General features: G+C 45.0%; 46 protein-coding genes, 1 pseudogene and 1 riboswitch (2 of these 48 running past the window's edge). Of the genes and pseudogenes, 25 read left to right on the top strand and 22 right to left on the bottom strand.

Features of this window, described 5'->3' with window-relative positions; all coding sequences use genetic code 11:
* Positions 1 to 116, bottom strand: partial view of a putative quinol monooxygenase gene (locus R7O12_RS04835; protein WP_017820150.1) — the 5' end (the start) only. The gene continues 175 nt to the left of window position 1, outside the view; the window shows 116 of its 291 coding nt (coding positions 1–116); its start codon is at positions 114 to 116; its stop codon lies beyond the left edge, outside the window.
* Between the two features lie 69 nt (positions 117 to 185).
* On the bottom strand, positions 186 to 839 hold the full coding sequence (locus tag R7O12_RS04830) for an oxygen-insensitive NAD(P)H-dependent nitroreductase NfsB (protein ID WP_017820149.1): 654 nt from the start codon (positions 837 to 839) through the stop codon (positions 186 to 188).
* Positions 840 to 1,006: 167 nt separating this feature from the next.
* Between R7O12_RS04830 and R7O12_RS04825 the strand changes: the two genes are divergently transcribed.
* Both R7O12_RS04825 and R7O12_RS04820 read left to right on the top strand, forming a co-directional pair.
* Positions 1,007 to 2,470, top strand: coding sequence for an AraC family transcriptional regulator (locus R7O12_RS04825; protein ID WP_318125666.1), 1,464 nt, complete (start codon positions 1,007 to 1,009; stop codon positions 2,468 to 2,470).
* A gap of 129 nt (positions 2,471 to 2,599) precedes the next feature.
* Entirely contained in the window at positions 2,600 to 5,257 is a 2,658-nt protein-coding gene (locus tag R7O12_RS04820; protein ID WP_318125665.1) for an alpha-amylase family glycosyl hydrolase, read from the top strand.
* Between the two features lie 85 nt (positions 5,258 to 5,342).
* On the opposite strand, the gene R7O12_RS04815 is transcribed toward R7O12_RS04820, so the two are convergent.
* On the bottom strand, positions 5,343 to 6,500 hold the full coding sequence (locus R7O12_RS04815) for a D-alanyl-D-alanine carboxypeptidase family protein (protein ID WP_029803147.1): 1,158 nt from the start codon (positions 6,498 to 6,500) through the stop codon (positions 5,343 to 5,345).
* A gap of 210 nt (positions 6,501 to 6,710) precedes the next feature.
* On the opposite strand from R7O12_RS04815, the gene R7O12_RS04810 reads away from it, so the two are divergent.
* Together R7O12_RS04810 and R7O12_RS04805 are read left to right on the top strand one after the other, a co-directional pair.
* On the top strand, positions 6,711 to 8,006 hold the full coding sequence (locus R7O12_RS04810; RefSeq protein WP_206957641.1) for an alpha/beta fold hydrolase: 1,296 nt from the start codon (positions 6,711 to 6,713) through the stop codon (positions 8,004 to 8,006).
* Between the two features lie 455 nt (positions 8,007 to 8,461).
* A complete protein-coding gene (locus R7O12_RS04805) occupies positions 8,462 to 9,442 on the top strand; it encodes a rhodanese-related sulfurtransferase (protein WP_318125664.1) in 981 nt (326 codons plus the stop codon).
* 68 nt (positions 9,443 to 9,510) lie between these two features.
* Here R7O12_RS04805 and R7O12_RS04800 read toward each other — a convergent pair whose 3' ends face one another.
* On the bottom strand, positions 9,511 to 9,816 hold the full coding sequence (locus R7O12_RS04800; protein WP_318125663.1) for a DUF6482 family protein: 306 nt from the start codon (positions 9,814 to 9,816) through the stop codon (positions 9,511 to 9,513).
* Positions 9,817 to 9,925: 109 nt separating this feature from the next.
* Between R7O12_RS04800 and R7O12_RS04795 the strand changes: the two genes are divergently transcribed.
* From R7O12_RS04795 to gbpA, 3 genes are all read left to right on the top strand, one after another.
* Complete coding sequence (locus tag R7O12_RS04795) at positions 9,926 to 11,407, top strand: deoxyribodipyrimidine photo-lyase (RefSeq protein ID WP_318125662.1); 1,482 nt, start codon at positions 9,926 to 9,928, stop codon at positions 11,405 to 11,407.
* An 80-nt stretch (positions 11,408 to 11,487) separates the two neighbouring features.
* On the top strand, positions 11,488 to 11,988 hold the full coding sequence (locus R7O12_RS04790; RefSeq protein ID WP_062730898.1) for a fasciclin domain-containing protein: 501 nt from the start codon (positions 11,488 to 11,490) through the stop codon (positions 11,986 to 11,988).
* Between the two features lie 272 nt (positions 11,989 to 12,260).
* Positions 12,261 to 12,361: riboswitch (cyclic di-GMP riboswitch) on the top strand.
* Between the two features lie 98 nt (positions 12,362 to 12,459).
* Positions 12,460 to 13,923 carry an N-acetylglucosamine-binding protein GbpA gene (gene gbpA, locus R7O12_RS04785; RefSeq protein WP_054574884.1) on the top strand — a complete coding sequence of 488 codons (1,464 nt, stop codon included), beginning with the start codon at positions 12,460 to 12,462 and terminating at the stop codon, positions 13,921 to 13,923.
* 52 nt (positions 13,924 to 13,975) lie between these two features.
* Here the strand turns inward: gbpA and R7O12_RS04780 are convergent, their stop codons facing one another.
* Together R7O12_RS04780 and R7O12_RS04775 are read right to left on the bottom strand one after the other, a co-directional pair.
* Complete coding sequence (locus tag R7O12_RS04780; RefSeq protein WP_318125661.1) at positions 13,976 to 14,848, bottom strand: patatin family protein; 873 nt, start codon at positions 14,846 to 14,848, stop codon at positions 13,976 to 13,978.
* A 190-nt stretch (positions 14,849 to 15,038) separates the two neighbouring features.
* Complete coding sequence (locus R7O12_RS04775; RefSeq protein ID WP_005374889.1) at positions 15,039 to 15,680, bottom strand: MarC family protein; 642 nt, start codon at positions 15,678 to 15,680, stop codon at positions 15,039 to 15,041.
* Positions 15,681 to 15,875: 195 nt separating this feature from the next.
* On the opposite strand from R7O12_RS04775, the gene nfsA reads away from it, so the two are divergent.
* A complete protein-coding gene (gene nfsA / locus R7O12_RS04770; RefSeq protein WP_170893944.1) occupies positions 15,876 to 16,598 on the top strand; it encodes an oxygen-insensitive NADPH nitroreductase in 723 nt (240 codons plus the stop codon).
* A gap of 69 nt (positions 16,599 to 16,667) precedes the next feature.
* Here the strand turns inward: nfsA and R7O12_RS04765 are convergent, their stop codons facing one another.
* The gene (locus R7O12_RS04765) at positions 16,668 to 17,561 is read right to left on the bottom strand and encodes a hypothetical protein (protein ID WP_054700627.1); all 894 of its coding nucleotides are present in this window, start codon (positions 17,559 to 17,561) and stop codon (positions 16,668 to 16,670) included.
* Positions 17,562 to 18,019: 458 nt separating this feature from the next.
* Here R7O12_RS04765 and R7O12_RS04760 point away from each other — a divergent pair, with 458 nt between their 5' ends.
* From R7O12_RS04760 to R7O12_RS04750, 3 genes are all read left to right on the top strand, one after another.
* A complete protein-coding gene (locus R7O12_RS04760; RefSeq protein WP_017820139.1) occupies positions 18,020 to 19,138 on the top strand; it encodes a polysaccharide export protein in 1,119 nt (372 codons plus the stop codon).
* 130 nt (positions 19,139 to 19,268) lie between these two features.
* Positions 19,269 to 19,709, top strand: coding sequence for a low molecular weight phosphotyrosine protein phosphatase (locus R7O12_RS04755; RefSeq protein ID WP_154204039.1), 441 nt, complete (start codon positions 19,269 to 19,271; stop codon positions 19,707 to 19,709).
* Between the two features lie 51 nt (positions 19,710 to 19,760).
* Positions 19,761 to 21,929 carry a polysaccharide biosynthesis tyrosine autokinase gene (locus R7O12_RS04750; RefSeq protein ID WP_318103768.1) on the top strand — a complete coding sequence of 723 codons (2,169 nt, stop codon included), beginning with the start codon at positions 19,761 to 19,763 and terminating at the stop codon, positions 21,927 to 21,929.
* A gap of 64 nt (positions 21,930 to 21,993) precedes the next feature.
* Here R7O12_RS04750 and R7O12_RS04745 read toward each other — a convergent pair whose 3' ends face one another.
* Together R7O12_RS04745 and R7O12_RS04740 are read right to left on the bottom strand one after the other, a co-directional pair.
* Positions 21,994 to 22,368, bottom strand: a complete 375-nt coding sequence (locus R7O12_RS04745) for a hypothetical protein (protein WP_318103769.1) — start codon at positions 22,366 to 22,368, stop codon at positions 21,994 to 21,996.
* Positions 22,369 to 22,372: 4 nt separating this feature from the next.
* The gene (locus R7O12_RS04740; RefSeq protein WP_005499937.1) at positions 22,373 to 22,681 is read right to left on the bottom strand and encodes a monooxygenase; all 309 of its coding nucleotides are present in this window, start codon (positions 22,679 to 22,681) and stop codon (positions 22,373 to 22,375) included.
* Between the two features lie 109 nt (positions 22,682 to 22,790).
* Here R7O12_RS04740 and R7O12_RS04735 point away from each other — a divergent pair, with 109 nt between their 5' ends.
* The 4 genes from R7O12_RS04735 to R7O12_RS04720 all read left to right on the top strand — a co-directional run bounded on the left by R7O12_RS04735 (position 22,791) and on the right by R7O12_RS04720 (position 27,788).
* The gene (locus tag R7O12_RS04735; RefSeq protein WP_318125660.1) at positions 22,791 to 23,681 is read left to right on the top strand and encodes a LysR family transcriptional regulator; all 891 of its coding nucleotides are present in this window, start codon (positions 22,791 to 22,793) and stop codon (positions 23,679 to 23,681) included.
* Positions 23,682 to 23,961: 280 nt separating this feature from the next.
* Positions 23,962 to 25,227: a DUF1835 domain-containing protein gene (locus tag R7O12_RS04730; protein ID WP_318103772.1), complete on the top strand. Its 1,266-nt coding sequence runs from the start codon at positions 23,962 to 23,964 to the stop codon at positions 25,225 to 25,227.
* A gap of 389 nt (positions 25,228 to 25,616) precedes the next feature.
* Positions 25,617 to 26,921: a dicarboxylate/amino acid:cation symporter gene (locus R7O12_RS04725; RefSeq protein ID WP_054576578.1), complete on the top strand. Its 1,305-nt coding sequence runs from the start codon at positions 25,617 to 25,619 to the stop codon at positions 26,919 to 26,921.
* A 402-nt stretch (positions 26,922 to 27,323) separates the two neighbouring features.
* Positions 27,324 to 27,788 carry a DUF6795 domain-containing protein gene (locus R7O12_RS04720; RefSeq protein ID WP_318125659.1) on the top strand — a complete coding sequence of 155 codons (465 nt, stop codon included), beginning with the start codon at positions 27,324 to 27,326 and terminating at the stop codon, positions 27,786 to 27,788.
* Between the two features lie 133 nt (positions 27,789 to 27,921).
* Here the strand turns inward: R7O12_RS04720 and R7O12_RS04715 are convergent, their stop codons facing one another.
* From R7O12_RS04715 to R7O12_RS04695, 5 genes are all read right to left on the bottom strand, one after another.
* Positions 27,922 to 28,365 carry a DUF6795 domain-containing protein gene (locus tag R7O12_RS04715; RefSeq protein ID WP_054576577.1) on the bottom strand — a complete coding sequence of 148 codons (444 nt, stop codon included), beginning with the start codon at positions 28,363 to 28,365 and terminating at the stop codon, positions 27,922 to 27,924.
* 170 nt (positions 28,366 to 28,535) lie between these two features.
* Positions 28,536 to 28,910, bottom strand: coding sequence for a YkvA family protein (locus tag R7O12_RS04710; RefSeq protein ID WP_054700617.1), 375 nt, complete (start codon positions 28,908 to 28,910; stop codon positions 28,536 to 28,538).
* Positions 28,911 to 29,122: 212 nt separating this feature from the next.
* Entirely contained in the window at positions 29,123 to 30,247 is a 1,125-nt protein-coding gene (locus R7O12_RS04705) for a M20 family metallopeptidase (RefSeq protein WP_025768633.1), read from the bottom strand.
* A 9-nt stretch (positions 30,248 to 30,256) separates the two neighbouring features.
* The gene (locus R7O12_RS04700) at positions 30,257 to 30,724 is read right to left on the bottom strand and encodes a YjiG family protein (RefSeq protein ID WP_005374849.1); all 468 of its coding nucleotides are present in this window, start codon (positions 30,722 to 30,724) and stop codon (positions 30,257 to 30,259) included.
* Positions 30,724 to 31,464, bottom strand: a complete 741-nt coding sequence (locus R7O12_RS04695; RefSeq protein WP_213891063.1) for a nucleoside recognition domain-containing protein — start codon at positions 31,462 to 31,464, stop codon at positions 30,724 to 30,726. The genes R7O12_RS04700 and R7O12_RS04695 overlap by 1 nt, the downstream gene beginning before the upstream one ends.
* 529 nt (positions 31,465 to 31,993) lie before the next feature.
* Between R7O12_RS04695 and R7O12_RS04690 the strand changes: the two genes are divergently transcribed.
* Together R7O12_RS04690 and R7O12_RS04685 are read left to right on the top strand one after the other, a co-directional pair.
* Entirely contained in the window at positions 31,994 to 32,200 is a 207-nt protein-coding gene (locus tag R7O12_RS04690; RefSeq protein ID WP_005374843.1) for a hypothetical protein, read from the top strand.
* 96 nt (positions 32,201 to 32,296) lie between these two features.
* Positions 32,297 to 33,013 carry a DsbA family protein gene (locus R7O12_RS04685; protein ID WP_053349997.1) on the top strand — a complete coding sequence of 239 codons (717 nt, stop codon included), beginning with the start codon at positions 32,297 to 32,299 and terminating at the stop codon, positions 33,011 to 33,013.
* A 69-nt stretch (positions 33,014 to 33,082) separates the two neighbouring features.
* On the opposite strand, the gene R7O12_RS04680 is transcribed toward R7O12_RS04685, so the two are convergent.
* From R7O12_RS04680 to R7O12_RS04660, 5 genes are all read right to left on the bottom strand, one after another.
* Entirely contained in the window at positions 33,083 to 35,143 is a 2,061-nt protein-coding gene (locus R7O12_RS04680) for an alpha-amylase (protein WP_318125658.1), read from the bottom strand.
* Between the two features lie 180 nt (positions 35,144 to 35,323).
* Positions 35,324 to 35,998 carry a monofunctional biosynthetic peptidoglycan transglycosylase gene (gene mtgA / locus R7O12_RS04675; RefSeq protein WP_025998606.1) on the bottom strand — a complete coding sequence of 225 codons (675 nt, stop codon included), beginning with the start codon at positions 35,996 to 35,998 and terminating at the stop codon, positions 35,324 to 35,326.
* Between the two features lie 136 nt (positions 35,999 to 36,134).
* Entirely contained in the window at positions 36,135 to 38,378 is a 2,244-nt protein-coding gene (gene glgB / locus R7O12_RS04670) for a 1,4-alpha-glucan branching protein GlgB (RefSeq protein WP_318125674.1), read from the bottom strand.
* A 232-nt stretch (positions 38,379 to 38,610) separates the two neighbouring features.
* Entirely contained in the window at positions 38,611 to 40,791 is a 2,181-nt protein-coding gene (malQ, locus tag R7O12_RS04665; RefSeq protein ID WP_318125657.1) for a 4-alpha-glucanotransferase, read from the bottom strand.
* A 117-nt stretch (positions 40,792 to 40,908) separates the two neighbouring features.
* A complete protein-coding gene (locus R7O12_RS04660; protein ID WP_053307964.1) occupies positions 40,909 to 43,362 on the bottom strand; it encodes a glycogen/starch/alpha-glucan phosphorylase in 2,454 nt (817 codons plus the stop codon).
* A gap of 734 nt (positions 43,363 to 44,096) precedes the next feature.
* Here R7O12_RS04660 and malT point away from each other — a divergent pair.
* The 7 genes from malT (at position 44,097) to sstT (ending at position 52,818) form a co-directional block, all read left to right on the top strand.
* On the top strand, positions 44,097 to 46,805 hold the full coding sequence (gene malT / locus R7O12_RS04655) for an HTH-type transcriptional regulator MalT (protein ID WP_005374834.1): 2,709 nt from the start codon (positions 44,097 to 44,099) through the stop codon (positions 46,803 to 46,805).
* Positions 46,806 to 47,383: 578 nt separating this feature from the next.
* A complete protein-coding gene (locus R7O12_RS04650) occupies positions 47,384 to 48,301 on the top strand; it encodes a DUF368 domain-containing protein (RefSeq protein WP_031778872.1) in 918 nt (305 codons plus the stop codon).
* Positions 48,302 to 48,544: 243 nt separating this feature from the next.
* The gene (locus R7O12_RS04645; protein ID WP_025768641.1) at positions 48,545 to 48,970 is read left to right on the top strand and encodes a hypothetical protein; all 426 of its coding nucleotides are present in this window, start codon (positions 48,545 to 48,547) and stop codon (positions 48,968 to 48,970) included.
* Between the two features lie 9 nt (positions 48,971 to 48,979).
* On the top strand, positions 48,980 to 49,594 hold the full coding sequence (locus R7O12_RS04640) for an SCO family protein (RefSeq protein ID WP_042522188.1): 615 nt from the start codon (positions 48,980 to 48,982) through the stop codon (positions 49,592 to 49,594).
* Positions 49,584 to 49,892, top strand: a complete 309-nt coding sequence (locus tag R7O12_RS04635; RefSeq protein WP_005384641.1) for a PTS transporter subunit EIIB — start codon at positions 49,584 to 49,586, stop codon at positions 49,890 to 49,892. Before R7O12_RS04640 ends, R7O12_RS04635 begins: the two co-directional genes overlap by 11 nt.
* 275 nt (positions 49,893 to 50,167) lie before the next feature.
* Positions 50,168 to 51,244, top strand: coding sequence for a ribosome small subunit-dependent GTPase A (gene rsgA, locus R7O12_RS04630; protein ID WP_318125656.1), 1,077 nt, complete (start codon positions 50,168 to 50,170; stop codon positions 51,242 to 51,244).
* A 356-nt stretch (positions 51,245 to 51,600) separates the two neighbouring features.
* On the top strand, positions 51,601 to 52,818 hold the full coding sequence (gene sstT / locus R7O12_RS04625) for a serine/threonine transporter SstT (RefSeq protein WP_104976399.1): 1,218 nt from the start codon (positions 51,601 to 51,603) through the stop codon (positions 52,816 to 52,818).
* Between the two features lie 65 nt (positions 52,819 to 52,883).
* Here the strand turns inward: sstT and pdxY are convergent, their stop codons facing one another.
* From pdxY to R7O12_RS04610, 3 genes and pseudogenes are all read right to left on the bottom strand, one after another.
* Entirely contained in the window at positions 52,884 to 53,753 is an 870-nt protein-coding gene (gene pdxY / locus R7O12_RS04620; protein ID WP_285334783.1) for a pyridoxal kinase PdxY, read from the bottom strand.
* Positions 53,754 to 53,854: 101 nt separating this feature from the next.
* Positions 53,855 to 54,042: pseudogene (locus tag R7O12_RS04615) on the bottom strand (AbrB/MazE/SpoVT family DNA-binding domain-containing protein).
* A 139-nt stretch (positions 54,043 to 54,181) separates the two neighbouring features.
* Entirely contained in the window at positions 54,182 to 55,378 is a 1,197-nt protein-coding gene (locus R7O12_RS04610; RefSeq protein WP_033906656.1) for a tetratricopeptide repeat protein, read from the bottom strand.
* A gap of 546 nt (positions 55,379 to 55,924) precedes the next feature.
* Between R7O12_RS04610 and pulA the strand changes: the two genes are divergently transcribed.
* Positions 55,925 to 57,671, top strand: the 5' portion of a protein-coding gene (gene pulA, locus R7O12_RS04605) for a pullulanase-type alpha-1,6-glucosidase (RefSeq protein ID WP_318097345.1). It continues 2,243 nt past the right edge of the window; only the first 1,747 of its 3,990 coding nucleotides appear in the window; it begins with the start codon at positions 55,925 to 55,927; its stop codon lies off the right edge, out of view.

Genomic DNA, 57,671 nt, shown 5'->3' with positions numbered 1-57,671 from the left:
TCGTATTGGCAACAGCCTTCTTCTTTGCGAGTTGGCTCTAGTAAGCCAGAAAGCAAATTCGCCACCTGATCCTTACGGTCTGGATAGGCTTTAACTTCTGCGACTAAGTGGATCATCGTTTTATCACTCTTTTGCGATTTATATATTGATTACAGGGTTCTACGTAACCTGCAAGTAAGCTTGAATTAGATCTCGGTGAATACGGTTTCTGCGTCCCAGCGAGACTTTGGCGTTTTCGCGTTGAAGTCATCTTCCGCGTGGTAGCCAAGCGGCACGATTACAACGCTAGTGTAACCTTTTTCACGCAAGCCAAATTCTTCATCCAGCACTTTTGGATCAAACCCTTCAATTGGCACTGCATCAATTTCTAGCGTCGAAGCACCCAACAGCAACGTACCTACGTTGAGGTAAACTTGTTTCTCCATCCAATGGTTTGCATCTTTCAGATCAAAACGGTGCATGTTCACAAAGTAGCTACGACCACCGCGTACAGCCGCTTTCGCTTCTTCAGTTGGGAATCGACCATCTTTTTCTTCTTGCACCATTAGCGCTTCAATGTAGTCGTTATCAATGCCTGTTTTCGCACAAAACACCAATACGTGAGAAGCGTTGAGAATCTTCGCCGCGTTAAACGCGTAATTCTCTTGCGCCGCTTTAGCGATGCGCTGTTTGCCTTCTTCTGTGCTTGCCAGAATGAAATGCCAAGGCTGGGAGTTCACACTCGATGGACTAAAACGAATCAGCTCTTTAACTGCGTCGATTTTTTCTTGAGATAGCTTGCGCGTTGAGTCAAACACTTTCGTTGAGTAACGAGATTTTGCAGCTTGTACGATATCCATGAGGTTCTCCAATTAATGAATTTAAGCTGTGTAACAGCATAACCTCATGAGATAAAGGGAAAAACCGATTTCGATTAAAAACATTTTCAAAATAAATTTGAAAATAAAACGATAAGAAAGGCTTTGAGCGTTCTCACTGAATTTCTTCATCTTTTCGGCAATAATGCATGTTTGCTCGCAACCAAACTCAACTCATGCTGCCTCAAGATAACGTTATTACATCCTTTCTGTGCAAAAAGCTCGGTCACAATCACCTTCGAATTGCCGGCGAATATTGGCACATTGAGAAGTTGGTGGCCTTGCAATGCATGATGTTGAAAGAAGCGCCTAACCTCCAGGAAGGGCTGCTTTGGTGGAGTAAAAGTGTCTCATTATTCGACCGCCGTTTGTACGTCACATTTCAACATGGTGATGCCCAAATCCATCTGCAAGTAGAATGCAGAACAGCCGATATGCCAAATTGGGCGGAGTCGGTGTTTGGCTTGCTCAAAATGCAGTTGGAGACGCTTGAGCTAAGTGAATCAATACAAGTACAAGTTCAAGCCAGCAATCCACTCGCGGCCGATATTTTTCTAGGGGAAACGCGAGATTCTAAAACCAGTTCAAGCGTGTTTGAACTGGTGAAACATGTTTATTTGCTGCTTTCTCACCAACCAATTGAACAGCCAGAATTGCTGAGTGTTTTGAACGCCTTGTTCATCAAAAACAGTAATTACGCGCTCAAGTTAGAGCAAGCGGCAAGGCAACTGGGCGTCTCCAAACGCACCTTGCAACGTCGACTGCAAGAAAAGCAAATGAGCTACTCTCAATGCGTTGATTTCGCTAAAAGAAAGCAAGCACTCACTTTGCTTGCCGACACCCAACTCACAACGCAGCAAATCGCCTATCAACTTGGTTATGAAGAACCTTCGAACTTTCACCGCACTTTTCGTCGTTGGTATCCGTTTTCACCCATGCAATATCGCCAGCAGTGCTTAGATAACCGCACTCATCTCAACAACCAACCCATCCGCTTGTACTACGCCAAAGCGAATACTTTAGCCGATAACGACATTGACCAACCCGTCGGTAAAATCTGGATGGAAGTGGATAATATTGCGTTTGAAAAAGTGGTCTCGGTAGAATGCCGTGACCGTGATGGCGCATGGCGGCGCTACCCCGCCTTCTTCGAGCGTTTTTTAAGTCATGGCACCGAACTCTGGGCAACGACCGAACTTCCGGTGGCGCATCCCCTGACCTTTCGCCTGTGTTACGAAGTCGATGGGGAGCGTTACATTGAGAATAACCACCAGCGTGACTATGTGGTTTCTAAGGGGCTTTTAATAGGCGCAATGGAATATATTGTCCCGACTCGGCAGCTTATTAATATTGGGGCGCAATACACGCTCTTTGTCGAACTGGCATGCCGACTTGAAAACGTTGCGAGGATAGACTGTTACGTCGATGATAACCCCACACCTCACGCAATGCGCTTGACCCAACACTCGCTACATTATGCTTGTTGGGTGCTACAATTATCGCTCACTCAAACTGCAAAGCAGTGCCGTTTCCGCCTTTATGATGAATACGACAACGAGCTCGCGAAAGAGCATTACCCGATACAATATCCTATTGTGCAACCGCTCAATTAAAACTGTCGGTCAGATCAAAGTCGCCGCTTCGTGACATCATTTCACGTCTTTTTTGGCGTGAAATGACACCCTCAATTTCAAACCTTTGCTTTATCGTTTCTGCATTGCTGCATAACGGAGGCAAAAACTGTGTTTGAAACTCTACCTAACCCAATGAATAAAATAAAAATACTTCCTTTAGCGATCGCTCTTGCTCTTTCTGGCTGTGGAAGCGACGAAACCACACCAATCGATACAGGCAGCCACGTGGCATCCCCTGATTGGCAAGATCAAATCATTTACTTCCTGATGATCGACCGTTTTAACGACGGCGACAGCGCTCTCAATGCTCAAGGGCAAAACGAATTCGATCCGACGTCGGATAAAAAATTCAGCGGCGGCGACCTCGTTGGCGTGAGTGATAAGTTAAGCTACATCGAAGATCTCGGTGCCACATCGATCTGGATTACTCCGCCAGTTGCAAACCAATGGTGGGATGCAGAGCAAAACTACGGCGGCTACCACGGGTACTGGGCGCGCGATTTCCAAAAAGTGGATGAGCACTTCGGCGACCTAGAAAGCTACCAAGCGTTAGCACGCGAAGTGCATGCGCGTAACATGTTCTTAATTCAGGACATCGTGACCAACCATGTAGGCAACTTCTTCACCTACGATGATCCTTACAGTTATGATCCAAGCCTACCTTGCCAAGGCTTCCGTTTGATAAAAAATGCACTACCCGCCGGGCAAGAACTGCCATACCCACTCAACATGAACGAGTGTAAAACAGACGGCACAGGCAGCTACCACTGGACGCCAACCATCACCGACCACAACGATCCGGTACAAGAAAAAACCTGGCAACTCTCTGATTTGGATGACCTTAATACGTCCGATCCCGAAGTGCGCGCTTACTTAAAAGAGAGCTACCGAAAATGGATTCGCGAAGTCGGCGTCGACGGATTCCGTATCGATACGGTGAAGTTTGTTGAACACGACTTCTGGAACGACTTCCTACATGCCGACGATGGTGTGATGACGCAAGCGGTTGATACCGGTCGTGACAACTTCCTCACTTTTGGTGAAGTATTCGAAACATCGACGCCTTACCACACCGAAGGCGAAGAGAAGATGTTGACTTACATCGGTGAAAGTGGCTCGCCGAAACAGCTAACCTCGGTACTGAACTTCCCATTGCAAGCGACCATGACGCGCGTATTTGCAGCAGGGCAACCGACCGACTATTTGCGTTTCCGTCTTGAGAAAATGATGGAGATGTTCCCAAATCCATACATCATGCCGAACTTCATTGATAATCACGACATGCCGCGCTTTCTGTCGCAAGGTAGCGTGAATGACATGAAACAAGCACTGATCACCATGATGAGCGTGCCGGGTATTCCTGTGATTTACCAAGGTACTGAACAGGCGATGTCAGCAGCGCGCGATGCGATGTTTGCTGGCGGTTACCGTGAAGATGGCGACTACGTAGACTCATTCGACCAAAACAGTGAGATGTACTTGTTTATTCAAGAACTTGCCAAGCTACGTACTGAAAACAAAGTCATGACACGTGGCGAAATGAAAGTGATTGGCAGCGATAAAGCGGGCGCGGGCGTGTTCGCCTTTACTCGAACGTTGGATAACGACGAAGTCTTGGTTGTGATGAATACATCCAACTCGCCGATGTTGATGAACCAACTCGATGTAGAACAAGTTGGTGGCACCGTCTTCAAACAACAAATCATGTCGAACTGGGTAGACGCTCCAGAGCAGTTAATCGCAGATGAAAACGGTCACGTAACCCTTGAGCTACCAGCCAAATCTGCCGTGATTTACTCTAAAACTAACGATACCCAATCGGTAGATACCCCAGACCTCAACATCCAACTGGCGCAGGATTGGGAAGGAAAAACCATCACTGGTGATATTGTTATCGCGGGTAGTGCGAACGCCAACGAGAAGTTGAACCTTGTCGTCGATGGTAACTTAGAAACAGCGCAAGCCATTACTGCAGGCGCTGATGGTCAGTTTAGTGTCACGCTGTCGACTCGTCACTTTGCAATTGGCGAACAACAACACCGCTTCGCGATTTATTCTACTGAGAAAAAAGCTGGCATTGAAGATGTTAACTTTGTGTCGGACTTAAGCTGGTCAAACACGCCAGACGACACTATTGATGACGCGGGTGATGCGCAAGATGGCATGGGCGGTCCTAACGGTAACTATTCGCTACCAACGGATCCAACATTCGATAAAAACAATAGCCAACTCGCAATCAACAAAGCTGAGGTATTTACCGTTGGCAGTAACGTACGTTTGACCTTCACCATGGACAACATCACCGACACTTGGTTGCCACCAAACGGCTTCGACCACGTAGGTTTCACCATCTTTATGGATTTACCTGAAGAAGCCGCAACTAACTTGTCTGAGCTACCGAAGATCAACGCTTCTATGCCAAGCGGAACCTGGAGTCGTAATGCGGTTGTTTTTGGCTGGCAAAGCTCGATTTACAACACCAAAGGAGCAAATGCGACGACATGGGGAGAAGCGGTCACGCCAGCACCAACAGTGACAGTAGACAAAGCCAATAACACTATTTCGATGGACTTTGCGAGTGACGCGCTGGGTCGACCTGATTCACTGGATGGCATTCGATTCTATGTGACGACTTGGGACTTAGACGGCCTTTCGGCAACTTACCGTCCGCTAGAACAAAACAAAGGCCCTTGGAACTTCTCCGGTGGCGCATCGGATGAAAGTAAGATTTGGGACGATTTACCAATCATCACCTTGTCGGAATAAACCGTTAAATAAGACACCGCCCAGCGTTATGACTGGGCGGTCATCAACAAAAGAATGCAGAAAGAAACTTCTGCTCGTTTTTATTCTAGCTAAAGAATGATTTCACCCACAGCACCAAACTGTCCCAAAGCTGACCAAACCACGAGCCCTCTTCTACCGCTTGGCTGCTGACCAAGGGATAACTCGCCACGGTACTGTCATCGCTTTTCCAAACGACCTTACCAATCTCATCTCCTTGCGCGATCGGCGCAATCAACGGTTCATTTAACACCACACTCTTATCAAGCCCAGCCGTCATTGAACGAGGCAGAGTGAGATAGGCATCTTTAGCAAAGATCGCCTCAACTTGATTAGCATTTCCCTTCCAAACGCGAACTTTAGACTCAACTTCCCCCTGTTTAGCAACTTGCTTGGTGTCATAAAAGCGAAAACCATAGCTGAGTAGATTCTTCGATTGGCTGATCCGAGCCTGTTTACTTGGCGTACCCATCACCACCGAGATAAGGCGCATTCTTCCTTCTTTGGCCGAGCTCACCAAGCTGTATCCGGCATTGCTGGTGTAGCCGGTTTTTCCCCCGTCGACATCAATGGAATTGTCCCACAACAACTTATTGCGGTTGTACTGCGTAATGTCGTTCCACTTGAAGACTTTCTCACTGTATAGCGCGTACACATCAGGAACATCGCTGATGATCGACTGCATGAGTCTTGCCATATCGGTTGGTGAGGTTTGGATGCCATCACTATCAAGACCATGGGAGTTCACAAAATAGGTGTCTTGCAGTCCTAATTTCTCCGCCCAACCATTCATCAAGGCGACAAAGCCGCGTTCACTGCCTGCAACATGCTCAGCCAGTGCAACGCACGCGTCATTTCCTGATTGGATGATCACGCCGCGCATTAAGTTCGCAACACTAATTTCATCTTTCGGTTTGATGAACATTTTAGAAGAACCGGGAAACTTGGCCGACCACGCGTTTTCACTCACGGTGACAACATCATCCCATTTCAAACGCCCCGCTTTGATTTCTTGTCCAACTACATAAGCGGTCATCAACTTGGTTAAACTCGCCGGAGCAAGGCCTGCTCGCCCGTTATGCTCGGCAATAATGGCACCGGATTGAAAGTCCATTAATACGTAGCCTTTTGCCTGTAACTGAGGTGGGTTGGGCGTAACAACGGCAAAAGTAGGTACGCTTATTAAACAAGTCACAATTGTCCATCGAGCCAGTGACACTTTCATCCGACTTCCTCCATGCTCTTACTTTGTCGCAACTCTATTGAGCATAGCTCACTCAACCAGTTGCACCAGTCGCTAATCGTTTCATTTTCTTGAACTTACATTGATTTGATCAAGGTACAGAACTGAAGAGGCAATTGGGAAATAGCATTGGTTCTTCATGCCATTCGCAGTAAAGTAGCGCTACCCCTCAATAAGGAAATAAAGATAACAATGAACGCTCAATCATTTATCGACGCAGGATTGCATTACACTCCCCACAGTTTTACCGTTCCTCTGGATTACCAAGACGCGAGCAAAGACACCATTGAAGTCTTCGCCCGTGCGGTTTGCCTAGTTGGCGATGAAGAATCGACCAAACCTTGGTTGGTTTACTTTCAGGGCGGACCTGGCTTTCCCTCTCCACGTCAAAACGGCAATAACGGCTGGGTAAAACGCGCCCTGCAAGAGTACCGAGTTTTGCTCCTCGACCAGCGCGGTACGGGCAATAGTTCAGTGATTAATCATCAGACTCTGGCTCATTTCACACCGCAGCAACAAGCAGACTACTTGAGCCACTTCCGCGCAGACAACATTGTTCGTGATGCGGAATACATTCGTGAGCAATTTGGCGTCGAAAAATGGGCGATCTTAGGTCAAAGCTTTGGTGGGTTTTGCTCCCTCACCTATTTGTCTTTGTTCCCAGACAGCTTGCTACAAAGCTACATCACAGGTGGCGTGCCATCAGTCTCGCGTCATGCCGACGATGTGTATGAAGCCACCTTCAAACGCACCATGGAGAAAAACCAAGCGTTCTTCCAACAATTTCCAAGTGCGCAACAACTTTGCCAAAACATTGCGAATCACTTGCTGGAAAATGAAGAGTACCTACCAAATGGTCAACGCTTCACGGTGGAGCAATTTCAACAAATCGGCATCAACTTTGGTGTGAGTGATACTTTCTTGCCGACTTACTATTGGCTAGAAAGCGCGTTGATTGAAGTGGACGGCAAACCACAACTTCGCTATGAGTTCTTGAACGATATGTTGGCGCAGCAAAACTTCCAAACCAACCCGATCTACGCCATTTTGCATGAATCGATTTACTGCCAAGGCTTTGCGTCGAGTTGGAGTGCGCACCGTGTTCGCCAAACCCGACCAGAGTTTAATTATGAACTTGGCCAGCCATTTTACTTTACGGGGGAAATGGTCTTCCCGTGGATGTTCGACCAATACGTCAACCTTAAACCACTAAAAGACGCCGCAGAAATATTGGCCGCGAAAGACGATTGGGCTGCGCTGTACGATCAAAATCAACTGGCTCAAAATAAAGTGCCTGTCAGTTGCGCCGTTTACGCCGATGATATGTTTGTTGAAATGGATATCAGCCGAGAGACGCTCGCGTTAATCCCAAATTCAAAAGCGTGGATCACCAACGAGTACGAGCACAACGGTTTGCGTGCCGACGGTGAACGCATTCTCGACAGGCTCATTGCCATGGGTAAACAGACCGCAGCTGCGTTGAAATAAGCAGGACAGACGTTAGAAATACGCCTTTTTAGTATTTGATGAAAAGGCGTTTATAGCGGTTTATGAACAATGGCGATCAGTCATTCACTCTTTGTCCCTAAACCTTTATCCCTCACCACCTCATGTATAAAACTGCGACATGTCCTTTCCTTGTCAATGACTCCGGTGATTACTTGGTGCTTCTTGCGCCTAACTTTTTTGAAGGGCCCAAAACAGCATAAATTTAAACCAAAAGTATCGGCTCCAACCTACCTAACCCACTATAATTAATGATTATAATTTGAACACATAGCGGCTTCACCTGCGGACATGCTCCCCCTATCAAAGACCGCCAGGCCCCGCCTACTCATAATATCCGTATAATTTGTCCGTATTTCCGACTGGTTTAGTCAGGTATACTTCGTGCCGCTAAAATTTTAAGGTCGTTGACCACCTGTATTTTTAAAGGAAACCTCATGAGTCAGTATGTAGTTTGTGCGCTGTACAAGTTTGTTGAGCTGAATAACTATCAAGAGCTACGCGAGCCATTACTTGCGTTGATGGAAAAACACCATATTCGCGGAACATTACTACTGGCAAGTGAAGGTATCAACGGTACTGTTGCATCTGATCGTGCAGGTATTGATACGCTACTGGAGTGGCTAAACAACGAACCTCGTTTGACTGGCACCGTATACAAAGAGTCGTATTCTGAGACCCAGCCATTCAATCGCACCAAAGTGAAACTGAAAAAAGAGATCGTAACATTAGGTGTTGAAGGTATAGACCCTCGCCACGTAGTGGGTACTTACGTGGAACCTCAAGAGTGGAACGATCTTATTGCTGATCCTGAAGTGTTTGTTGTCGATACACGTAATGATTACGAAATCGAGATCGGGACATTCAAAGGCGCTGTAAACCCAAATACTGAAACCTTTCGTGAATTCCCAGACTATGTAAAAGAAAACATGGACCCGGCAAAACACAAGAAAGTTGCGATGTTCTGTACCGGTGGTATCCGCTGCGAAAAATCAACGGCTTACATGAAAGAACAGGGCTTTGATGAGGTCTACCACCTAGAAGGCGGCATTCTTAAATATCTTGAAGAAGTTCCTCAAGAAGAGAGCATGTGGGAAGGCGATTGTTACGTATTTGACGGTCGTGTTGCAGTGAACCACCAGCTAGAAAAAGCAGATTACGATTTATGTAACGCTTGTCGTCTACCGATCACTGAAGAAGACAAACAGTCAGAATTGTTCGAGCAAGGCGTGAGCTGTCCAAAATGTCACGGCACACACTCAGAAGAACAAATTGCTCGATTCCGCGAGCGCGAAAAACAAGTTGTTCTTGCAGAGCAGCGAGGCGAGCAGCATGTTGGTGGTGAAAGTGCCAAGCAAAGAGAAGCCCGACGTGCCGCTAAGTACGCGCAAAAAGAAGCGCAGCGTAAACAAGACTAAGCCCAACTCTCCTTATATTTAGCGAGCTGCCGTAAGGTGGCTCGCTTTTACTACGCACCAATACTCTTTCAATACAATTTTGTATCCCTCACCAATACCTCTAGTTGATTGTCTCTTTTGCCTTCGGGTAGCCCCACCATTTCATCATAAGCACTTTGATGTACTAAAACCTGCTTATTTGTTTTGATATTCCTGCACTTCTTTTGCATCTCGATCAGGGAATGAGCCCTCAAAAAGATACCGTTGTCATCAGTGATAAATTGCGCTTCTCCATCAATCACGACAGATGCCTGGTACAATGCGAGATCAAGCGAATGAATGACCAATTTGTCTACATAGAAGTATTTTTGTAACTTACTCAATGGTATTGCCATGTGTCACCTCCCTAAAAGTTACCTCTACGTTTTGTAGAATAAAACCGATCATTGGATGAGATTTCTTCGGTTTACTTGCGTACAACATCGGAAACTAAAGAGGATTCCGATGCAAACAATCAATGTCGTGTGGTTAAAACGAGATTTAAGGCTGACTGACCATCAACCACTAACTCAAGCATTATCAACAAAGCACCCAACTGTGCTTTTATATATTGTTGAACCATTGCTATTGAACAACCCACACTATTCTGAGCGCCACTGGCGATTTGTTTGGCAATCACTGCAAGACATGGATGAGACGCTCAAAGCATATGGGCATCGAATCACGGTGCTGTTTGACGATGCCTTAGCATGTTTTCAATCAATTCAAGCGCAATATCAAATCAACGCTGTTTTTTCTCACCAAGAAATAGGACTCAACTGCACCTTTGAGCGCGACAAACAAGTTGCCGCTTGGCTGTATGAGCAGAACATCGACTGGTTTGAGTTCGAACACGGTGCTGTTATCAGAGGTGCAAAAAACCGGCAAGGTTGGGACAAACATTGGGACTCTGTCATGAGAGCCTCAATAAGCCCTATTGAGCTCCAAACCGACTTATTGCATTCATTGGATGCAGAAGCTCTCGGCTGTTCGTTTTCGCCACCATCATCCTGGCTATCAAAATGCAAAGGAATGCAAACGGGAGGAAGCCGGCTCGCTTGGAAAACACTAGAGGATTTTTTTCATCGTCGAGGTCGTGATTACTATCGAAGCATTTCTAGTCCCACAGCCTCACGCACAGCCTGTACTCGACTTTCTCCATATCTCGCTTGGGGTAACATATCCTTGCGTGAAGTTTATCAATACCTTTTGAAACACTGGCAAGTCGCTGGGTTTCGTCGCAGCTTAATTGCATTGTCTTCACGGCTTCATTGGCACTGTCACTTCATCCAAAAATTCGAATCGGAATACGACATGGAGTTTTACTGCGTTAATCGGGCTTACGAACCATTGATTAGACAAAGTAGTACTTTCGATGAAGAAAAGTTAGCAGCATGGAAGTCCGGGCATACTGGCGTACCTTTGATTGATGCCTGCATGCGCTGTTTGCACCACACTGGTTACATTAACTTTCGCATGCGTGCCATGCTGGTTAGCTTTCTTACTCACCACATGAACATGAATTGGCGAGTAGGTGTAACGCATTTAGCGCAACTGTTTCTCGACTTTGAGCCCGGAATTCATTACCCACAATTCCAAATGCAAGCAGGAGTAACCGGGACTAACACAATCCGTATTTATAATCCGATCAAGCAAGCCCAAGAACATGATCCTAACGGTACGTTCATCTACAAGTGGGTACCTGAATTGCAAATGGTTCCTCCCCCTCTTTTATTCGAGCCCTGGACAATGACCCAGATGGAAGCTGTCATGTATCAATTGCAGCCAGATAGCCGTTACCTTGCACCTATTATCGCACCAGACAACGCAGCTAAGGCAGCAAGAGAGCGCTTATGGACGTGGCGGAAACGAGCCGATGTGAAACAAGAAGGCAGACGAATTCTTGCGCGACATGTTAGACCCTCAAAAGAAAGTAGGACGCGATGATCATCTTTCAATCACAATGCGTACAAATGCAAACACACTCCAGGGAACCCGTTGTACCCTCAACTAGTAAGGAACACATTATGTTCAAACGTATCTTAGTTATCGCGGCGACACTGATGGCGACATTATTTTTTATGCTTCCCGTCAAGGCTCATGAGCATGGCATGATGAAAGCCGATATTGTCGACGTTGCCGCTGAAAACGGCTCTTTCAATACGCTTGTTGCTGCGGTGAAAGCAGCGGGCTTGGTTGACACTCTCAAAGGGGAAGGCCCATTTACTGTTTTTGCACCAACGGATGACGCTTTTGCAAAACTGCCAGACGGCACAGTCGACATGCTCTTAATGCCGGAAAATAAAGACAAGTTAGTATCTGTTTTGACTTATCACGTCGTGCCAGGGAAAGTGATGGCTGCCGATGTTGTTAAGCTAGACAAAGCGACTACGGTTCAGGGGCAAGATGTGATGATTAAAACCATGGGCGATAAAGTCATGGTTAACGATGCAAATGTCATTGCAACCGATGTGAAAGCTAAAAACGGTGTCATTCACGTGATTGATACTGTCATCATGCCGAAATAACACCATTCAGAGGGCGGTACACTCCGCCCTTTAGACAGAACTTCTTTCACCCTTAGCACGATTCCTCTTCACTTATCCCCAACAAACCTCCACTCATTCGCCATGGTTATAAAAAAGATAAAAACAAAATTAAAATCAATACCTTGCAAGACGATACTGCATAATATTGACGAGATTAAGATATCGTTATCTTTCAATTTGAGAACAGGATTCCATGTCAGTGACGTTTACTTTTCCACATGTAAATTCTTAAGCTAAATTTTGGCTGCTCAATCACATTTCGGCAAACCATTCGAAAGGGTGGGACGCAAAGCTTCCGGTCTGTCAGCATTTAAAAATCTAAAAGAATGCTCATGATAGCGGGGTTACCATGACGCAGTGTTACAGAAGTCCAATTTCTGTAGCGTTGCTTTATGCTCAGCATGCGCCGGGGTGTGACACTAGTTTGTCAGCCATAACAGAGGACATGTGATGAAATCATTTCCAACCAAATCCGTACTCGCGTTAGCACTTGCAAGCATTAGCTCAGGTGCTGCGGCTCACGGTTATGTATCAGAAACCAATGGTGGTGTCGCTGCAAGTCGCTCGGCACTATGTAAGTATCCAACGCCAGATACTAACGAAAAAAATAATAACTGCGGTGCGATTCAATATGAACCGCAAAGCGTTGAAGGCCCTGATGGCTTTCCCGAAACAGGGCCTCGCGATGGTAAAATAGCGAGTGCCGAAACCGCTTTAGCAGCTGCCCTTGATGAGCAAACTGCCGACCGTTGGGTAAAACGTCCTATTCAAGCAGGCACACAAACTTTTGAATGGACATTTACCGCTAACCACGTGACGCGCGACTGGAAATATTACATCACCAAGCCTGATTGGAACCCAAACGCTTCACTATCACGAGACTCTTTTGATCTAACTCCTTTCTGTGTCGTCGACGGCAATATGGTTCAACCCCCGAAACAGGTAAGCCATCAATGTAATGTGCCTACTCGCGAGGGATACCATGTCATCCTGGCAGTATGGGATGTTGGCGACACTGCAGCCTCATTTTATAACGTGATCGATGTGAAATTTGATGGTGACAGTCCCGTTATTCCAGATTGGAAGCAAGGCGGTCAAATTATTCCTACAATGGATTTAAATATTGGGGATTCGGTTTATACGCGCGTATTTGATCAAGCAGGTGAAAACATAGCGTATAGAACTGAACTAGAAATTACCGATGCAGCAATGGGCCAAGCGAAAAACTGGTCTTACGCACTCGCGACTAAGCTAAACCAAGAACAAGCAAAACTGCAAGCCGGGCAGTATGCAGAGGATAAATTCACTCCTGTTTATGGTACTAATCCGGTGTATCTGCAAGCAAATAGCAGCCTTGAGCGAGTAGAGATCGGTTATAACATTGAAACTCCTGTTCCAGAATACTCACTCACAGTAGATGGCTTAGCAGACGAATATATCATTGAGTCAACACCGACAACGTTGGATCTGACACTAACTGCTGAAGGCGATTTAAATGCAGAACTCACCGTTTACAACCACCATCGCGAACCACTTGCAAGTTGGGCAAACGAAATGAAAGACGGCTCGGTAGAGGCGATATCGCTCGCTTTAAGTAAATCGGAGCCGGGTCACCATATGCTCGTAACACGTATTAAGGATAAAGATGGCAACTTGGTGGATCAGCAAACACTCGACTTTCACTTAAAAGAAGAGTCAGTTACTCCACCACCATCTGGTGAGTACGATTTTGTCTTCCCTGAAGGACTATCTAGCTACACGGCGGGCACAAAAGTGCTTGCCAGCGACGGGGGCATTTATCAATGTAAACCTTTCCCATACTCTGGTTACTGTATGCAGTGGAAAGAAAGCGCAAACCATTACGAGCCTGGAATAGGTTCACACTGGGAGATGGCTTGGGATAAAGTCAACTAAATCACCCTTTGAACGTTACGCAAAAGAGCCTCACTATGAGGCTCTTTTATAATCAAACGCAAAAATAACAATTTTCCCGGTCTAAACCATAAACACCAGATAAACTAGAGAGATGCGCTCGCCCCTCAATCAGCCCCATTTCATACCCTTCTAGTAAAACGGATTGTCGCATTGATAAGCGCTGAACATGAAAATTATCTGGTGGGGCAATTACCCTAACATGTGTTCCTGGTGGAGGGTTACGAATAAACTCCAATGATTGATTATAGTTATCTGCACGTCTTAACATCGCATCCGCCATTTTGGGGTGCTCCGCAAAAAGTTTCTTCATCAGCCATGTGTTCTTAACTGGCTTTTTGGCATAATTCAGTGGGTGAGAGAGTACTACGGTTATGTCGCGAGCCCCTCGACGATAAGCCTCACGCACTGGGATAGAATCAGCGACCCCACCATCGGTATAACAACCGCCAGAAAAACAAGGGGTATGCTTGTAGGCAATCGGTAATGCTGTTGTCGCTTCAATCGCATGGTGAAAATTATCACGTGTCACGCGATAGTAATCTGCCTGCCCTGTATCTACATTTGTTGTCGCTGCGAGAAACGGAACGCCATTAAACAGTTTATTTTCATCGACGGGATACAAGCGATTAGATTCTTCAAACAACCACTTCACATCGATGAGGTCTCCACCTTTAACGAAGCGAGTCGGGTCAAAAAAGCGTTTGCTTGTGGCCAGCTTAGTAATGACGTTAATACTGCGATGCGGGTAGTCGGTCAAATACCCAATCAAATTTGATGCACCAGCAGATACACCGATTGCAAAATCAAACGGTTTATAACTCTGCTCTAAAAACGCATCTAACACTCCGCTTGCGAAGACGCCTCGCATCGCGCCACCTTCTACTACAATTGCTTTTGTTGCCATATTTCCCCCATTCTCCTTGCCAAAAGAGTAATGAAATTCGTGCAATCACAACAATTGAATATTCTTATTATTGAAATAGGTGAAGTCTATTTATTTCTCTCTTAGAAAATGAAAACTAAAGTTCAAAAAATCCGTACCCGTTAGAAATGTAATTGCGGGCTTAACCAAGGTGGCAAGGTCTAAGAGAAATCTAGGAGAAAACCGTTTTATAGGCTTCGCCCGCGCCATCAATGAACATTTGAGTACCAATAACCGCTAGAATTAAGCCCATCATTTTAGTCACAACATTTAGAGCACTTGGTCCAACCGCTTTGACCAATTTGTCTCCAAACAAAAACAGTACATAGGTGATCACACAAAGGACAGCGAAAGAAACGATAGTAATAATGGTTTGATCGAAACCACCCGCTGTCGCAAAGTTCATCGCGGTAGCAATCGTTCCAGGCCCAGCTAATATTGGCATCGCCAGTGGAGACACTGCAATACTCAATGCCGCCCGTTGCTGAGCTGGTGAATACGCCTTCTCTTTGGTTTTCTGATGCGTCGAATCACCTTGAAGCATGTTAAAACCTATCAAAAACACCAAAATGCCGCCTGTTATTCGCAATGCATAAAGCGTGATACCAAACAAATCAAAAATTAACTTACCGGCAATAGAAAATATCGCGATGATAATAAATGCAATAAAAACCGAGCGGAGCGCAATGGAACGGATGGTTTCTTTATCTTCATCAGCAGTTAAACTCAAAAAGATGGGGATATTGGCGATAGGGTTCATGATGGCAAAGAAGCCCATAAACACCGTAACTGTATGAACAATGAGTTCTTTCATATTTTCCACTGCATTTAAATTATTGATTCTAAAAACAGTATATACGCTCTCAAACAGAACGAGTGGTGTATTCTCGATTCGCCTTCACACTTATGCGCCAAGCATTGTTTTTCTTTTGAGATAGTTTACCGACTCATCAAATGTCGCTAAGGTGAGTCTTCAGCCTTTACACGTAACAGGGGATGTTAAGTCACCATGAACAGCACGATTCAAACAATTCTCAATCACCGCTCAATTCGAAAATTCACCTCACAACCGATTGAGAGCGAACAATTAGATGCCATTCTTCAAGCCGGCCTTGCGGCGTCCTCATCAAGCATGTTGCAAGTCGTTTCAATTATCCGCGTGACCGACAAAGAAAAACGTACGCTATTAGCTCAATATGCCGGAAATCAAGGGTACGTTGAAAGCGCGGCTGAGTTTTTGGTGTTTTGTATTGATTACCAGCGCCACGCCAGTATCAACCCAGATGTTCAAGCTGATTTTACCGAGTTAACGCTAATAGGCGCTGTAGACTCGGGCATCATGGCACAAAATTGCTTGCTTGCGGCGGAGTCGATGGGACTAGGAGGTGTGTATATTGGTGGTTTACGAAACAATGCCCAAAAAGTAGACGAATTATTAGGTTTACCTAAAAATACCGCCATTTTATTTGGTATGTGTCTTGGTCATCCAGATCAAGCCCCTGAAGTAAAACCTCGCCTACCTAAGCATGTCGTGGTGCATGAAAATCAGTATCAAGACCTAAGCTTGGATGATATTCAGACGTATGACCAAACTATGCAAAACTACTATGCAAACCGTTCGAGCAATCAAAAACAGAGTACTTGGTCACAAGAAGTCACCAGTAAACTGGCTGGCGAATCACGTCCGCACATCCTGCCTTACTTAAACAGAAAAGGGCTCACTAAAAGGTGATGACTACAGTACGATAGGATCAAAAAAGGCCTCTGAAGAGGCCTTTAGAATTTATCAGCAAAAACTTGCTTAGTTACCGCCTGAACCGCCTGATGGTGGAGCAACCGGATCAACTGGCTTACCAGGCTTCGCATCTGGAACTGGTGGAACGGTAGGTTTGATTTGGTCTACAGGCTTACCTGCAGCAATGTCTTTTTCAACCTGCTCAACAACGTTCTTCGTATCTTCTTCAGAGATTTCTACGTAAATCACTTCTTCAGAATCCGCGCCTGCTTTAGGGTAATGCGGGTATTTCGCAATCACTTCTTCTGCCATTGATTTTGCAGCTACAGCCACGGCTTCAGGTGCAGCTGTTGGGTCCGCTTTAATGATATCAGACACGATATTTGCCGTAGCAACTAGCTTCGTAGCAAGTTCACTATTGCCGCCTTCACTTTGAAGGTTAGCAACTACAGACTCTGTATCACGAAGGATTTCGTCAACTGTTTTACCACTTGCATTGATATCGATACCTAAATTGGCAAATACTTTTTCAGCAGTATCTGATGAGTATACCTCTCCGTCATCTAGAGAGTTAGCTACCAACGTTGTAAATGGAGAACCTGTAACTAAAGAGTCAGCTTGGGCAAGACCTTTAGGAATCTTGTAATCAGACGTAATAGGTTTTCCGTTAGATGCATCTACACTCTTATCAGTATGCTTCAATGTGAAAGTACATTCACCTGGTGCACTCACTACGTCGATATGGCTAATGCGAGCTTTACCAACCATGCCTTCATAGTTTGTTGTTAGCTCATCAGCCTGACCTTTTAAGTCTCCACCACAGTCATAAGATACTTCCATGCCGATAACAGCTGGGTCATAAGCCTGTACTGAGTATGTTTTTACCTCAGGATCGCTGTCACTACCACAACCTGCTAGTAGAACAGCAGCCACACTTGCCGTTAAAAGTTTGATTTTCAAAATTAGCTCCAATATTTGTTGTTATATCCGACCGCAACACGAAGCATAACGGCAGTTGCATATAGTGTAAATAGGATGCATACAACTTTGGCATGAGTTTTTTCACATTACTGCCTGTTTGCTTGTGCAAAATCATGCATTCATCTCAATAACGTTAAATAGACACAATTTTGTCATGTATTCGTCAGTATTTTTTCAAGTAACTTGTTGCCTTTATTGCAACCAGATGGATAATAGTTGACTATTTTTTGTGGGTCGGATTTTCACACCTTCATTAATGAAACTAAGAGCTCTAAGTCGCTAGCAGCCATTTGGAGTGTTTATTACACAAATAATTCTGAATGGACTCGCTTTCTAAAGGCTTAAAACTGCAGTAAATCATCAATATTGATGAAATGCAGTTCAATTAGAATGAATCAATTTCAGTCGGCAAACTTTCTTTCGGTAGTTATAAACCAATGAACACATTTAATAAATTTTTGGGGATATCAGTACTTCCTATCCTTCTTACAGGGTGTACTTTGCCTGGTAGCCACCTTTCGGTCAGTGACAAAACAGTCATGAGCACTGAATCGAGTGATATAGAGTCTCAGGTTACCGTTTATCCCTTAACTTTGGAGCGCGTAACGTCTTTAAATTCAGTGGACCCTTTTTCAAAACCAAACCCAGAGTTAGATATTGAAATCGCAAAATATGAATACGAAGTAGGACCTGGCGATATCCTAAATATCACTATTTGGGATCACCCAGAGCTAACGATCCCAGCGGGCTCATACCGAAGCTCAGCCGAAGCGGGTAACTGGGTGCATTCGGATGGCACGATCTTCTACCCTTACATAGGTGTCGTACATGTTGAAGGCAAAAACGTACGTCAGATTCGTGCAGACATTGCAAGCCGCCTTGCAAAATACATTGAGAGCCCACAGGTCGATGTAAGCGTTGCGGCATTTCGCTCTAAAAAGACTTATGTAACTGGCGAAGTTAACAAGCCAGGACAACAACCAATTACAAACATCCCCCTTACACTTCTAGATGCTGTGAATAGAGCTGGCGGACTGGCTGCCGAGGCTGATTGGCGTAATGCGACACTGACACGCAATGGCGTTGTTGAAAACGTCTCTTTGTATGCTCTGATGCAACAAGGCGATTTAACTCAAAACCGCCTTCTAAAGCCTGGTGATATTGTTCATATTCCTCGAAACGATGCGCAAAAAGTATTTGTTATGGGCGAGGTTAACGATCCGAAATTACTCAAAATTGATCGTAGCGGCATGAGCCTTACTGAGGCTCTTAGCAGCGTTGGTGGTATCAGTGAAATCTCCGCAGATGCTACCGGTGTGTTTGTCATCAGACGTTCAAAAGAAGAAGCTAAAATGGCGGACATTTATCAGCTAGATGTTTCTGACGCTTCTGCTTTGGTGATTGGTACTGAGTTTGATCTCAACCCTTACGACATAGTCTATGTGACGGCTGCACCTGTTAGTCGTTGGAATCGTGTGATTGCTCAACTCGTTCCAACCATTTCCGGCTTTAATGAACTAACCGAAGGTGTACTACGAGTACGCACTTGGCCGTAAAAACAGCGTGCCGCAAGAAAATTATCTCTTGCGGCACGTAATCGATAGCTACTCAGCTCAATTGCGCAATGTAAAGAAGCCAGCAATTCAGTTGAGATCATAAGCATACAATTTAAAGTAGGGTAAGCATTTGTTTTCTAATATTCTTGTCGTCTGTGTCGGTAATATTTGCCGCTCTCCAACAGGAGAGCGGCTTTTGCAGTCTTTACTACCAAACAAACATGTCGCATCAGCAGGAATCGCAGTAGATAAGAGCCATCTAACGGGAAAAGCAGCTGACGAGATGGCAACCACTATCGCGAACGAACGTGGCGTAAGCTTAGATGGACACGAAGCACGACAATTAACACCTGAGCTTTGCGCTCAATACGATCTGATATTGGTTATGGAAAAAGGTCATTTAGAAGCCTTAACCAAAATCGCTCCTGAGGCACGAGGTAAAACGATGCTGTTTGGACAGTGGATAAATGAACAAAACATCCCTGATCCATACAGACAAAGTAGAGAAGCTTTCGAACATGCATATACGCTTATAGAAAAAGCAGCAAAAGCGTGGTCTCAAAAACTATAAGCCGCAAGGCTAAATAAACGCCAATGGCAAGGTATTTAAGAAGTTAAAGTAATGACAACACAAACTATTAAGCAATCACGTCAAGCCGACGATGAGATCGATTTGGGAAAGTTATTTGGGATCATTCTCGATGCCAAATGGCTCATTCTATGTACCGTAGTCCTATTTTCGATTATAGGCGTCGGCGTTGCCATTCTATCAACACCTATCTATAAAGCTGACGCTCTTATCCAAATCGAAAGTAAGAGTTCAGGTGGTATTTCAGCGATGGTTGGTGATATGGGAGAGCTGTTTTCAGCAGAATCATCAGCGACAACAGAAATAGAGATCATCAAATCTCGTATGATCTTGGGCGGTACTGTTGATAAGTTCAACTTAACGACTGTCGTTTCTCCAAACTACATGCCAATTATTGGTAAAGGCCTAGCTCGACTACAAGGTGAGCAAATCAGTCTGAGCGTTTCACGATTTAATGCTCCTTCTTACGCAGTTGGCGTTCCTTTAACTCTTGAAGTTATTGATTCTGAAAAACAGACGTTCAGGCTCTTAGAAGATGACAATAACGTCATTCTAGAAGGTAAAGTTGGTGAACTGCTTGAGAAGAATGGATACCAGTTTTTGGCGACTGAACTTGTGGCTCAAACTGGTGACTCATTCACGGTCAGCAAAATCAGTAAATTAGATGCAATTAATAAACTTCAAGAAAACTTATCGATTAGCGAACGTGGTAAGCAAACCGGGATTATATCTTTAAGCTTCTCTGGTGAAGACCGCGCTAAGATTCAAGATATCTTGAACGACATTAGCCAAAACTACTTCTTACAAAACGTTCAAAGAAATTCTGCAGAGGCAGAGCAAAGCCTCGAGTTCTTGAAAGGTCACCTCCCAGACATCAAAACAAAACTGACCGCTTCTGAAGACGTTTTAAATCGGTTCCGTCAAGAAAATGAATCTATCGACTTAGGCCTTGAAGCTCAGTCAACGCTGAAAGTAATGGTTGAGTTAGAAGCACAGCTAAATGAGCTTACATTCAAAGAAAGTGAGATCAGCCAACGCTTCACACAGGATCACCCAGCTTATAAGTCGCTACTTGATAAACGTGAAACACTATTAAAAGAGAAAGAACGTCTTAATAAACAAGTTCAAAAGTTACCGAAAACACAGCGTGAAGTTCTACGTATGACACGCGATGTAGAAGTAAACCAACAAATCTACATCCAACTATTGAACAAGGTTCAAGAGCTCAACATTATTAAAGCCGGAACAGTTGGCAACGTTCGAATCTTAGATAACGCTCAATCTTTCTCTAAGCCAATTAAGCCGAAAAAAGCGCTTATCGTTGTGCTAGCAACACTGCTTGGCGGTATGGCAGGCGTTGCTTTCGTATTAATTCGTGCAGCATTCCACCGTGGTGTGGAAACACCAGATCAAATTGAACAGATTGGCATGCCAGTTTACGCAAGCGTTCCAAAATCTATTCAACAACTGGAATTTGCAAACAAGCTTAAGCGCAACAAAGGCAGCAACAATGAGCTAGTCCTTCTAGCGGAAGCTAACCCAGCCGATCTTTCCATTGAGGCTCTACGTAGTCTTCGCACTAGCTTGCACTTTGCAATGATGGAAGCGAAGAATAACGTTCTTATGATTTCAGGTCCTGCACCATCTATCGGCAAAACATTTGTATCGACCAACTTTGCGGCCGTCGCTGCGAAAACCGGTCAGAAAGTGCTGCTTATTGATGCGGATATGCGTAAAGGTTATTTGCAGCAATGCTTCGGTCTACGTTGGGACAACGGTCTTTCTGATTACTTGAGCGGTAAGACATCCCTTAGCAACATCATTAAATCTACATCCATTGATAATTTAGATGTTGTGACTCGCGGCCAAGTACCACCAAATCCGTCAGAACTTCTTATGCACCCTCGCTTCAAGAGCTTTGTTGACGAGATGTCTGCACAATACGATCTAGTCATCATCGATACACCGCCTGTACTTGCAGTAACGGATCCAAGCATCGTTGGTGCACTTGCTGGCACCACATTGATGGTAGCTCGCTTCGACCAAACGACATTGAAAGAAATTGAGGTAGCACGTGGTCGCTTCGAGCAATCAGGTGTAGAAGTTAAAGGTGTGATTCTCAATGCGGTTGAGAAAAAAGCATCTAACTCATACGGCTATGGATACGGCTACTACAACTACGCGTACAAAAGCGAATCATGAATTAATCTAGATCGCTAATTTGACCAAATATTACAAAGCCCTGCTAGAAACAGCAGGGCTTTTTCTATTGCACTCTTAATTGCTTGTACGTCAACAAACTGAGCGAGACAAAGAATATTGGGTCACTCCAACCAAAACCGACAAATACTCCTGTAATGCTGGCATAGGTAGTAATCACAGCCCCTAACCCATTAGTAATCAATAATGCCTTAAACAGCTGTTTCGCAGTCTTACCAGATTCCACATCACGTAGCATCAAACTCACCGCAGCGATTCCACCTAAAAAGATCGACGTATGTTGCGATAAAAACAGCGCGTATTGGTCGTTAATTTGTACGCCATACATCGGCCACATCATGGTTGGTACAAAAAACAACGCAAAAGCGAATACCGTATATATGACACCATGAACGGTTAGAAAAGTGCGGTTGGTCCTCATCTCCTTATCCTCCAATAGGCCCTTGATTGATCGTCGTTAACGGCACATTGATATCGAAGATTTGACCTCGTACTTCGACTACGCCCATTTTTCGTAAGCGTGCGGCATGCATTTCGAGATAAGCTTGCGCCGTGGCTTCATCTTCAAAAAGATAGATACCACCACCGAGTTTGTCTTTTTCGCTTTCCGTCCAAATTTTCCAAATCATGCCCGGCTCTTGGTTAATCGACTTAGCTAAGTCGACCAAAGCATTCGACATCTCTTCACCAAACGGACCATGAAATTCAAAATCAACTTGCAATAATTTCGCCATCTTGAGTCTCCTCTTCTTACTGACTCGCTTTCGATGACAAGATTATTACCTTTATAAAACTGACAAAAAAGTTCATAATTTTGCCATTAACTGTCTAAAAAATTGACTCATGAGACTAAAAACGACCTTAGAACAATGGCAAACGCTACAAGCGATTGATCAAGAAGGCAGCATTCAATCCGCAGCTTTGCTGCTCAACAAGAGCCATACCACATTGATCTACTCGGTGAGGAAGTTAGAAGACCAACTTGGTATTCAACTTATAGAAGTACGAGGACGCAAAGCAGGTTTGACTGAGCACGGTAAAACCATACTGCGTCGTGCACAATCCATGCTTGAACAAGCGCGGGAACTGGAAGTCATCAGCGAGCAGTTAAAAAGTGGGGTGGAATCTCAAATCACGGTCGCAGTAGATCATCTTTGTGACCCTTGTTGGCTTTATGCACCACTCAGTCAATTTTTGGAGGACAACAACACGACCTCCGTTCAAGTGGTTGAAACGTCACTGAGCAAAACAACCGAAATGGTCGTAAATAAGCTCGCTGACATCGCAATCATCAACTTACCGATAACCAACTACCCTGCCGAAGCATTTGGCGTAACAACCATGCTGCCTGTAATCGCAGCACACCATCCACTCGCTAAAAAGCCGCATGTTTCCATCGACGATTTTGCAACCACCAGCCAAATTGTCATCCGTGACTTAGGCAATTCAGACAAAACGAAAAGAGATGTGGGTTGGTTACGCGCACGTCAGCGTATTACCGTCGATAACTTCGACCACGCTTTTCACGCCGTAGAGCAAGGCGCTGGATTTTGTCGGCTACCAGCGCACTTAGTCGCAGCCCGCAAGAGCGATAAAATTAAAGTATTGGAGATCGAACACTCCCATCAATATCAAGTTGCGCTGCACCTCACTTTGCCCAAAGGAGCCAAAAGTGGTCCTGCGACTCAAGCGCTTTATCGTACTTTACTCAAAAGTGTAGAAACTCGAGCCTAGCGACAGTGGTATTGAGTTGAATCGCTAGTGTTATCGCCTATTGATTCTCCCTAAATATAGAGAAACGGCCATTTTGTGACGCTACACTCTCACAAAAGGTTGCACGAAGGATAGCGACCACCTACTATCACTCTGCTCATGCCTAAAGCACCCAACACTCGCGGAAAGAACTCGGTTCACGGCAATATCCTCACCTGCTTGGTTTAGCAGGCACAATCTGTTTTTACCTTCTTTTTAGCTTCTATTTAGGCGAGTGTGGAAGAAATAAGAAAGGTGAAATATGAACTCTACAAATAGCTTCTCGATCAATATCAATCAGCAAAAATCCATTGCTAAAAAAAGGCTCAAAGCTATCCGCCTATACGATGACACTACGTTGGAGTTAGTTAAGCGATGTCACTCCAAACCAGAGTCATTGACTCCCAATACAATTCAATTGGCTGACGTTCAACATGCACTCGCAAGAGAACTGGGCTTATCCAGTTGGAGTAAACTAAAAGCTCATGTCGAAGAGCTAGAAGCGCACAAACGAGCCATCAAAGAACAAAAACCGCCCCTAGATGCGAAAGTAAAAACGCTACACGTTCGTTGTGGCCACGACATTCAACAACAACTTAAAGCCAGCGGATTTGAAGGGACATTTTTAGCCCTGATCGATCCGCTTTGTATTGGCCCCATACCAGCAACACCACAGAACTTCCTTGCCATTCGTGCCCAATATGTCGTAGAGACTCTGCTGCCTGTGATGAAGCGTGAAGACTCGGTTCAAGATATAGTCACATTGGAACAATCAAACCTCGATCTGTTGCAAAGTGATGTATTTGAACGAATCGTCTTTTGGGTCGAACATGACAGCTATGATCAATTGATGCTAATTCGTGCTCTAACACTGTTAGAGAATGTAGAGAACAAAGTGATAGAGATCATTGAGTTGAACCAGTTTCCGGGTACTGAGCGATTTATCGGCTTTGGGCCGTTGCCTGAAGAAGCTATTCGTTCTTGTTGGCGATACCGTAAACCTGTGACAGCAAAATTATTCAGTCAGGCTAAACGGTGTTGGCACGCTATTACATCACCGACACCTATTTCCATAGTTAATTTGATTCAGCTGCATAACCTGGATTGCTTGCCCAATATACTCAACGTGCTTAAACGCCATTTGCAAGAGTTACCTAATTCACAAACTGGATTGAGCTTGACACAACACCTCGCACTAAAGGTTTTGAACTCGCAAAATCGTTCAATTCCCATCAAAGATTGGTTTGAGCAATATCAACAACTAGAACCTCTTCCTTACCTAGGAGACGTGATGTTTTACGCGTTACTCCTCCCTCTAGCACAGTGTCAAACACCTTTGATCACGATTGAGTCACGTGAAAGGCACTGGTGGGAACAAAGCGTCCGTATCACTGAGGCTGGCAAGCAGTGTTTGGAAGGCTTAATACGAGCGAAACAATGCTATTGGGTTGGAGGGATTAAAAATACCAGTCAAAGTTATTGGAGCTGGGATCACCTCCAACTAACTACACTTGCCAACCATCATTGAGTTGACAAATATGAAAGCATAACGGGTTCGTTGGCTCTGATGAACACTCAATACTAAATTATCCCTAAAGAAGCGACCGCTAGCCTGAATATAACTTAAATAGTTATGCAGAAATGCATCCACTCCAAGAGAGTATGCACTCTATCTCTTATTAAAATTTATTGTAAATCCTCTTTGTTATCGGTTGTATATTCGATAAAATTGTTAAAATACAAACTTTTCATCCGGCCAATTCGTTAATATTTGGTTAAAATCCCATTTTTATTAGTGATAAAGTTCACATCTATTAACCATTTAGAGGATTATTCTTTCGTATTTTCTCACTCCGCTGCTAATCTGCTCGCCGCTTTGAAGTGAACTCAAGGTGCATAACTATAAGGAGTGTTCTCATGAATACCAAGAAACCGATGTCGCTTACCAGCCGCGTAATTTTAGGTATGGTTGCGGGTATCTTGACAGGATTTGCAATTCGCACACTTTTTGCCGACAACGGATTTGTCGACGCATACATTGTTAATGGATTATTCGAAGTTGGTGGACAGATCTTCGTTGCCAGCTTAAAAATGCTTGTTGTACCGCTAGTATTTGTTTCGTTAGTTTGTGGTACTAGCTCTCTCAAAGACCTCTCTACACTGGGTCGCATGGGCGGTAAAACCCTCGCTTTCTACGTTACGACAACGGCTATCGCGATTACGCTTGCTCTAACTATGGGTACTCTATTCCAGCCAGGGGCAGGGGCAGATCTAACGGCAGCAAGTTCATTCAAATCAGCCGAAGCGCCATCTTTAGGTCAGGTGATCATCGATATGTTCCCGACCAACCCAATCAGCGCAATGGCAGAAGGTAAAACTCTGCAAGTTATCGTGTTCGCCGTGCTATTCGGTATCGCGATCAGTGCAGCGGGTAAACCAGGCGAACGCATCGCAGCATTCTTCTCTGATCTGAATGAAGTGATCATGAAACTGGTCGCGATTTTGATGAACTTGGCACCTTATGGTGTGTTCTTCTTAATGGCGAAGCTATTTACTGGTCTTGGTCTGGGCGCGATCGTCAATCTGGCAGAGTACTTCTTAGTACTGGCTGGTACGCTTGTCCTACACGGTCTAGTTACTTACAGCTTAATGTTAAAAGGTTTCACAGGTCTAAACCCAATTACGTTCCTACGTAAGATGGAAGACGCAATCATGTTTGCTTTTTCTACAGCATCATCGAACGCGACGATTCCAGTGACAATGGAAACAGCAAAGCACCGCATGGGTGTTGAGAACCGTGTATCATCGTTCACAGTACCACTTGGTGCAACCGTGAACATGGACGGTACGGCGATCATGCAGGGCGTAGCAACTGCGTTTATTGCTCAAGCTTTCAATATTGATTTAACTATGGGCGATTACCTAATGGTTATCATGACGGCAACTCTGGCGTCTATCGGTACCGCAGGTGTTCCTGGTGTGGGTCTAGTAATGTTGGCAATGGTATTGAACCAAGTTGGTCTGCCGCTTGAAGGTATCGCACTTATCATGGGTGTTGACCGTCTTCTTGATATGATTCGTACCGCGGTAAATATCACTGGTGATAGTGCTGTGACCGTCATCGTTGCGAAATCAGAAGGTGCATTGGATGAAGCTCGCTTCAACGACCCAATGGCAGGCGTAGCCGAAGAAGAAGTGCACCTGAAACGCGCGGAAGCTTAAACCCTTCCAAGTTAAATTATCCTGTCTAAGCAAAAACCACCTTACTCTAAGGTGGTTTTTTATTTCCAATTAACCCGAAGTCAAAAAGGTTTAGATAAATTTCTCGTCCCCCGAGGTTGTTTCAATTACTAATCGGTAAGTAGTTAGATTCTATATTAGTTCATCTAGAGGGTTAAGATAACTCGCCTATGTTTATCACTTTGAAAATGATATAAGGAACATTTTCATCATATAGAGATACAAATTCCATTATCAAATTAAAGTTCAAAACCAAATCGCGATAGATAGTAGTCTGATAATTAAGTTGGTACTAAGATACATACATCATAATTTCATGTTTAAAAATAGTCTTTTTTATTCATTTTCTCATTTCCAATACTTGCATTAGGTTTCAACGAAAGTATGTTCGATTTTTTTAAGAAATTTAAATATACATTAATCCCAGAGGTAAAAGGTACTTTAGTTCTTGATCAAAGACCTCTAGAAAATGTAACGGTTTACTTAGAAGCTAATTTTTTAAAAAATAATTACAAAAGGAGTTCAAGTACTAATGAGTTAGGTGAATTTCACTTTAAACCAGTCATACATGCTCAAAGGTTCAAAGAATCAGCTTTGAATCAAACATATTCATATATCGGAATATATACCTATATAAATGAAGAAAAGAAATATATTTGGGAGTCTCAGTTAAACTACGTTTCACCACCTATATTTATAGAGGACAACTTAAGTAATCTTTACTGTGAGCTTGAAGATACCGAGTTTCGATACTTTTTCAAGAATATCAATCTAGAAAATGCTGGAGATCTAATGGTTATTAGCAACTGCAATTTAAATGGATTTTTATATAAAAGACATTTTTCATAGAGTTTATGATTGTGATGATTATTAAACTCAAAGTTCTTTAAAAGAAAAAGCTATACCTGCACGCCTCAATCAAGTTTAAACATATCAATCAAAGTGCTAATTCGCAGAATATTTCTCTAAAGTAATTCACTACTTAACTTTCGTATACTCCTGATTCTACATAACCAGTTAGTTTGCACTGACTGTACACATAAGTATCATCTTCACCATTTCCAAAATAAGAAAAAGCGAAGTAGTAAACTTCATTGGTTACTTCACAATTCAAATTTCCCATATTTTCTCTAGCAAACTCATAAGTCTCATAACCATCAATTGAAGACTCCCATATCGTCACCTCTTCTCCATTTGCTAGATGAGTCTTCAGGAAAACGAGCACGTATTTCTGATCTAAGTTCAATAAGTCTTGAGACTCATGCTCTTCAAATGCAGGGAAGGCAAACGATCCGTTAGCATCAGTAATAGTTTGAAACTCATGAATGGTTCCACGCACACCGACTCGGAGGACCACTAATTGAGATGACAATGGTTTTCCGTTCAAAGTTAGCATACCAATAATATCTGGCGTATACCTGTACATGAAAGGTTTCTCTTAGATAAAAACTTGAATCTGAAAGTACCCTTTCAAATCGAGCAAATCTACTACGGAAAAACGTATTGTGACGAGCTCGTGTGCTTTGAGTAAATGTTAAAAATAACAATTTCTTGTTTGCGCTAAACCAAACATAGAACATGTTTGATGGGCCATACCTACTCCACCATCGAGTTCAGTTTTTCTCTAGCTTGTGCTTCGTGTTCTTTAGTGATGGCATTACCGACTGAGTTCGCGGCTAAGGTAAGTGCCGCCATATCATCGGTAAAACCGACGCCAGCTAGTACGTCTGGCACCATATCTGTTGGTAGGACGAAGTAAGCCAGCGCGCCACCTAAAATAGCCTTGTGGCGAACAGAGGTGTTGGAATCTGCCATCGCGAGCCATGATTTTATGCCCATTACGGCAATTTCTTCACCCGCTTTCTTAACCGACCCTTTCATTTTTCGCCAGAATGTTTTCTCATCTGGCGCTTGCATCGTTTGATCTTTGGCGTCTTTCGGCGCCGATTTTACAGACATTGTTGTGGTCATCGTTGCCTCCGAAATTTATGACTATGTCCAACATATTAATAAATCGAACCTGAACGCAAGATTAATAACAAGAAATGATAGTAAAGTGAAACACAGATAGAAAAATCCCCAAACCGAAGTCCGGGGATTATTGCCTTGGAAACAAAAAGTCTTGGAAAACAAAAGTTTTGAAACCAAAAGCTTTGGGAGCCAAGCTTTAGAAGCAGAATGCCTTATTGAACAATCTTCTCCAGTACACGTATCAACATTTTGATACGTGGTTCAATAGACTCAAGCAACAAGTACTCTTGATCGCTGTGGAAGCCCGCACCGATAGGTCCTAGACCATCCAAAGTTGGAACACCAAGAATCGCCGTGTTGTTTGCATCAGAGCCACCACCTACTTCTTTCCAGTTGATTTCGATCGCCAGTTCACTTGCGGCTTCTTCAACTAGCATCATCAGGCTTTCTGTTTGTGGGCTTGGCACCATAGAAGGCTTATAAGCTTCACGAACCAACTCAATTCTCACGCCACCAACGAATGGTGTTTCCAGCATGCCATTTAGCTTGCTATCGACATCATCGTATTCTTCGTTGCTCCAGAAACGCACATCCACGATCGCTTCCGCGTGCTCAGGGACGATGTTCGCACCGTTGCCGCCAGAAACAATGCCGACGTTCAATGTGGTACCAGATTCAAAGTTGGTCATTGCATTGACAGCCAAAATCCAATTCGCCATCTCAGTGATTGCGCTGCGGCCGTTTTCTGGCTCGTTACCTGCGTGAGCAGCAACGCCATTAAAGGTCATTTTGTAGCGAGCCATGCCTTTGCGCGCTTTCACTAAACCACCGTCTGCACGTGCTGCTTCTGCAACCAGCACATTCTTAGCGTTTTTCGCAACTGATTGAATCCAATCCACAGAGTCCAGAGAGCCCGTCTCTTCATCTGGGTTCATGCAGATAGCGATAGACAACTTATCCAACACCGCTTGGTCTAGATTGCGCATCGCGTATACGATGTTCAGCAAGCCAGATTTCATGTCCGAGACGCCCGGACCGTAGGCTTTCTCTGCATCTTGAGACATTGGACGAAGCTCAGCAGTACCCACAGGGAACACGGTATCCATGTGACCAATCAGCATTACGTCGATTTGCTCAGCTTCCGGCTTGTTTCGAACTTCAAGACCGATGCCCGCTCTGCCACAGTCGATGCGTTTTACGCTCCAACCTGACATCGCTTGGTACTTCTCTTCAAATTGAGAAGCGATAAACTCGATACCATCAGTCGTGTAAGTGCCACAATCCACATTAATCAGCGGACGTAGCTCTTCTAGATATTCATTTAGAGAGAATTGCATGACTCACTCCTAGACAAACAGATTCATCACCAGCATTGCGCCAAACGCGTTCAATACTGAGATTGCAATCATAACTGGGATGTAACGACCTTCAGTACCAATTGGACCCATGATACGACCCATGTACTGAACTTGAGAGCCCATTAGGTAGATAGCAGGCGCAAGAATCGCAATGTGCGTACCGTTCAGGATACCTTGGTCAAACAGCGTAATCACTACGCCAACCGCACCGCCCATCGACATCCAAGCACCGATCAATACCGCTGCTGCTTCACCCGGAAGACCAAACACTGCCATGATTGGAGAAAACACCGTGCCCATCAGATCCAACGCGCCAGTGATTTGAAGCGCTTTGATGATAACGAACGCCATCAATACGTTAGGCACCGTAGAGGTAGTCGCAATTACCCAGCCTTTCTTAGCACCCTCGACGAAGATATCCGTCACCATTGGTTTTTTCGCTTTAACGTCACCCATTATGCCGTCTCCTCTTTTAGGTTCTCTGATTTGTTTTGGTCTTGCTTGTCTTCTTTACCTTCCGTCATGTTCAGGTAGATACGGAACAGGTTCGCGCCGATGATCTTAAATGCGAACATCACCACAACTGCTAAACCAATAGAAGACGTTACTGCTAGAGAGCCGTCAGCCATCGTCAGTGTGAACAGCACAGCACCCGATGAGAAGAAGTTCACGATGGTTGCACCTGCAGTGAACTGGAACATGGTAAATACGTCCGTTTCACGCTTAGTTAGGTGACCTTCATCTTTTAGCTGACGCGTCATTGCCGCACCTGCATCGGTACTTTGTAGAGAAGCAATTAAAGCCAGACCAGAGTTACCAGGGATGCCCATTAGAGGACGTAGAAGAGGAGTAAGAAGCTTACGAGCTGCTTCAAGTGCACCGTAGTGCTCAAGTACGTTGATCATACCTAATGCGAACATAACGGTTGGAATCAAAGTAAGTGCGAAAATGAAACCGTCACGAGCACCGCTACCGCCAGTACCACGGAAAGATGTGGTCGCAGCTTGTACCTCGCCATCCGCACCTTCCGTTACGCCGTAAGCCACTTTACCGAAAGAGCCATTAAGCGTTGTAAAGTCGAATACACCGTACCATTCGTTGGATTGCATCAGACCAGAAAAGAACACAACCGCAAACGCCAGAGCAACGTAGCACCCCAGTGTAACTTTACGCTCAGTTTGAACAGGAATTTTCATAACATTACCTACACATGTGGACCTTAACACATATGTTCACCTGAATAATGTGCTAGAGAGATGATCAAAATCAATCCGTCTGCCGAACATTATCGCGACTCAGTTATGAAGTTTTATTTTATGATTCCAATCACAATTGAAAGATAATAAAAATTTGTGCTAACAATTAGGTATATTAATCTATGTTGATAGTTCACGACTTCTTCATCAACTCAACAAATGATTCTGACGAATATTGCTTTCTACAACATGCATGACGTACTTCATACTTTGGCATTGAGGCAACATCGATTAACTCGAAAGTAACATTCAGCCACGAAATTTAGGTTAGGATGGCCCGGTCATATGTAAACGGCATAAACCAGAATTAACAGGACTATACGACCCATTGTTACGCTCACAATATAAAATAGCCAAATGGACACTCGCCCTCGTGCTTTGGGTGGTGATGATATGCTTAAGCCAAAATTCTGGTTTCTCGAAAAACTGCCCGAAGGCTCACCAAATACAGAGTCAGCAAGATGAGAGTGTGAATTTATCACCATCTTGCGACCTTTCAGAAAAGCTGGTTCAAGCGTACCAACATCAGTTTGATCATATTCTTATTCCATTTTTTCTGTTTGCTTTGATTGTGGCGCTGCCGATGACAACCACAGCAATTCGTTATCTGGAATACACAGAACCGATACCGGAAAAGTATCGGGTTCACCTAAAACTTTGCGTGTTTAGAGAATAAAGCCAGCAAGGCGAGAGACCTTTCTGCCTGACTTTTGTGCATATTTTATTCACTTCACATAACAAACAACGAAATTTAAAAGTTTTAGGAAATATTATGACATTCACTCGTACACTTTTGGCGTTAACGATGGCTATCGTATCTGCCGTATCTTTCGCATCAGAAAAGACCGCAGAACAAAAGCTAGAGGAAGTTAATCAGATACTAAAAGATAACCCTCAAATTCTTGATTCATTGCACCAAAACCTTCAAGAGTACATTGCGTATCAACAGTCATTTGGCGACACCTTGAAGGAGGTTCGTCAATATCTAAGTGATGGCAAACATTCCTCTTTTGGTGCTGAAAACCCTGAGTTAACCATTATTAACGTAACAGACTACAGCTGCCCTTTTTGTAAACGTTTAGAAGGAGAGCTGGTCAAAGTTGGTAAGGAATATCCGCAGGTAAAAGTGCTTAACCTCAATGTCTCTTTTAAAGAACAATACGAGAAAAACGGCTACAACTCGGCAAGTTACGCATTAAATGTTTGGCAAAACCAGCGAGATAAGTACGAACAAGTGCATGAGTTATTGGTGAAAAAACCGGGCGCACATGACGCACGTTCCTTAAATCAAATCGCGAAAAAAACGGGGACAGAAGCGCAGCTTGTCGACGACAAAGAGACCAAGGCGTTGCTTGATAAAAACTATCAGTATTTCACGCAACTTGGTTTACGCGGCACGCCTGCGTTGATCATTAATGATCAAGTCATTCCTGGCTATGTGCCGTTTGACGAGCTAGAACAAGTCATCGACCAAGAACTGGCGAACTAAAACAACAAAGCCCTTCCCTGATAACTCAAGGAAGGGCTTTTTCTATCTAGGCTTAAAACGAAGTTCTAACTACTTTTCGCGACCCACAAACGCCACAACGACTTTGTCATTGCCAAGCGAGCGAGAGAACACATACGCACCTTCTTGTTCAATCACTTGATGTTGACCTGCACCAATCGCTGGGTGCGCTTTACGGAACTGACCAAGGGTTTGCCAGTGTTTGAGTAGCGCTTGCTTCTCATCCGATAGCTTCCACACCATGTCAGAACGTGTGCCTTGGTGGAAATCATCCGCGTAAGGACCAATGTTACGACCAACTTCATCACCATAATAAACCTGAACAGCACCAGGACTCAGAAGCAGTGCATTCGCGGCGTTACGCTGCATACCGTAATCTTTGAAGCGAGAGAAGAACAGCTCGGTATCGTGAGAAGACATGTAGCTCACAGGGTTAAAGTCTTTCTCATTGGCGATAGTATCTGCGTAACTTTGGTAAGTGTCTGCCATTTGGCTGAAACACGCCGCGCCTTTGTCTAACTTCTTCTGCATGTCGAAGTTAATCAACGCGTCAAAGCCATCGTCAAAGTAAGGGCTGCGATAAGCGGTATGTCCCCATACTTCACCCATCATCCAGAATGGCTGACCTGACTTACCGTTCTCTTTACGCCATTGCTCAAGGCTGCTTGATGCCTCTTCTTTCAAGCGTTTCCACACATCGCCTTCAACGTGCTTCACCGTGTCGACACGGTAACCATCAATACCAAAGCGTTTCACCCAATCAGTTTGCCACTCAATTAGGTAGTCCGAGACGGTGTAATTATCACGCGCCTCAACGCGAGTGCCAGGGTTATCCAATAGCCATTGAGCTGGCTTCACGGCTTTGTCTGATTCAGTGATAAAGTCAGGCAAACCCGCCAATGACATGGTGATATCACTGCTGCCCGGAACTGGGTATCCCGGTAGACCTGTTCTTATCCAGTCACCGCCCCACCATTTCGCCCAGTTTGGACTCTGGTAATCAATATTCTGGTGGTAGCTATGCCAATTTTCACCCGCTTTTGGTTGCCAATCCCCCCACTTCTTAGGTAGTTCAGCGTTTGGTTTTAACACCTCAATACCATCAAATTGCAAATCGGCTAACGTTGAGTAACCGGTGTGGTTGATTACTGCGTCCATCAATACTTTAAGGCCACGTTTGTGTGCCTCTTCCACCAGCTTTTTCAGGTCATCTTCGTTACCGAAGTTCTCATCAATCTTGGTGAAATCACGCGTCCAGTAACCGTGGTAAGCGTAAAATGGGAATGAGCCGCTATCGCCGCCGCCCACAAAACCATGCACTTGCTCAACAATTGGCGACAGCCAAATTGCATCTGTACCTAGGCTCTTGATGTAATCTAGCTTTTCGATCACGCCTTTTAGGTCACCACCGTGGAAGGTACCAATCTCTTCTTTGCCGTCTTTCTTTCGCCCATAGCTGTTATCATTGCTGGTATCGGCATTGTTAAAACGGTCGACCATCACGAAGTAAATGTTGGCATTACGGTAATCAAACGGTACTGCTTCTTTGGTTTTCTTCACTGGCTCTAGTAGCACCAAACCGCCGGAATCTTTGCTTGGTGTCAGCGATACTTGCTGATCTTTTACTTCGACCATTTGACCAGAATAGGCATCACGCAACTTGGTGCCATCGGGGAAACTGTCACCCAGCGCGATGGTGACTTCGCCGCCTCGGTAAACCTCACATTGCACTTGTGGGATTGGGCGTTTGAATTCTGTCTTGGCAGCTTTCTTAGGTTCACGCTTGAAGCGTAGAGTTTTGGCTTCCGCATCAAAAGCAAAAGAGTAATCGCCAGTAAAACGGATTTTTAACGGCAGTTCTGTTGGTTTTCCGCAGTTCAGCGCGATAGGTTTGTTGAATTTGACCTTCTGACCATCAGGCGCGACACAGTCGCCTTCAACACCCGTGATTTTGAGCGTGTATCCGTCTTTGGTTAAGGGCACAACCAAAGGTTGCTCTGCACTTAAAGGAAAGTCACGGCTGTTGGTCGTGGTAGAAATGGTGATGTTTGGCTCGGCGATGGCACTTGCCGATGCAAGCAATAAGGTCGTCGTAATCAGATTCAGTTTCATCGTTCAGTCCATTGGTTGCGCATAGGCGCAGTATTCGTGTTGTAGTTTTATTCACACTAATAGTAAATGGATGAAAAACTGAGCACATCATTCTGAAAGGCTACGCCCTAAAGCTTGTGACGCTTCACATTTTGCTTTTATTGGGGCGTAGTTCTATTTACGAGCAGGATAAAAGGGAGTTTAAAGCTGCACGCTGCCTAGGTTGCGCATTTGTCTCATCGCCCAATTGACGCGGCTGATGGTGTAAGAAGTCTGAGGGTAGACTTTGATGCGATACGGATTTGGCAGCACCACCGCAAGCCTTGCTGCTTGGCGTGTTGAAAGTTGTTTAGCTGGAATACCAAAGTAGTTTTGTGCAGCGGCTTCCGCCCCATAAATACCCGGCCCAAACTCCACCACATTCAAATACACTTCGAGAATGCGTTCTTTACTCCACATTGCTTCCATCAGCAGAGCAAAATAAAGTTCATACGCTTTGCGCACATAAGAGTGTGAAGGAAACAGAAACACGTTCTTTGCAGTTTGCTGAGTAATCGTGCTCGCACCGCGAGAGGGACCGTTCTCGCCAGACTCTGAGATCACTTTAAACAAGGAATCAAAATCCACTCCGTAATGGGTCGGGAACTTTTGATCTTCTGTCGCAATCACGGCCAGTTGAATGTGTTTAGAAATATCACTCAAAGGCACCCATTCATTTTGACTCTCTTCAGGAAATCCTTCAGGAGGAGAAATCATGCGGCTGATCTTCCATCCCCAAATTGGTGGATCGATGTATTTCACTATGCCAACGAGCATCACTGGTAAAAGCAAAAGCACCAATAAGATATTGAACAGAAGGGATTTAATCTTTCTCAAAGTCCGACCTAGCCTGATTTAACAAAACAATATGATGCAAGTATAGAGTATGCAGTCTGTTTATCGTTAGTGAAAACTTGGTCAAAAAAAGCCCGATTTACAATGTAAAACGGGCTTAGAATTTGATTAGACTAAATTATTTGTGCAGCTTGTAGAACACGGTTGAAAGTGGAGGCAAACGAAGCTCAAGTGATTGAGGCAGTGATTCACTTTCAACTTTTTCCGTTTTCACACTGGTCAGCACTTTAAAATCGCTGCCGCCGTATTTGCTGTCGTCTGTATTCAGTAGCAGTTCGTATTGACCTGCATTTGGAACACCTAAACGGAAACGCTCGTGTGGTACGGGCGTAAAGTTGGTGATGATCAGAATACGCTCACCTTCTTTACTAATACGCTCGTGCGCTAGGATGCTCGCATCCGCTTCGTCTTGTAGACGCCACTCAAAACCAGCAGGAACACAATCTTGATCGTGCATCGCCGCTTCATTTCGGTATAAGTGGTTCAAATCTCGCATCAGCTTTTGGACACCTTGATGACGCTGATATTCCAGTAAGAACCATTGCAACTGATCATCGTGGTTCCACTCCGCCGTTTGGCCAATTTCCGCGCCCATAAAGTTCAGCTTTTTGCCCGGTTGACCATACATATAACCGTAGTATGCTCGTAGGTTTGCGGTTTGCTGCCATTCATCACCCGGCATCTTGTTATGGATAGAGCCTTTGCCGTACACCACCTCATCGTGAGAGAGAGACAAGACGTAGTTCTCGCTGTGCGCATAAACCAGCGGGAATGTGATGGTATTGTGGTGGTATTTGCGGTGAACAGGATCTTCTTTGATGTATGAAAGACTGTCGTGCATCCACCCCATATTCCACTTGAAGCCAAAACCTAAACCACCCATAAAGGTTGGCGCAGACACGCCCGGAAACGCCGTTGACTCTTCCGCAATCGTCATCGCATTCGGGAAGTGCTTGTACACTTCTTCGTTCATCCATTTTAAGGTTGCGATTGCGTCGTAGTTTTCGTTGCCACCGTCGACGTTTGGTACCCACTGATCGTGACTACGTGAATAATCGAGATAGAGCATCGACGCGACAGCGTCCACGCGAATGCCATCGATATGGAATTGTTCAAACCAGTACAGCGCATTCGATACAAGGAAGCGACGCACATGTTCACGGCCTAAATCATAGATGTATGAGTTCCAGTCTTGGTGCCAACCGCGACGCGGATCTGGATCATGGAACAGAGGCGTACCATCAAAGTTCGCTAAACCATGATCATCCGATGGGAAGTGCGCCGGTACCCAATCCAGCACAACACCGATACCAGCTTGGTGACACGCATCCACGAAGAATTTGAAATCATCAGGGGAGCCAAAGCGGCTAGTTGGTGCAAACAAGCCAACAGGTTGATAGCCCCATGAACCATAGAATGGATGCTCAGACACAGGCATCAGTTCAACGTGGGTGTAGCCCATATCCACAAGGTATGGCACCAACTGCTCCGCGAGTTCGCGGTAGTTCAGGAAATCACCTTTCTCGTCGCGCTTCCATGATCCAGCATGTAGCTCGTAAAACGATAACGCTTCATCACGCTTTTGCGTCACTGCACGGTTTTGCCATTTCGCATCTTGCCATTGGTAACGCTTGTGATCGTAAGTAATGGACGCGAACGATGGGTATTGCTCAGAGTAGAAACCCCAAGGGTCTTGTTTATGAGGAAGCCCTTCCCCATTTGGCCCTTTGAGCTCAAATTTGTATTGTACCCCCTCTTCCAGACCAGGAATGAATAGGCCCCAGATACCGTAGTCTAGGCGTTGCATTGGATGACGACGGCCATCCCATTGGTTGAAGCAACCCACAAGGCTAACAGCCGATGCATGTGGTGCATAAACAAGGAAACGCACACCAGAGATGTTTTCACCGCCACGTTCTAGCGTGACAAAGTGTGCGCCCATGTAGTGATACATGTCTTTTGGCGTATGCAGATGCTCGTACTCTTGGTAGATATTGTGGTACTGGTACGGGTCATCAATAATTTGTTCAACACCATTCCAATCGACCGCTAAACGGTAGTGGGTCAGGTGTAAATCGCGTTGTTCTTTTAAGATGAAACCGCTGTCGCCATCACGCTCAAGCGCCACGCGAGGTTCACCATTAACAAGCAGTTCAACCTTGTTTGCGCCCGGCATCCAAACTCTCAGCGAAGCTTCGTCGTCAATGAATGGACCCAGCGCCGCAAATGGATCTGAGTAAGCCGCCTCAGCAAGCAGTTCGTATGCGCGTTCGTGTTGTTTCTTTATTTTCTTGGTTTTGGTGGTTTTCAAATCTTTCTCCCTAGAGCCAACATCCTTTTCAAGACCAGAGATCTGAATCAAACATCGGTTTCTCCACAGCCAACGTTGTGAACTCACAAAAAGACTCCGCTTCTCACGTTCGTTGCGTAAACGGCGTCAAAATACAAAAATGCCCGCTATTGTCGCGGGCATAATAACGGTACTTCATCCTAACGGATTGTGTTTTAGGAATGAGTGACCTAGACGGAACTTTCGTACCTCTGAGCTAACAAAATTGGTAATCAGCTCGTCCATCTACGCCACTCTAGGCATCTTACTTACTCGCCTGTGCGCGAACTTCAGTAAGGCGTTTAGAAATACGATTCACATCTTCACGGCTGAAGATTTCATCTAGGTTCATCGACAATTTACGACGCCAGTTTGGATACTCATCCACCGTGCCAGGAATGTTGACCGGTTGATCCATTTCTAGCCAGTCTTCAAGCTGAACGCTAAGCAGTGCAGAGTCACCCGCAGCTACGTGCAGTTGCAGCGCTTCGCTTAGGTATGAATCCATTGGCACGTACTGAGCATCATGACCAATGCCTTCTGGCAGATAGCCATGCCAGCGAACGCTGTCTAGAATACCTTGTTTGCACTTCAAGCGGTCAGCGAATAGGCCTTCCAACTGCTGTTCATCAGGGTACAAACCAATCTCACGCCCCATCTTCAAGTCATCACAGTGCCAGAAACCGCGTAGTGTTGGCATATCGTGCGTACACAATGCCGCCATAGACTGCTCTGCGTAATGCTTCGGAGAAATAAAACCACCGTCGTCTTTTGATGTTTCGAAGAAGAAGACTTTGTACGAATGCACACCCGCATCACGAAGGATATCAACGATTTCATCAGGTACAGTACCCAAGTCTTCACCGATTACAGAACACTTATGACGGTGAGATTCCAACGCTAGGATTGCTAGCATGTCTTCAACTGGGTAGTACAGGTATGCGCCTTCTGTCGCTTTCTCGCCTTTTGGAATCCACCAAAGGCGAAGCAGGCCAAGTACGTGGTCGATACGCAATGCACCACAATGCTTCATGTTAGCACGTAGCAATTTGATATAAGCGTCGTAGCCAGTCGCTTCTAAAACCTGAGGGTTAAGCGGAGGCAGACCCCAGTTTTGGCCTAGTGGACCAAGTACATCCGGCGGCGCACCGATGCTTGCATCCAATACTAGCGCGCCTTCGTCTGCCCATGTTTCGCTGCCTGAATCTGCAACACCAACCGCAAGGTCGCGGTACAAACCCACAGCCATGCCTTTTTCTTCGGCTAGCGCTTGTGCTTCTTTGATTTGATCGTCTGCGATCCATTGCAGGTACATGTACAAGTGAACACGATCTTGGTTGTCCTTAATGTACTTCTGAGTACCAGCTGCGTCGAATGTGCGGTATTTCTCAGGGAATACAGGCCAACCCCACATGTTTGCATCTTCTGCATGTAAATCAGCATGAAGTGCATCGAATGCAGCTTGATGTAGCAAGCTGTCGCCGCCTTTTTCAACAAAGTCCAAGAAGGCACGAGCGCGATCGGTGTTTTTGTCTAAATGGCGAGCTTTAAACTCACTGAATAGTAGCGGAAGAACGCTCATTTTTAGTTGCGAAACTTCGGTGTAATTCACCCAATGAGAGTCTCGCGCTTTTTGTAAACGTTGTTGGAACTCTGCGCTACCAACACGCTGTTGTGCTTCTGCACTTAGCGCGAATTCAGGTACAGAGCTTACGTCGATGTACATGATGTTCAACCAACGACGAGAAGACGGGCTGTATGGGCTTGCCCCTTCTGGATTCGCAGGGAACAGCGAGTGAATAGGGTTCAAGCCAATGAAGTCACCGCCACGAGAGGCAATATCACTCACCAGTTGTTTTAGGTCGCCAAAATCACCGATGCCCCAGTTATGCTGAGTACGCAGTGTGTAAAGCTGGATACTAGGACCCCATAGCTTTTTGTGTTGGTTTAGATCGTCTTGTTTGAAACACGCTTTCGGCGTAATGATCAATGACATCTCGTAAGGTGTTTTACGACGCTTACGACTGATGATCAGTTTGTGATAACCCCAAGCCAAGTTCTTTGGCAATGCAAACACTAGAGGGCCACCCTCAGCACGCTCATCACGAACAATTTGGGACTGAAGATAGCCTTCAAGTACCTCTCCTTGTTCTGTTTCTAAACGCCAGCTGAATTCACTCTCACGAGCACTCGTACCTAGGTTTAGTTCCACTTCGACTGGTTCGCCGTCGCGTAAAACAAGAACAGGGGCTAGTACGTCTTTTTTATGTTTCTTTTCAGCAGAAGCCAGTAGTTTTTCATCACTGCTAGTATCGTAGCCAAGCGAAGCGAGCAAGCGGCGTAGCGTCTCCTCAGACACTTTAGCCTCATCTCCCCAAGCACTGACATAGCTATCAGCCAATCTCGCCATTTCCGCGACTTTCTTTAATGCTGTTTGTTCTTTCATCGCTTTCTCCGAAGGTAATACCAACACCTTCCATGTAGGGTTTTATTGTTATCAATAACTTCTTTTGGAAAATGACCAAAGGTAGCGCTTGGCTACCTTGGTCTTAACTAGGTTCTATTAGCGTTTCACCGCTTCAAGTTTCCAGATATTGTTCACGTAGTCTCGGATTGAGCGGTCTGACGTGAACTTGCCAACAAGGGCGGTATTAAGAATGGCCTTCTTCGCCCAGCCAGCTTGATCTTTATATTGTTCGCTCATGTCTTCGTGCGCTTTCACATACGATGCGAAGTCCGCAAGACATAGGTATGGGTCACCGCCATCCAGCAGGCTATCGTACGTTGCACGTAGTAGGCCCGGTTGACCTGGAGTGAATTCTTCACCCAGTAGTAGGTCCATGGACGCTTTGAGTAGGTGATCCGCGTTGTAGTAGTCAAATGGGTTATAACCTTGAGCTTTTAGCGCTTTCACACCTTCAACGTCTAGACCGAAGATGTAGATGTTCTCATCGCCCACTTCTTCACGAATTTCAACGTTCGCACCATCCATCGTACCGATAGTTAGGGCACCGTTTAGCGCCATCTTCATGTTACCTGTACCTGATGCTTCTTTACCCGCTAGCGAGATTTGTTGAGAAACGTCAGCCGCAGGGATAATGATTTCAGCCATGCTCACGCGGTAGTCAGGGATGAATACCACTTTCAGCTTGTTACCGATGCGAGGATCGTTGTTCACCTTGTCTGCAATCTTGTTGATTGCGAAGATGATTTCTTTCGCTAGGTGGTAACCCGGTGCTGCTTTTGCTGCGAAGAACACAACGCGTGGCGTACACTCAAAACCTGGTTCATTAAGAATACGGTGGTACAGAGACAGTACGTGTAGCAAGTCTAGATGCTGACGTTTGTACTCGTGCAGACGCTTGATTTGAACATCGAAGATTGCATTAGTATCGAGCTCGATACCCATGTTCTCTTTCACCCAAGTTGCTAGGCGTTCTTTGTTCTCTTTCTTCACTGCCATGAATTCTTTTTGGAATGTCGCGTCAGTAGCGTACTTCGCAATACCTTCAAGTTGCTCTAGTTTCGCTGGCCATTCTGGGCCGACTTTCTCAGTGATAAGCTGAGACAGACCTGGGTTACAGAACTTCAACCAGCGACGTGGCGTAATACCGTTCGTTACGTTGTGTAGACGTGTCGGGTACATTTCGTGGAACTCTGGGAATAGGTCTTTCTTAACCAGTTCAGAGTGAAGTGCTGCTACACCGTTTACTGCGTAAGAGCCGATTACACATAGGTTTGCCATGCGAACCATGCGGTGGAAACCTTCTTCGATGATAGAAAGCTTCTGTTGCTTCGCGACATCACCCGGCCACATTGCACGTACGTCTTGTAGGAAGCGGTGGTTGATCTCGTAAATGATCTCCATGTGACGTGGTAGCAGGTGCTGGATTAGCGACTCTGGCCATGTCTCTAGTGCTTCTGGAAGTAGCGTGTGGTTGGTGTACGCAAATGTCTTAGAGCTGATTTCCCAAGCCGCTTCCCAAGTTAAACCTTTTTCATCCATCAGGATGCGCATTAGTTCAGGAATCGCAATCGTTGGGTGTGTATCGTTAAGCTGGATAGTCTCTTGCTTAGGTAGATCCGCTAGCGAGTAGCCCGCAGCTTCGTGGCGACGTAGGATGTCACGTACAGACGCTGCTGAGTGGAAGTACTGCTGCATTAGACGCAGTGTTTTACCTTTCTCGTGGTTGTCGTTCGGGTAAAGCACTTTAGTGATGTTACCTGCGTCGATCAGTGCGTGCTGAGCTTCGAAGTAATCACCATTGTTAAAGCTTGCTAGTGAGAATGGTGCAATCGCCTGACATTCCCAAAGACGTAGCGGGTAAACCGTGTCTGATTCGTAACCCACAATTGGAAGATCCCAAGGCATTGCTCTTACTGTCATGCCTGGTACCCATTTGCGAACTTCTTTACCGTTCTCGTTAATCACTTCAACGTGACCGTAGAAACCGATCTCTTGCGCAAGTTCTGGACGCGCAATTTCCCAAGGGTAGCCTTCTACACCGCGCCAAGCGTCAGGTGCTTCTTGCTGGCGACCATCTTTGAATGACTGTTTAAATAGACCGTATTCGTAATGTAAACCATAGCCGACAGTTGGGAATTCTTGTGCCGCACATGAATCCATGAAACACGCAGCCAGACGACCAAGGCCACCGTTACCCAATGATGGGTCGCGCTCTTCTTCTAGCAGATCAGTTAGGTTGTAACCCAGTTCAGCCATTGCTTCTGTTACTTGTTCATACAGACCCATGCTGATTAGGTTGTTACCCGTCAAACGACCGATAAGGAATTCTAGCGAAAGGTAGTTAACGCTCTTCGCACTTTTAATGCGTGGATCTTCTTCTGTCGCAAGCAAATCTAGAGTAGTAAATTCAGCCAGAGCATGCCCCATTGCTAGGTACCATGCGCGGCTGTCTGCGTTTTCAATCGTATGAGCGTAAGTTACAGATAAGTGTTTCTTTACGCTTTCTTGGAACGACTTCTTGTCAAATTGTTTTTGTTGAGTAGGTTTCATTACGAAATTCTCACGTCTTTTGGTAATTCATCTGCCATACATCGTGCATTTACCTCTGTGAATAAACATCCTCCTAATTCTCATCCTTTGAAGGAGGAGGGCTGAGGGCGTAGAGGGGGTACCATTGCTAGGTTAGTGATCCAAATCTCAACAAAGTGAACTTTGCACCAGTTCTTAGTGATTTTGATCACAATGGAATGTGAGAAAGGTTAAAACCCGTTCATGACGCTTTTTATAGTCCACTCATCTGATGATGTGAAAATTGTAATATCGGTCACATTAACTCGGTCAGCGTAGAAGAACTTTTCGTAATCTATGTGCAACGCGATCTTAACGCTAACGAAACAAACGATATTTAAGTGACGACAATCACAAATAAAGGGCGTAGTTGATGGTAAATCCATCAACCCTTGAGAATTAGGAAGTGGATCAAAGTAACGAACATTTCTGATGTCGTAACATCCCACTCAGCTCACAGGATTGTACGCTTTTTATACAAACTAGAATTAGGCGATGTGAGTTATTTCTAGTTTTCGCTAGCTTTTATATCTAAGTGACCGTATGGAATGGTTTTTCAGACGGACGCAAGCCCCAACAGTAGCGACATTATCCGGCATTCAAACAGTGTTTTTGATGCTGATGACATCATTCAGTAAGACGGCTTTCAAGGGGGCTTTACTAGAATGATCACGTTGCTGCCATTTGGGTATACATAAATAAGGACATAACTACTAATGTGGATTCCATCTAAGCTTACTCGACCAGGACGCCTGCACAATGCCATCGTGCGCCCACGAGTGTTGGACTTACTACAGCAAGCGCCTTACTACAAATTGGTTTTATTCCGATCCCCAGCAGGTTACGGAAAAACAACAATGGCAGCGCAGTGGCTATCCGATAAGCCAAACGTCGGTTGGTACAGCATTGATGACAGCGATAACGACGGCTTTCGCTTTGTAAACTATCTGCTTCAAGCATTAAACAAAGCCACCAACTTCAGTTGCGCTAACGCACAAAAACTGGCGGAAAAACGTCAGATCTCGTCTTTACGCTCCCTATTTAGCGAAGTATTCGCTGAAATGGCTGACTTTCATCAAGAGTGCTACGTGGTACTTGATGACTACCATTTAATCACGAATGATGAAATCCATGAATCCATGCGTTTCTTCTTAAAGCACATGCCAGACAACCTCACCGTTGTGGTAACCAGTCGTGCAGCGCCGCCTCTGGGCACTGCAAACTTACGTGTTCGTGATTTAATGATCGAAATCGGCAACGAGATGTTGGCGTTCGATACCGAAGAAACCACTCGCTTCTTTAACCAGCGTATCGCCGATGGTATCGATGAAGACATGGCGAACAGCCTAAGAACCTATGTTGAAGGTTGGCCATCGGCGATGCAGTTGATCGCATTACAAGCCCAACATCAAAACCGCACATTGGCACAAACTGTAGAGTCGGTATCGCAGTTCAATCACGCGCACTTGTGGGATTACTTGGTCGAAGAAGTGTTTGACTTACTCGATCACGAAACTCGTCACTTTTTAATGCAAGTATCCGTGCTTGACCACTTCAATGATGAGCTAGTGTTTGCCCTTACCCAACGCGAAGATGCACTGGGAATGATTGAATCGCTTAACCGTTACGGCTTATTCATTTACCCGCTCGAAGGGGAACAGAACTGGTTCCGGTTCCATAACTTATTTGGCGAGTTTTTGTCTCATGAGCGCCAAGCTCGTATTCCTCAGCAAGAAAAAGATCTCCACCGCAATGCTGCTATCGCTTGGTTACAGCAAAAAGCACCACACCAAGCGATTCATCATGCACAAAAATCGAATGATAAGGACTTAGTGGTAGAGATCCTAAACGAATTCGGCTGGAAGATGTTTAACCAAGGCGAACTCAGCACACTGGAAAGCTCAATTAACAAGTTGGACGATGATCTGTTGTTCAGCCACCCAAAACTTACGATGCTCCGAGCATGGTTGGCTCAAAGTCAGCATCGTTATAACCAAGTGGGCCACCTGCTTGAAGAAGCGGAAGAGGAACACAAAAAGCGTAACATTGCGTTAGATATTCATTATCAAGGTCAAGCAAACGCGTTGCTTGCTCAAGTGGCTATCAACAGTAACCAGCCAGAAAAAGCTCTCGAATTAGCGGAGTTAGCGCTTAGCCAACTTGATAACACAATTTACCGTAGCCGAATTGTGGCGACTTCGGTTGTTGGTGAAGTTAACCACGTGCTAGGTAAACTAGACCGTGCTTTGCCGATGATGCAACAAACTGAAAAGCTAGCTCGTCAGTATCAGGTATATCACCAAGCGTTATGGGCAATATTGCAGCAAAGCGAGATTTTAATTGCACAAGGTTACGTGCAAGCTGCCTTTGAACTACAAGATTCCGCATTCCGTCTGATTGAAGATCAGCAGCTTCAGCATGTTCCTCTTCATGAATTTTTGCTGCGTATTCGCGCGCAAGTACTTTGGTGCTGGAACCGACTTGATGAAGCGGAAGAATGCGCGTACAAAGGTCTGCAAATTCTCGAAAACCATTCACCAAGCAAGCACTTACATAGCTATTCGATGTTGGCGCGTATTGCGATTGGACGCGGTGAATTAGACAAAGCCGGTAAATTTATTGAGCATATACAGCACTTGATGAAACAGTCGACTTACCACGTAGATTGGACTGCAAACGCTTCACTATCGTTGATTCTATTTTGGCAAGCGCGCGGGAATACCGATGCAATGCAAGAATGGCTCAACACTGCGGTTCGTCCTGAATCGGCATGCAACCACTTTTCTCAATTGCAATGGCGTAACATTGCCCGCGCCCACATTAACTTAGGCCAATATACCGACGCTCGTGCTGCGTTAGATTTCCTCCAAGGTGAAGCTCGTCGCACTAACCTAATCACAGATACTAATCGCAACTTAGTGGTAGAAGCGGTCCTTTCTGCTCGCCAAAAAGATGAGGAGCAAGCCAAGGCACTGTTAAAAGAAGCATTAGTAATGACGAACCAAACTGGCATGGTCGGAAACTTCCTGATTGATGGTGCAACCATTGGCGGTCTGCTGGAGAAGTTGAGCCTCCGCCATGAACTGGGCGATCTTGAGCGTCACCGTGCTCAACAGTTAATGAAGGACATTTCATCGAATCAACGTAGCCGGTCGATTCACTTTGATGAAGACTTTATTGAAAAGTTGGTGAATCACCCTAATGTGCCAGAGCTAGTACGTACCAGCCCATTAACACAACGCGAATGGCAGGTTCTGGGACTGATTTATTCAGGCTTTAGTAACGAGCAAATCGCACAAGAGCTGGATGTGGCAGGTACGACAATTAAAACCCACATTCGCAACCTGTACCAAAAGCTTAATATTGCTAATCGTAAAGAAGCCATTGTGACAGCTGAAAATTTGCTGCAGTTGATGGGATACTGAACTGCTAGATAAACGGGTTAAAACGTAAAGTAAAACACAAGGGTTGGCGTAACACGTCAGCCCTTTTTTATGACTGAAAGTAAGAGAAGTGCAATTTGCAAAGCACGTAAGTAACGTTGTTCATATAAAAAAATAGCCAACCGCAATAATCGCGATTGGCTTATATTTAGTGTGAACAAATTGTATTCACTAACAACGTCAGTTGGCTAGGTGACCCTCGGCTTAAGAAGGGTCGAGCATTATTATGCATTAATCATGCCAAAATGCAAAGACTTATTTTTGGGCACAAGATCTCATATAAGTTGGATTTATTCACGCGAAAATTATCAAAATGCAATTCCATAACGCAAATTGCAATTGCATAATGCAACCAAGATTGATAATTGATAGTAGAGTTAATCATCTCAAAAATGTAAACCAAGCATTAAAAGCTCGTTACGGCGGCATTGTCTCTTGGCGGGTAATAAAGATAGGCAATAGATTGGATATAAAACCAAGTAGTTACAGCACTATTTCATACTTTTTTCATCGCAATGTTTGTATACTCTCTGCCATCGAAACGACTTAGCATTAGAGCAATGAACTACTTAATTACTTTCTTCAAGGGAATCGCCATGGGTGCAGCAGATGTGGTACCTGGTGTATCTGGCGGCACCATCGCGTTTATCACTGGTATTTACGATACGCTGCTTGAAAGCATTCGACGCATTAACCCCTCACTTTTCTCTATCTGGCGAAAAGAAGGGGTTAAAGCCGCGTTTAATCACATCAACGGATTCTTCCTTATCGCTCTGTTTGCCGGCATTTTCACCAGTATTGCAACGCTAGCAAAGTTGATTACTTGGCTTCTTGACACACACCCGATCCCACTTTGGTCATTTTTCTTTGGTTTGATTTTGGTCTCTGTGTATCACATTATTCGTCAGGTTGAGCAACGCGATCTTGTCCGCTTTGTCATTCTGCTCGTTGGTGTCGGGTTTGCTTATAGTATTACTGTGCTCAAACCTTTACACATGGAACCAACGGCCATTAACACCTTATTCGCTGGAGCTATCGCGATTTGTGCGATGATCTTGCCGGGTATCTCTGGCAGTTTTATTTTGCTGCTGATTGGCATGTATGCTCCTGTATTAGCCGCAGTGAAAGGTTTTCAAGTCGATACATTAGCGCTATTTTTGTCTGGCTGCGTGATCGGTTTACTGTCCTTCTCTCACTTATTGTCGTGGTTACTACGCAAGTTCCGTGATTTCACCCTGATGTTTTTGACTGGATTAATGATTGGTACGTTGCCAAAGATTTGGCCATGGAAAGAAACCATCACTTGGCGCACCAATTCGAAGGGCGAACAAGTGCCATTGCTACAGCACAACCTATCACCATTTGAATTTGAACACGTGACATCACAACCTTCTCAGTTAGTACTTGCTGTCGTAATGATGCTTGCAGCCATTGCTCTGGTTTTGGGTCTAGAGAAATTCGCAGATTCAGATAAATAACTTTGGTATCAAACACATACTGAACCAAATAAAAACGGAGCCAATTGGCTCCGTTTTTATCTATTGGCTAAGGGCAAAACATCTCAATTGAAAACTCTGCTGTATTTGATGCAATAAAGTCCGTCGCGTTACTAAGAAGCTGGTCACCGAGGTATAACGCACAATTTACCGAGGTCACGAGTTGGCGAGCGGCGCATCTGTGCTACGATGCTCGTAATGTTAAGTGATAAATGCTGAACCTTAATGAAACTGTTACAAATCGCCGCTGTTTCAGCCGCATTAGTTGCGGGATTTTATGCCCCGACTCTAATAAAAAGCTTTTCTTCTTCCACTCAAAGCAAGTCAATAGATGAATACTGCTTTCTCTCTACAACCTCTTGCGTCCAAGAAAATGTTACGATGACGCTAAACTCAGAAACTGCTCAACCCTTGGTTCCTACCACTCTAAATGTTGAGTGGCATACAAGCGATGCTAAGCAACTCATCCTAAGTCTTTCAGGAAGAGAAATGGAGATGGGTGAGCCTAAGTTTTTGCTGAAGCAAATCGCTCCTGGCCAATATCAAGGTGACATCATTCTCCCGGTTTGCACGGAGGATGCAATGACTTGGGTTGGTGAACTCAGTGATGGAGAGAATACCGTTTACCCTGCTATAAAAATGCAAAGATAAGGAATCGTTATGAGCCGCAATTGGTCCCTATTTCTCGTAGCTGCTTTCGCACTCGGGTTTGGCGTAAAGAGCTATTTAGATAACCAGAAAACGAAGCCAGAGCAAGTGGACAGTTCCACCTCTCAACAAACGGTATTGTTTGGGGAAAATAACCAAGCCGTCAATATCTTCGATGTGAATGACCCTCGCATCCGAGTCGTCTATTTTGGCTTTACTCGCTGCCCAGACGTTTGCCCAACTTCTCTTGCAATGCTGGCAGGAGCACTGAATCAAATTGACGACGCGCAAAAAGCACAACTACGCCCGATGTTCATTTCTTTAGACCCAGAGCGTGATGAGGCCGATGCATCAGCAAAATATGCCCATTACTTCCATCCAATGATTGAAGGCCTATCGGCACCACTTGATGTAACGACACCTTTGGCACACAACTATGGTGTCATTTTCCGCAAGACAGAATTGGAAGGCTCGGAACTAAAGTACACGCTGGATCATAGCTCTTACTTTTACTTCTTGAAGCCGGATGGCACGTTAATCACTAAAGTACCGCATACGCTCTCGCCGGCACCGATTGTTGAAGCCATTTCAAAACTAACGACCGAAGGCTCTTCAAATGACGGTTAAGTCAGTGCTGAAGCAATTTTTCAATTTCCTAACTCATACCAACCCCAATGTCGAACAAGACGTCGATACGATCATTGACGCCATTGGGGGCATAGAGAACCTGCTAGAAACTGGTGCATGTGCGACTCGGCTGCGTCTTACCCTCAGAGCGACGTCCGTCATCGATAAGAACGCACTCAAAAATCATGGCGCGCATGGAGTCGTGATATTGGATGATCGTCATGTCCAAATCATATACGGCTTAAAAGCCAACACGTATTCGCAGATTATGGAAGAGCGCATCACAAAACAAAGTTAATATTTTTGCAGTATAGCTACCCTCTTTAAAAAAGGGCAGCTATACTCTTTTGGCTTAATTAACTCACTTATTTATTAACCAACGAAGAGGACACAAGATGATTGTATTGAATAACACTAACTGGGCATCGCAAGGGTAACCCTAACAGCACCAACTCTGTGGCATAACCACAACTCCCCTTCTCTGCCCGGTCTTCACCGGGGTCAACTCTATCCGAATTAGACCCTAATGCGATTTGTATTAAGGCGCTTTGTTGCGTCTGGGATAATTCAATAATGAATCAAACACATACTTTTTGTGACACATTAGTTTCAACTTCAAACCCTCTAAAACAATTGGGTTGGAAACCATTTTTTCAGCAACAACTGACATTAGACGATTACGACAACACTATCTTTGCTCGTGTGATTGCGCACCACCGAAGTGGTTATTTATTGGCAACAGAAACTGGGCAAGTTCATCTTAATGCCCACCATTCTTTACCCAACATGACCGTCGGAGACTGGGTAATCTTAAATGAAGATCAGCAATTTGTTCGCTTACTGGATCGCTTGAGCCTCTTTAGCCGCAAAGCCGCTGGCAGCAAAGTGGCAGAGCAACTCATCGCAGCCAATGTGGATACAGTGTTTATCGTCTGTTCCCTTAACGACGACTTCAATTTAAGTCGTATTGAACGTTATCTTGCCTTGGCTCATGAAGCCGAAGTCGAACCCGTCATCGTGCTTTCCAAAGCCGATTTGTGTGACAATACTGATGAACTAAAAAGCCTAGTACAGAAGCTCGACCCTCTATTAGCTATAGAGACAGTCAACGGCTTAGAAATAGAGAGTACTTCTAAACTCATGACCTGGTGCAAAGAAGGACAAACTCTCGCTTTTATCGGTTCTTCAGGCGTTGGCAAATCAACTCTTGTTAATGCATTACTCGGGCAACAAGAACAGGTAACTGGGCATATTCGTGAAGACGATAGCAAAGGGCGACATACAACTACATCGCGCTCTATCCATCTATTACCTGATGGCGGCATCTTGATTGATACTCCGGGAATGCGCGAGCTTCAACTAGCAGATTGTGAATCGGGGGTCAGTGAGGCATTTTCTGACATTGAGGCGCTCGCTCAGCGTTGTCGATTTGGCAATTGTAAGCACCAAACTGAGCCAGGCTGCGCAGTTCAAACTGCGATTGCAAATGGCAAACTGGAGGTTCGTCGTTTCAATAACTATCAAAAACTATTGCGAGAACAAGCCTTTAACGGTGCGACTTTGGCAGAGCAACGAGCTCAAAGTCGACAGTTCGGGAAACTCACTCGAAATGCCATGAGTGATAAGCGCAGGCGCCAACAAAGTTATTAATTTGTTGCGTTTGAGTTGTCAATAAAATCAAAGGAGACGAAAGTCTCCTTTTTAACAACTTTATTAAAAACCATTACTCATAACTAATGATAATTTTCAACATAAAAATCTTATTTAAATAACATTGAGCAAACATTTAATCCAAAAACAAACTAAAACTAGACACAAAATATTACCAAGCTAAGATATGTGATATTCAGCAAGAAAATGGCTGAATTTATAAAAACAGGATAATTGATAATCATGTGTCTTAGTGACCAGAAGCAATGCTCACCCCTTGCAATACAAGGGCATTATCGCCGTGTAATGATGGACTATTGCCCTGCCACTCTGGCATAAAATTGCAGGAATGATGTATGCAACACAACAGCCTCGTTGCCCGATATGCTCGTGGTAACCTCGTCGTCCAGATCCTTGTCGGTATCGTCTTTGGTATTTTGCTCGCGACAGTTTCTCCAAGCCATGCCGAAAGCGCGGGATTAATTGGTAGCCTTTTTGTCGGTGCGCTTAAAGCGATCGCGCCAATTCTTGTGTTTATTTTGGTTGCCGCTTCAATTGCAAACCAAAAGAAAAACCAACACACTTACATGCGCCCAATCGTTGTACTGTACCTGATGGGTACATTCTTCGCGGCGCTATCAGCAGTGGTTCTAAGCTTCCTTTTCCCGACCAATTTAACGCTTGTCACCGGCGCTGAAGGTGCAACGCCTCCTCAAGGTATTGCTGAAATTCTACGCACATTGTTGTTTAAACTGGTCGACAACCCAGTAAATGCACTAGTAGAAGCAAACTACATCGGCATTCTTGCTTGGGGTGTGGGTCTGGGTCTTGCACTACACCACGCATCGGCAACAACGAAGGCCGTATTTGAAGATCTAAGCCACAGCGTGTCTCACATTGTGCGCTTTATCATTCGTCTTGCACCATTTGGTATCTTTGGCTTGGTTGCTTCAACGTTTGCGACAACGGGCTTTAGCGCACTAGCAAGCTACGCACACCTTCTGGCGGTTCTTCTTGGCGCAATGATGATCATCGCACTCGTTGTAAACCCGGCGATCGTGTTCGTTAAAACCAAACAAAACCCTTACCCACTTGTATTCCGTTGTCTACGTGAAAGTGGTGTAACTGCGTTCTTCACTCGTTCAAGTGCGGCGAATATTCCAGTAAACATGGCACTATGTGAGAAGCTAAAACTGGACGAGGATACATACTCAGTATCTATCCCTCTAGGTGCGACCATCAACATGGCTGGTGCTGCAATCACTATCACAACACTAACGCTTGCAGCTGTGCACACTATGGGTATCGAAGTTGATCTACTGACTGCGCTACTTCTAAGTATTGTAGCTGCGGTTTCTGCATGCGGCGCATCAGGTGTTGCAGGTGGCTCTCTACTACTTATCCCTCTAGCGTGTGGCCTGTTTGGTATCTCAAACGACGTAGCCATGCAGGTTGTAGCGGTTGGCTTCATTATCGGTGTGATTCAAGACTCTGCAGAAACTGCGCTAAACAGCTCAACAGACGTTGTCTTTACGGCAGCAGTTTGTAAATCAGAGCAGCAAAAAGCTCAGTAAGACTGACAGAACAAATAGAAAGGGGAGCCGATGATGGCTCCCCTTTTTTGTTTAATTGCGCTCAATTATGCGGTGACCAGAGCCACTTCTTCAATCGGGAAGTGTTTGCTTGGTTTAACAAACTCTTGCTGCGCAGCAATAGTTTGCAGTTCCCACTCACCCGCATGGTACGTTGCACTCAACACCCCGTAACACGCGTCGTGACAATGTTGGAAAGCTTGTTTAGGAGACCAGCCTTTTAAGAGTCCCGCGGTAAAAATAGCTGAAATAAGATCGCCCACGCCAACAGGTTGTTTAGCAAACTCAAAGTGAGGACGCTTCGCAAGGTAAATGCCTTCTTGCGTAGCCAATAGCATGTTGAAGCTGCCATTTTCTAGGCAGTAAAGGTGCTTAACTAGCACCACTTTTGGACCTTTCTCTAGCGCACGTTGGCATGCGGTGATCGCATCGTCTAGTGAGTGGATTTCCATCTCAGCAAATTGACTTAGCTCGAATTGGTTCGGAACGATCACGTCCGCCATTGGCATCAAACGAGTCAAAAGATTTTCAGCAATACCCGGAGCCACAATGCAGCCTTTGTCTGGCGCGCCCATCACAGGGTCGCAAACGTAAAGTGCGTTCGGGTTCGCTTGCTTCACTTTCGTCACGGTATCTTCAACAGCAAGGCACTGCTCTGCGCTACCTTGGTAGCCCGTCAATACCGCTTGGCACTTTTCCAGCGTGCCGATGTTACCAAGTCCACGAACTAACTCGCTGATGTCTTCAGCCGCAAACGCTCGCCCAGTCCAGCCTTCTTGATACTGCGTGTGGTTAGAAAATTGAACGGTATGAATCGGCCATACTTCGAAACCCATGCGTTGCATTGGGAAAACAGCACTGCTGTTACCAGCATGACCAAAAGAAACATGAGATTGTATAGAGAGGATACCTTGCATAGTACCTTACCTCTTATTGTAGTTATCGATAGTTCAAAGACAGCGGCAAGCGCCAGTTTTGCGAAACCAGTAGTGTATCCGACAAACCAAGATTCTCTAACTCAATTCTCCTCAATATCTTCAGAGTAAGTTGGAGCGTTGGTTTTCACACCATCTTCTTAATTTCCATTTTGTCTTTATTCAGTGCGATTTCTAGGGTATCTCCTTCCCTTATCCCGAGCTGAGCCAGGATTACGCTTGGAATGACTACGGCGGTGTCGTCACCGATTTTAACAGGTTGACTTATCATCTTTCGTCCTCCAAATGTCGAAAATGAGTTTTCACGTCATTGGATGTCTAGCCTCAAATACGTTGAGCTGACTTGGATTGGCGTAACATTTTAAAGACAAAAGAAAAGCCTCAATCTTGAGGCTTCTGGATAAGATAGGTTATGGTTGAAGGAAGTTTTGAGTGAAATCGAGCGCATCTTTAGAGAGTTTTTTTTCGTTGGGCGATGTGCTTGCCTGGTCTTCTGCTGTTACCGTTGTCATCTTAGGCTGAAAATCTAGTGTTGATGTCTCCTCCCAAGCTTCGGAGGCGTCTTTATTCTCATCATTCAACACCGCATTGAGCTCCTCTTCCGCAGGAAAATACGCTTCGCGTTTGTACACTTTGTTAAGGGCTCGAATAATAGAGTGCTTTCTCACCATTCCTGAGGCCAGTTTTCTTTGCAACGGCTTCGCTATGGACTGCAATCCAACGACAACATCAACACCAATATTGGTTGCCACTTCATCACGTAACGTACGCGCAGGTTGGTAGCCCATATTGGCAGCAAGAAACAGCCAAACGTAAGCAATTGCATTACCCGTTTTACCTTTATCCTTCCACGCTTCGCCAGCATGATACATCGCTTTAGCACTGCCACCTTCCGCGGCCCGTTCTAGCCAGTAGCAACCTTTAACCATGCTTTTTTCTGTACCAATGCCATTTAGGTAACATAAGCCGACTTGGATCTTGCCATCCGCACTGTCTTTTTCCGCCGCTTTCATAAACCAGTAAAGCGCATCTGCACTGCGTCCTGCACTATTGTCTGGTGAAAGCTGCCATTCCCCCATATAAATCATGGCATCAATGCAGCCTTCTTCGGCGGCAGTTTCAATCAGTTGGTTACCTTTTGGGATATTTTTTTCAGTTCCTCGACCAAAGACCAAGGCCTTGCCCGTCGAAAATTTCGCTTCGGTATCCCCTTCCATTCCCGCAATTGCGGTACGCCAGAAGTTTGCCTGCTCTTTTAAAATCACATCTTCGCGCATGCGTTCACTTAAGCGAACAATGCCATACATCCCCGTCACATTGTCCAGTTTAGCGGCTTTATCATACCAATACAGCGCTTGACGAATGTTGTCCTTTTCGGCTTCTTTCGCTAGAAATAAAATGGTGGGGATATGCCCGGTTTCTGCTTTGAACTCTCGCTCTTTACGCTCTTGCTCTCGCGCTTTATGCATCGCCTTTCGATAAGCGGCTTCGCGAGCTTTCCTCTCTGCCTCGAGTCTCTGTTTCCGCATCGACAACGAGATCATCCACACAAATATCAGGACGAGTGAAAGGCCAGTTGCCGCAATGGCAATGCCCATACTACTCATAAATAGCCTCTTTTGGTTTCAGGGCCCAATTCAACTCCCTTTCAGGGAAATCTTATGATTACGCGCCGACATAACGCCGACTACCTTCATTATATAACGACCACTTAGCGAAAATCTGAAGCTTGCGAAGACTTAATGGCGGTATTTTATTCAACATCACTGCAACTTATTTTTAAAAGAAAAATATAGCCCTCATTTTTATAGAACTTAATCACGGTTTTGGGGCTGAGACATTCTCATCCCCTATCATCCCCCCTTACTCATCCCATAAAAATTTACATTTTAATGATGTGTAGAATCTCTCACTATGCGCCTGTTTTATTATTTAATTTGTGAACAAAATCGACTGTGACAGAAAATTTGCACCTGTAAAAAACTTAACAGCCTGCTCTCACATTTTGCTGATGATTCAGTGTATTAGCATCTAATTGAACATTTCCTTTTTTGGCATCTGCCTTTCTAGCGTGTGCAAAACCTTCTTGATGATTGAGTCAGCGAAGGCAGCGCGCAGCTCAATATCAATTCAATAACAATGGATTTGTAAACGTGGACAATAAGACATTTAAATTATCAACAATTGCCAAAACCGTACTGCCTTTGATTTCCGTCGCGGTAATCAGCGGTTGTGGTAGTGATAGCACGAACGAAGATACGACGAACCCTGACTCAGGCTTGTACCCTGCGGGAGAGAACGAAGTCGTCATTTATTACAAACGTGATGTAGCATCAGCTTCAACAGCAAGCGACTACGAAGGTTGGGGCTTGCACCTATGGAACGGTGAGGGCTGTACCAGCACAGATTTAGACGCAATGGGCATTCCGGGAACAGGAACGGATTGGTCTGCGCCACACCCATTTGATGGCATCAACGACACCTACGGTGCTTACTACGTACTGAAAGTGAACCCAGATGCCTCTGACCCACACGAATGCATGAACTTCATTCTGCACAAAGGTGATGAGAAAGCATTCGGCAGTGCAAACTCAAAAGTGGAGCTGACGAAAATCGGCGAATCTAAAGGGTTGTTTGGCTTCCACGGCAGCAGTGAGCTTTACTACGAGCCAATCGAAGAACGCCCTGTTGATATTGATGGTCAAAAAGCGCATTGGCTAGATGCCAACACCATCGCGTGGGAAGCGGCGGCCAATGCGGATTCCATGAAGCTGTTCTACAGCCTTAGCAATGACATCAAAATGGATGAAGATAAGCAAATCTCTGGCGGTACAGCGGTTGAGCTGACAAAGGCTGGTGAGTTGTCTGATGGTCTGAAATCACGCTTCCGTCACCTTGCTAGCCTTCAAGCTGCGGGTATCGATGTCGATGACGCGACCTTGCGTACGATCCTGAAGTCACAAATCGTTATGGTGGCTTACAACGCAAATGGTGACGTCATTTCTGCAACTGAAGTGCAAAAACCGGGCGTTTTGGATGCGGTGTTTGCCGATTCCAAGGCAGGTAACGCGATCGGTCAAGAACTCGGTGCGATTGTGGAAGGCGGTGCCGCAACCTTCAAACTATGGGCACCAACTGCCCAAGATGTTGATCTGATAATCTACGATGAAAACTTAGCAGAAGAAGCGACCGTTGCCATGACGGAAGACCCAGCAACAGGTATCTGGGTTTCTGAGGCACAAAGCAACGTTGTCAACAAATACTATCGCTACCAAGTTAAGGTATACCACCCAACAACTGGCGTCGTTGAAACGCGTTTGGTAACAGACCCATATTCAATGAGCTTGTCTAAGAACTCACGATACTCGCAAGTGGTTGATTTAGATGATCCAAGCTTAATGCCTCAAGATTGGAAAAACTACGCACGCCCAACGGTTAAAAAAGACGAAGACCACGTCCTTTACGAGTCACACATTCGTGATTTCAGCTTTAACGACAGCAAAGGCACACCAAGTCTTGATGGCAAATATCTGGCGCTTACAGAACCTGAGCGTGAGTCTGTATCTCACTTACAAGCTTTAAAAGATGCTGGCCTAACAACGCTACATATCTTGCCAGCATTTGATATTGCAACCGTGGATGAAGACGCTGACAAGCGAGTCGATATCACCGACACCGTGGGTAAACTTTGTGGCATCAAGCCAGAAGCCTCCATTTGTGAGACCGAAGATGACGGCAAAGTGATTGAAGAGGTATTAAATAGCTACGACCCAACAACGGGCAAAGCACAAGCGTTGATGAACGATCTTCGCATGCTAGACAGCTTCAACTGGGGTTACGACCCTTACCACTACACCGTGCCAGAAGGCAGTTATGCGACCGATCCTAACGGGTCTAAGC

Source organism: Vibrio sp. Vb1574 (assembly GCF_033338675.1).
Note: the sequence above shows the minus strand (reverse complement) of the source record. Positions and strands in the feature narration are given on the sequence as shown.

Coding starts and splice junctions, on each gene's coding strand:
- R7O12_RS04830 (WP_017820149.1), bottom strand. CDS start 839: ATGGATATCGTACAAGCTGCAAAATCTCGTTACTCAACGAAAGTGTTT.
- R7O12_RS04825 (WP_318125666.1), top strand. CDS start 1,007: ATGTTTGCTCGCAACCAAACTCAACTCATGCTGCCTCAAGATAACGTT.
- R7O12_RS04815 (WP_029803147.1), bottom strand. CDS start 6,500: ATGAAAGTGTCACTGGCTCGATGGACAATTGTGACTTGTTTAATAAGC.
- R7O12_RS04810 (WP_206957641.1), top strand. CDS start 6,711: ATGAACGCTCAATCATTTATCGACGCAGGATTGCATTACACTCCCCAC.
- R7O12_RS04805 (WP_318125664.1), top strand. CDS start 8,462: ATGAGTCAGTATGTAGTTTGTGCGCTGTACAAGTTTGTTGAGCTGAAT.
- R7O12_RS04800 (WP_318125663.1), bottom strand. CDS start 9,816: ATGGCAATACCATTGAGTAAGTTACAAAAATACTTCTATGTAGACAAA.
- R7O12_RS04795 (WP_318125662.1), top strand. CDS start 9,926: ATGCAAACAATCAATGTCGTGTGGTTAAAACGAGATTTAAGGCTGACT.
- R7O12_RS04790 (WP_062730898.1), top strand. CDS start 11,488: ATGTTCAAACGTATCTTAGTTATCGCGGCGACACTGATGGCGACATTA.
- gbpA (WP_054574884.1), top strand. CDS start 12,460: ATGAAATCATTTCCAACCAAATCCGTACTCGCGTTAGCACTTGCAAGC.
- R7O12_RS04780 (WP_318125661.1), bottom strand. CDS start 14,848: ATGGCAACAAAAGCAATTGTAGTAGAAGGTGGCGCGATGCGAGGCGTC.
- R7O12_RS04775 (WP_005374889.1), bottom strand. CDS start 15,680: ATGAAAGAACTCATTGTTCATACAGTTACGGTGTTTATGGGCTTCTTT.
- nfsA (WP_170893944.1), top strand. CDS start 15,876: ATGAACAGCACGATTCAAACAATTCTCAATCACCGCTCAATTCGAAAA.
- R7O12_RS04760 (WP_017820139.1), top strand. CDS start 18,020: ATGAACACATTTAATAAATTTTTGGGGATATCAGTACTTCCTATCCTT.
- R7O12_RS04750 (WP_318103768.1), top strand. CDS start 19,761: ATGACAACACAAACTATTAAGCAATCACGTCAAGCCGACGATGAGATC.
- R7O12_RS04745 (WP_318103769.1), bottom strand. CDS start 22,368: ATGAGGACCAACCGCACTTTTCTAACCGTTCATGGTGTCATATATACG.
- R7O12_RS04740 (WP_005499937.1), bottom strand. CDS start 22,681: ATGGCGAAATTATTGCAAGTTGATTTTGAATTTCATGGTCCGTTTGGT.
- R7O12_RS04735 (WP_318125660.1), top strand. CDS start 22,791: ATGAGACTAAAAACGACCTTAGAACAATGGCAAACGCTACAAGCGATT.
- R7O12_RS04730 (WP_318103772.1), top strand. CDS start 23,962: ATGAACTCTACAAATAGCTTCTCGATCAATATCAATCAGCAAAAATCC.
- R7O12_RS04725 (WP_054576578.1), top strand. CDS start 25,617: ATGAATACCAAGAAACCGATGTCGCTTACCAGCCGCGTAATTTTAGGT.
- R7O12_RS04720 (WP_318125659.1), top strand. CDS start 27,324: ATGTTCGATTTTTTTAAGAAATTTAAATATACATTAATCCCAGAGGTA.
- R7O12_RS04715 (WP_054576577.1), bottom strand. CDS start 28,365: ATGTACAGGTATACGCCAGATATTATTGGTATGCTAACTTTGAACGGA.
- R7O12_RS04710 (WP_054700617.1), bottom strand. CDS start 28,910: ATGACCACAACAATGTCTGTAAAATCGGCGCCGAAAGACGCCAAAGAT.
- R7O12_RS04705 (WP_025768633.1), bottom strand. CDS start 30,247: ATGCAATTCTCTCTAAATGAATATCTAGAAGAGCTACGTCCGCTGATT.
- R7O12_RS04700 (WP_005374849.1), bottom strand. CDS start 30,724: ATGGGTGACGTTAAAGCGAAAAAACCAATGGTGACGGATATCTTCGTC.
- R7O12_RS04695 (WP_213891063.1), bottom strand. CDS start 31,464: ATGAAAATTCCTGTTCAAACTGAGCGTAAAGTTACACTGGGGTGCTAC.
- R7O12_RS04685 (WP_053349997.1), top strand. CDS start 32,297: ATGACATTCACTCGTACACTTTTGGCGTTAACGATGGCTATCGTATCT.
- R7O12_RS04680 (WP_318125658.1), bottom strand. CDS start 35,143: ATGAAACTGAATCTGATTACGACGACCTTATTGCTTGCATCGGCAAGT.
- malQ (WP_318125657.1), bottom strand. CDS start 40,791: ATGAAAGAACAAACAGCATTAAAGAAAGTCGCGGAAATGGCGAGATTG.
- R7O12_RS04660 (WP_053307964.1), bottom strand. CDS start 43,362: ATGAAACCTACTCAACAAAAACAATTTGACAAGAAGTCGTTCCAAGAA.
- malT (WP_005374834.1), top strand. CDS start 44,097: ATGTGGATTCCATCTAAGCTTACTCGACCAGGACGCCTGCACAATGCC.
- R7O12_RS04650 (WP_031778872.1), top strand. CDS start 47,384: ATGAACTACTTAATTACTTTCTTCAAGGGAATCGCCATGGGTGCAGCA.
- R7O12_RS04645 (WP_025768641.1), top strand. CDS start 48,545: ATGAAACTGTTACAAATCGCCGCTGTTTCAGCCGCATTAGTTGCGGGA.
- R7O12_RS04640 (WP_042522188.1), top strand. CDS start 48,980: ATGAGCCGCAATTGGTCCCTATTTCTCGTAGCTGCTTTCGCACTCGGG.
- R7O12_RS04635 (WP_005384641.1), top strand. CDS start 49,584: ATGACGGTTAAGTCAGTGCTGAAGCAATTTTTCAATTTCCTAACTCAT.
- rsgA (WP_318125656.1), top strand. CDS start 50,168: ATGAATCAAACACATACTTTTTGTGACACATTAGTTTCAACTTCAAAC.
- sstT (WP_104976399.1), top strand. CDS start 51,601: ATGCAACACAACAGCCTCGTTGCCCGATATGCTCGTGGTAACCTCGTC.
- pdxY (WP_285334783.1), bottom strand. CDS start 53,753: ATGCAAGGTATCCTCTCTATACAATCTCATGTTTCTTTTGGTCATGCT.
- R7O12_RS04610 (WP_033906656.1), bottom strand. CDS start 55,378: ATGAGTAGTATGGGCATTGCCATTGCGGCAACTGGCCTTTCACTCGTC.